This is a genomic window from Streptomyces sp. STR69, from assembly GCF_024519455.1.
GTDB lineage: Bacteria > Actinomycetota > Actinomycetes > Streptomycetales > Streptomycetaceae > Streptomyces.
Window position 1 is genome coordinate 1 of record NZ_JALJRY010000008.1, and the last position, 55,703, is coordinate 55,703.

General features: G+C 70.8%; 54 protein-coding genes, 1 pseudogene and 1 riboswitch (1 of these 56 running past the window's edge). Of the genes and pseudogenes, 29 read left to right on the plus strand and 26 right to left on the minus strand.

Features of this window, described 5'->3' with window-relative positions; all coding sequences use genetic code 11:
- Positions 1–193, minus strand: a pseudogene (locus OC490_RS16255) (cytochrome ubiquinol oxidase subunit I); the annotation flags it as partial.
- Between the two features lie 9 nt (positions 194–202).
- Here OC490_RS16255 and OC490_RS16260 point away from each other — a divergent pair.
- The gene (locus tag OC490_RS16260) at positions 203–724 is read left to right on the plus strand and encodes an RNA polymerase sigma factor (RefSeq protein ID WP_262058649.1); all 522 of its coding nucleotides are present in this window, start codon (positions 203–205) and stop codon (positions 722–724) included.
- 114 nt (positions 725–838) lie between these two features.
- On the plus strand, positions 839–1,738 hold the full coding sequence (locus tag OC490_RS16265; RefSeq protein WP_262058650.1) for a CU044_5270 family protein: 900 nt from the start codon (positions 839–841) through the stop codon (positions 1,736–1,738).
- Here the strand turns inward: OC490_RS16265 and OC490_RS16270 are convergent, their stop codons facing one another.
- Both OC490_RS16270 and OC490_RS16275 read right to left on the minus strand, forming a co-directional pair.
- Positions 1,739–2,587 (minus strand): bifunctional 5,10-methylenetetrahydrofolate dehydrogenase/5,10-methenyltetrahydrofolate cyclohydrolase, encoded by an 849-nt coding sequence (locus tag OC490_RS16270; protein ID WP_262058651.1) that lies wholly within the window; start codon positions 2,585–2,587, stop codon positions 1,739–1,741.
- A 21-nt stretch (positions 2,588–2,608) separates the two neighbouring features.
- A riboswitch (ZMP/ZTP riboswitch) is annotated at positions 2,609–2,693 on the minus strand.
- Between the two features lie 26 nt (positions 2,694–2,719).
- Complete coding sequence (locus tag OC490_RS16275; RefSeq protein WP_262058652.1) at positions 2,720–3,559, minus strand: hypothetical protein; 840 nt, start codon at positions 3,557–3,559, stop codon at positions 2,720–2,722.
- 59 nt (positions 3,560–3,618) lie between these two features.
- Between OC490_RS16275 and OC490_RS16280 the strand changes: the two genes are divergently transcribed.
- Positions 3,619–4,107 carry a MarR family winged helix-turn-helix transcriptional regulator gene (locus OC490_RS16280; protein ID WP_262058653.1) on the plus strand — a complete coding sequence of 163 codons (489 nt, stop codon included), beginning with the start codon at positions 3,619–3,621 and terminating at the stop codon, positions 4,105–4,107.
- A gap of 78 nt (positions 4,108–4,185) precedes the next feature.
- Here OC490_RS16280 and OC490_RS16285 read toward each other — a convergent pair whose 3' ends face one another.
- Positions 4,186–4,551, minus strand: a complete 366-nt coding sequence (locus OC490_RS16285; RefSeq protein ID WP_262058654.1) for a nuclear transport factor 2 family protein — start codon at positions 4,549–4,551, stop codon at positions 4,186–4,188.
- Between the two features lie 170 nt (positions 4,552–4,721).
- Here OC490_RS16285 and OC490_RS16290 point away from each other — a divergent pair, with 170 nt between their 5' ends.
- The gene (locus tag OC490_RS16290; protein ID WP_262058655.1) at positions 4,722–5,015 is read left to right on the plus strand and encodes a hypothetical protein; all 294 of its coding nucleotides are present in this window, start codon (positions 4,722–4,724) and stop codon (positions 5,013–5,015) included.
- Between the two features lie 67 nt (positions 5,016–5,082).
- Here OC490_RS16290 and OC490_RS16295 read toward each other — a convergent pair whose 3' ends face one another.
- Entirely contained in the window at positions 5,083–6,837 is a 1,755-nt protein-coding gene (locus OC490_RS16295; protein ID WP_262058656.1) for an ABC transporter ATP-binding protein, read from the minus strand.
- A gap of 139 nt (positions 6,838–6,976) precedes the next feature.
- Between OC490_RS16295 and OC490_RS16300 the strand changes: the two genes are divergently transcribed.
- The 3 genes from OC490_RS16300 to OC490_RS16310 all read left to right on the plus strand — a co-directional run bounded on the left by OC490_RS16300 (position 6,977) and on the right by OC490_RS16310 (position 9,696).
- A complete protein-coding gene (locus OC490_RS16300) occupies positions 6,977–8,065 on the plus strand; it encodes an S-(hydroxymethyl)mycothiol dehydrogenase (RefSeq protein WP_262058657.1) in 1,089 nt (362 codons plus the stop codon).
- Complete coding sequence (locus OC490_RS16305) at positions 8,065–8,694, plus strand: MBL fold metallo-hydrolase (RefSeq protein WP_262058658.1); 630 nt, start codon at positions 8,065–8,067, stop codon at positions 8,692–8,694. Before OC490_RS16300 ends, OC490_RS16305 begins: the two co-directional genes overlap by 1 nt.
- An 87-nt stretch (positions 8,695–8,781) precedes the next feature.
- Positions 8,782–9,696 carry an SDR family oxidoreductase gene (locus tag OC490_RS16310; RefSeq protein ID WP_262058659.1) on the plus strand — a complete coding sequence of 305 codons (915 nt, stop codon included), beginning with the start codon at positions 8,782–8,784 and terminating at the stop codon, positions 9,694–9,696.
- A 2-nt stretch (positions 9,697–9,698) separates the two neighbouring features.
- On the opposite strand, the gene OC490_RS16315 is transcribed toward OC490_RS16310, so the two are convergent.
- The gene (locus tag OC490_RS16315; protein WP_262058660.1) at positions 9,699–10,235 is read right to left on the minus strand and encodes a SurA N-terminal domain-containing protein; all 537 of its coding nucleotides are present in this window, start codon (positions 10,233–10,235) and stop codon (positions 9,699–9,701) included.
- Between the two features lie 50 nt (positions 10,236–10,285).
- Here OC490_RS16315 and OC490_RS16320 point away from each other — a divergent pair, with 50 nt between their 5' ends.
- Entirely contained in the window at positions 10,286–11,077 is a 792-nt protein-coding gene (locus OC490_RS16320) for an SDR family NAD(P)-dependent oxidoreductase (protein ID WP_262058661.1), read from the plus strand.
- On the opposite strand, the gene OC490_RS16325 is transcribed toward OC490_RS16320, so the two are convergent.
- Both OC490_RS16325 and OC490_RS16330 read right to left on the minus strand, forming a co-directional pair.
- Positions 11,063–12,451 carry a pyridoxal phosphate-dependent decarboxylase family protein gene (locus OC490_RS16325; RefSeq protein WP_262058662.1) on the minus strand — a complete coding sequence of 463 codons (1,389 nt, stop codon included), beginning with the start codon at positions 12,449–12,451 and terminating at the stop codon, positions 11,063–11,065. The genes OC490_RS16320 and OC490_RS16325 overlap by 15 nt on opposite strands.
- Before the next feature lie 72 nt (positions 12,452–12,523).
- Positions 12,524–13,456: a LysR family transcriptional regulator gene (locus tag OC490_RS16330; protein ID WP_262058663.1), complete on the minus strand. Its 933-nt coding sequence runs from the start codon at positions 13,454–13,456 to the stop codon at positions 12,524–12,526.
- 70 nt (positions 13,457–13,526) lie between these two features.
- Between OC490_RS16330 and OC490_RS16335 the strand changes: the two genes are divergently transcribed.
- Positions 13,527–14,159, plus strand: a complete 633-nt coding sequence (locus tag OC490_RS16335; RefSeq protein ID WP_262058664.1) for a maleylpyruvate isomerase family mycothiol-dependent enzyme — start codon at positions 13,527–13,529, stop codon at positions 14,157–14,159.
- A gap of 79 nt (positions 14,160–14,238) precedes the next feature.
- Positions 14,239–14,937 (plus strand): L,D-transpeptidase, encoded by a 699-nt coding sequence (locus OC490_RS16340; protein WP_262058665.1) that lies wholly within the window; start codon positions 14,239–14,241, stop codon positions 14,935–14,937.
- A 32-nt stretch (positions 14,938–14,969) separates the two neighbouring features.
- Here the strand turns inward: OC490_RS16340 and OC490_RS16345 are convergent, their stop codons facing one another.
- From OC490_RS16345 to OC490_RS16360, 4 genes are read right to left on the minus strand one after another with little or no spacing between them, the layout of a single operon-like run.
- Positions 14,970–16,169 carry a Gfo/Idh/MocA family protein gene (locus tag OC490_RS16345; protein ID WP_262058666.1) on the minus strand — a complete coding sequence of 400 codons (1,200 nt, stop codon included), beginning with the start codon at positions 16,167–16,169 and terminating at the stop codon, positions 14,970–14,972.
- A 58-nt stretch (positions 16,170–16,227) separates the two neighbouring features.
- Positions 16,228–17,571, minus strand: a complete 1,344-nt coding sequence (locus OC490_RS16350) for an ABC transporter substrate-binding protein (RefSeq protein WP_262058667.1) — start codon at positions 17,569–17,571, stop codon at positions 16,228–16,230.
- Between the two features lie 10 nt (positions 17,572–17,581).
- Entirely contained in the window at positions 17,582–18,538 is a 957-nt protein-coding gene (locus OC490_RS16355; RefSeq protein WP_262058668.1) for a carbohydrate ABC transporter permease, read from the minus strand.
- Between the two features lie 15 nt (positions 18,539–18,553).
- The gene (locus OC490_RS16360) at positions 18,554–19,471 is read right to left on the minus strand and encodes a carbohydrate ABC transporter permease (RefSeq protein ID WP_262058669.1); all 918 of its coding nucleotides are present in this window, start codon (positions 19,469–19,471) and stop codon (positions 18,554–18,556) included.
- Between the two features lie 170 nt (positions 19,472–19,641).
- On the opposite strand from OC490_RS16360, the gene OC490_RS16365 reads away from it, so the two are divergent.
- Positions 19,642–20,802 carry an ROK family transcriptional regulator gene (locus OC490_RS16365; protein WP_262058670.1) on the plus strand — a complete coding sequence of 387 codons (1,161 nt, stop codon included), beginning with the start codon at positions 19,642–19,644 and terminating at the stop codon, positions 20,800–20,802.
- A gap of 100 nt (positions 20,803–20,902) precedes the next feature.
- Positions 20,903–21,088: a hypothetical protein gene (locus OC490_RS16370; protein ID WP_019067850.1), complete on the plus strand. Its 186-nt coding sequence runs from the start codon at positions 20,903–20,905 to the stop codon at positions 21,086–21,088.
- A gap of 130 nt (positions 21,089–21,218) precedes the next feature.
- Here OC490_RS16370 and OC490_RS16375 read toward each other — a convergent pair whose 3' ends face one another.
- Positions 21,219–22,586 (minus strand): S1 family peptidase, encoded by a 1,368-nt coding sequence (locus tag OC490_RS16375; protein WP_262058671.1) that lies wholly within the window; start codon positions 22,584–22,586, stop codon positions 21,219–21,221.
- A 222-nt stretch (positions 22,587–22,808) separates the two neighbouring features.
- Here OC490_RS16375 and OC490_RS16380 point away from each other — a divergent pair, with 222 nt between their 5' ends.
- The 4 genes from OC490_RS16380 to OC490_RS16395 are packed head-to-tail and all read left to right on the plus strand — an operon-like array spanning position 22,809 to position 25,700.
- Positions 22,809–23,987: a MalY/PatB family protein gene (locus OC490_RS16380; RefSeq protein ID WP_262058672.1), complete on the plus strand. Its 1,179-nt coding sequence runs from the start codon at positions 22,809–22,811 to the stop codon at positions 23,985–23,987.
- A gap of 49 nt (positions 23,988–24,036) precedes the next feature.
- Entirely contained in the window at positions 24,037–24,795 is a 759-nt protein-coding gene (locus OC490_RS16385) for a type 1 glutamine amidotransferase domain-containing protein (protein ID WP_262058673.1), read from the plus strand.
- A 10-nt stretch (positions 24,796–24,805) separates the two neighbouring features.
- Positions 24,806–25,192, plus strand: coding sequence for a PPOX class F420-dependent oxidoreductase (locus tag OC490_RS16390; protein ID WP_262058674.1), 387 nt, complete (start codon positions 24,806–24,808; stop codon positions 25,190–25,192).
- Positions 25,193–25,229: 37 nt separating this feature from the next.
- On the plus strand, positions 25,230–25,700 hold the full coding sequence (locus OC490_RS16395; protein ID WP_262058675.1) for a DUF1003 domain-containing protein: 471 nt from the start codon (positions 25,230–25,232) through the stop codon (positions 25,698–25,700).
- 65 nt (positions 25,701–25,765) lie between these two features.
- Here OC490_RS16395 and OC490_RS16400 read toward each other — a convergent pair whose 3' ends face one another.
- From OC490_RS16400 to OC490_RS16410, 3 genes are all read right to left on the minus strand, one after another.
- Positions 25,766–28,552: a hypothetical protein gene (locus OC490_RS16400; protein ID WP_262058676.1), complete on the minus strand. Its 2,787-nt coding sequence runs from the start codon at positions 28,550–28,552 to the stop codon at positions 25,766–25,768.
- Positions 28,553–28,742: 190 nt separating this feature from the next.
- A complete protein-coding gene (locus tag OC490_RS16405; protein ID WP_262058677.1) occupies positions 28,743–29,156 on the minus strand; it encodes a Zn-ribbon domain-containing OB-fold protein in 414 nt (137 codons plus the stop codon).
- 150 nt (positions 29,157–29,306) lie between these two features.
- A complete protein-coding gene (locus tag OC490_RS16410) occupies positions 29,307–29,984 on the minus strand; it encodes a TetR/AcrR family transcriptional regulator (protein WP_262058982.1) in 678 nt (225 codons plus the stop codon).
- 207 nt (positions 29,985–30,191) lie between these two features.
- Here OC490_RS16410 and OC490_RS16415 point away from each other — a divergent pair, with 207 nt between their 5' ends.
- From OC490_RS16415 to OC490_RS16425, 3 genes are all read left to right on the plus strand, one after another.
- Entirely contained in the window at positions 30,192–31,283 is a 1,092-nt protein-coding gene (locus OC490_RS16415; RefSeq protein WP_262058678.1) for a substrate-binding domain-containing protein, read from the plus strand.
- A 76-nt stretch (positions 31,284–31,359) separates the two neighbouring features.
- Positions 31,360–32,187, plus strand: a complete 828-nt coding sequence (locus tag OC490_RS16420) for a hypothetical protein (RefSeq protein ID WP_262058983.1) — start codon at positions 31,360–31,362, stop codon at positions 32,185–32,187.
- Between the two features lie 81 nt (positions 32,188–32,268).
- On the plus strand, positions 32,269–32,919 hold the full coding sequence (locus OC490_RS16425; protein ID WP_262058679.1) for a peptidoglycan-binding protein: 651 nt from the start codon (positions 32,269–32,271) through the stop codon (positions 32,917–32,919).
- Positions 32,920–32,938: 19 nt separating this feature from the next.
- Here the strand turns inward: OC490_RS16425 and OC490_RS16430 are convergent, their stop codons facing one another.
- The 5 genes from OC490_RS16430 to OC490_RS16450 form a co-directional block, all read right to left on the minus strand.
- Entirely contained in the window at positions 32,939–33,313 is a 375-nt protein-coding gene (locus OC490_RS16430) for a hypothetical protein (RefSeq protein WP_093623389.1), read from the minus strand.
- 414 nt (positions 33,314–33,727) lie between these two features.
- Positions 33,728–34,651 (minus strand): MurR/RpiR family transcriptional regulator, encoded by a 924-nt coding sequence (locus OC490_RS16435; RefSeq protein WP_262058680.1) that lies wholly within the window; start codon positions 34,649–34,651, stop codon positions 33,728–33,730.
- A 67-nt stretch (positions 34,652–34,718) separates the two neighbouring features.
- Entirely contained in the window at positions 34,719–36,440 is a 1,722-nt protein-coding gene (locus tag OC490_RS16440; RefSeq protein ID WP_262058681.1) for a phospholipid carrier-dependent glycosyltransferase, read from the minus strand.
- A gap of 92 nt (positions 36,441–36,532) precedes the next feature.
- Complete coding sequence (locus OC490_RS16445; RefSeq protein WP_262058682.1) at positions 36,533–38,461, minus strand: phosphatase PAP2 family protein; 1,929 nt, start codon at positions 38,459–38,461, stop codon at positions 36,533–36,535.
- Between the two features lie 201 nt (positions 38,462–38,662).
- Entirely contained in the window at positions 38,663–39,562 is a 900-nt protein-coding gene (locus tag OC490_RS16450) for an N-acetylglucosamine kinase (RefSeq protein WP_262058683.1), read from the minus strand.
- A 295-nt stretch (positions 39,563–39,857) separates the two neighbouring features.
- Here OC490_RS16450 and OC490_RS16455 point away from each other — a divergent pair, with 295 nt between their 5' ends.
- The 6 genes from OC490_RS16455 (at position 39,858) to OC490_RS16480 (ending at position 48,144) form a co-directional block, all read left to right on the plus strand.
- Positions 39,858–40,991 (plus strand): ROK family protein, encoded by a 1,134-nt coding sequence (locus OC490_RS16455; RefSeq protein ID WP_262058684.1) that lies wholly within the window; start codon positions 39,858–39,860, stop codon positions 40,989–40,991.
- Positions 40,992–41,265: 274 nt separating this feature from the next.
- Entirely contained in the window at positions 41,266–42,588 is a 1,323-nt protein-coding gene (locus OC490_RS16460) for an ABC transporter substrate-binding protein (protein ID WP_262058685.1), read from the plus strand.
- Between the two features lie 123 nt (positions 42,589–42,711).
- Positions 42,712–43,626, plus strand: coding sequence for a carbohydrate ABC transporter permease (locus OC490_RS16465; protein ID WP_262058686.1), 915 nt, complete (start codon positions 42,712–42,714; stop codon positions 43,624–43,626).
- A complete protein-coding gene (locus OC490_RS16470; protein ID WP_262058687.1) occupies positions 43,623–44,525 on the plus strand; it encodes a carbohydrate ABC transporter permease in 903 nt (300 codons plus the stop codon). The genes OC490_RS16465 and OC490_RS16470 overlap by 4 nt, the downstream gene beginning before the upstream one ends.
- Before the next feature lie 2 nt (positions 44,526–44,527).
- Positions 44,528–46,258 carry a hypothetical protein gene (locus OC490_RS16475; RefSeq protein WP_262058688.1) on the plus strand — a complete coding sequence of 577 codons (1,731 nt, stop codon included), beginning with the start codon at positions 44,528–44,530 and terminating at the stop codon, positions 46,256–46,258.
- Positions 46,259–46,308: 50 nt separating this feature from the next.
- Positions 46,309–48,144 (plus strand): hypothetical protein, encoded by a 1,836-nt coding sequence (locus tag OC490_RS16480; RefSeq protein ID WP_262058689.1) that lies wholly within the window; start codon positions 46,309–46,311, stop codon positions 48,142–48,144.
- A 3-nt stretch (positions 48,145–48,147) separates the two neighbouring features.
- Here the strand turns inward: OC490_RS16480 and OC490_RS16485 are convergent, their stop codons facing one another.
- Positions 48,148–48,813, minus strand: a complete 666-nt coding sequence (locus OC490_RS16485; protein WP_262058690.1) for a nucleoside/nucleotide kinase family protein — start codon at positions 48,811–48,813, stop codon at positions 48,148–48,150.
- 113 nt (positions 48,814–48,926) lie between these two features.
- Here OC490_RS16485 and OC490_RS16490 point away from each other — a divergent pair, with 113 nt between their 5' ends.
- The gene (locus OC490_RS16490; RefSeq protein WP_262058691.1) at positions 48,927–49,322 is read left to right on the plus strand and encodes a YybH family protein; all 396 of its coding nucleotides are present in this window, start codon (positions 48,927–48,929) and stop codon (positions 49,320–49,322) included.
- A 59-nt stretch (positions 49,323–49,381) separates the two neighbouring features.
- Positions 49,382–50,473: a hypothetical protein gene (locus OC490_RS16495; protein ID WP_262058692.1), complete on the plus strand. Its 1,092-nt coding sequence runs from the start codon at positions 49,382–49,384 to the stop codon at positions 50,471–50,473.
- 110 nt (positions 50,474–50,583) lie between these two features.
- On the opposite strand, the gene OC490_RS16500 is transcribed toward OC490_RS16495, so the two are convergent.
- A complete protein-coding gene (locus OC490_RS16500; RefSeq protein ID WP_262058693.1) occupies positions 50,584–51,447 on the minus strand; it encodes an LLM class flavin-dependent oxidoreductase in 864 nt (287 codons plus the stop codon).
- Positions 51,448–51,644: 197 nt separating this feature from the next.
- Here OC490_RS16500 and OC490_RS16505 point away from each other — a divergent pair, with 197 nt between their 5' ends.
- A complete protein-coding gene (locus OC490_RS16505) occupies positions 51,645–52,235 on the plus strand; it encodes a TetR/AcrR family transcriptional regulator (protein WP_262058694.1) in 591 nt (196 codons plus the stop codon).
- A 51-nt stretch (positions 52,236–52,286) separates the two neighbouring features.
- Here the strand turns inward: OC490_RS16505 and OC490_RS16510 are convergent, their stop codons facing one another.
- On the minus strand, positions 52,287–53,909 hold the full coding sequence (locus OC490_RS16510; protein ID WP_262058695.1) for an alpha/beta fold hydrolase: 1,623 nt from the start codon (positions 53,907–53,909) through the stop codon (positions 52,287–52,289).
- A 133-nt stretch (positions 53,910–54,042) separates the two neighbouring features.
- Complete coding sequence (locus OC490_RS16515) at positions 54,043–54,426, minus strand: DUF5997 family protein (RefSeq protein ID WP_262058696.1); 384 nt, start codon at positions 54,424–54,426, stop codon at positions 54,043–54,045.
- Between the two features lie 58 nt (positions 54,427–54,484).
- On the opposite strand from OC490_RS16515, the gene OC490_RS16520 reads away from it, so the two are divergent.
- Positions 54,485–55,264 (plus strand): LysR family transcriptional regulator substrate-binding protein, encoded by a 780-nt coding sequence (locus OC490_RS16520; RefSeq protein ID WP_262058697.1) that lies wholly within the window; start codon positions 54,485–54,487, stop codon positions 55,262–55,264.
- Between the two features lie 45 nt (positions 55,265–55,309).
- Here OC490_RS16520 and OC490_RS16525 read toward each other — a convergent pair whose 3' ends face one another.
- Positions 55,310–55,703 carry the end of a M56 family metallopeptidase gene (locus tag OC490_RS16525; protein ID WP_262058698.1) on the minus strand. It continues 500 nt past the right edge of the window, so only the last 394 of its 894 coding nucleotides appear in the window; its start codon lies beyond the right edge, outside the window — the gene reads right to left on this strand; the stop codon is at positions 55,310–55,312.

Sequence of the window (55,703 nt, forward strand, 5' to 3'; positions counted from 1 at the left end):
CGATCAGGAAGAACGCGAACGACGTGACCAGATACAGCGTGCCGATCGTCTTGTGATCCGTGGTCGTCAGCCACTTGATGCTCTTGAGGTCTCTCACGCCCCGCCTGTGTCCGCGCCCCGCCCGCACGTCACACTCGACGGGCGCGACGAGAATCACGAAAACGGGTGTGACGATCGCCCGGGTGCCGGACACGATCGGAACATGAGCAACGACGAGATCTTCGCCGCTGCCTATCGCGAGCACTACTGGGCGGTCAGCCGCTACGTTGCCCGGCGACTGGACGGGCGGAGCGGTGAGGTGGAGGAAGTGGTGGCGGAGGTCTTCACCGTCGCCTGGCGCCGCCGTGCGGATCTGCCGCCGGTCCCGCTGCCCTGGCTGTACGGCGTTGCCCGCAACTGTCTGGCCAACGCGGTGCGCGGATATGGGCGCCGGCGCCGCCTTGTCGACCGGTTGGGCAATGACGAGAACGCGCACGGGCGGCAGGTCGCGGCGGGGCCCGGTGCCGAGGCGCCCGGTGGCTGGGTGCACGAGGCGCTCGCGCGGCTGTCCCCGGCCGATCAGGAGGTGCTGCGGCTGACGGCGTGGGAGGAGCTGGGTGTGGAGGAGGTCGCCGTTGTCCTTGGGTGCGGTGTGCGGGCTGCGGCCATGCGGTTGCATCGGGCGCGGCGTCGATTGAGAGCGGAGATCGATCGACTGAGTGCGGTGGCTGGAGGGATGCCGTGATGCGTTGCCGATTGGCTGCGGCGCCGTTGTGGCTGGTCGCGCAGTTCCCCGCGCCCCTTTGGGACGCTGCCGCTGAAGCGCTTTTCACGCACCGCCCCTCTAAGGACCGTCGCCATGGCTGATGAACTCGAACTCCTCGGCAGCGCCAACCCGTTCACGGCCGACGGGCCTGTGTACGGCGACGGACCGCTCGACCACCACGCCGAGCGTCGGCTCAACCAGCTGCTGCACGAACGGCGGACCGGGCGTCGCCGGCTGCTCTGGAGTCTCGTGGCCGGAGTCGCCGTAGTGGCGACCGTGTTCACGCTGCTGTTGAGTGGGCCGAGCAGTACTCCCGCCGTGGCGGCGCCCCGCCCCCTGGTCGTGCAGGCGCACTCCACGCCCGTGTCCCTGAAACAGCTCGCCGCCCTCGCCGCGGCGGTCGCGGTCGACGGAACTCCCGTTCTGCGCAAGGGGACTCACGTGCAGTCGTGGAGCCTCGGCATGTCCGACGACAAACCGCCGGTCACCATCCCCGAGGAACGCATCGTTCGATGGAACGCGGACGACAGTCACACGGAACGTGTCGTCGAGGACGGGCATGTCCTCAAGGAGACGACGTATCCGCCGAGTTGGAGCGATGTCCCGCCCGATGCCCGGCCCCCACACGATGTCGCGGGACTGCGGGCGTACCTCCAGGAGACGGCGTACAGCAAGACTCCGTTGACCACCCCCGAACTCCTTTCCGTCGTGGGGGAGTTGCTGGACCACTGGACGCTCGGGGCGCGGGAGTCGGCCGCGTTGGCGCGGTTGCTCGCGGGGGCGGACGGGCTGCGGCCGGTGGGGGAGGTGATCGATCGCCTCGGACGGCGCGGGGAGGCGTATGTGTATCGCCAGCCGGGCAGCCGTCTGATGCTGATCATGGATCCGGCCACCGGCGCCGTTCTCGGGATGGAGAGCACCTTCACGAAGGACCAGCCCGAGTACGGCGTCAAGGCCGGGGACGTCATGGACTACAGCGCGTGGACGCGCTGATCACGCCCCGAGCTGCCGGGCCGCGGCCGTCACGGTCTGTTCGAGGAGCGTGGCGATCGTCATCGGGCCGACGCCGCCCGGCACCGGTGTGATCAGCGAGGCGCGCTCGGCGGCGGAGTCGAAGTCGACGTCGCCGACGTTGCCCGCGTTGTAGCCGGCGTCGAGCACGACAGCGCCCGGCTTGATGTCCTCGCCGCGGATCAGCCGGGGGCGGCCCACCGCCGCGACCACGATGTCCGCCTCGCGGACCGCCGCCGACAGGTCGCGGGTGCGGGAGTGGCAGTAGGTGACCGTCGCGTCGCGGGCCAGGAGCAGCATGCCGGCCGGCTTGCCGAGGATCGCGCTGCGGCCCACGACGACGGCCCGCTTGCCGGACGGGTCGACGTCGTACTCGTCGAGCAGTCGCATGATGCCGCCGGGCGTGCAGGACACGAAGCCCGGCAGGCCGAAGCTCATCGCCGCGAAGGACGCGAAGGTGACGCCGTCGACGTCCTTCTCCGGCGCGATCGCCTCGAATGCGGCCCGCTCGTCGATGTGTTCGCCCATCGGGTGCTGGAGCAGGATGCCGTGCACGGTCGGGTCGGCGGAGAGCGCGGTGAGGGTGGCGACCAGTTCGGCGGTGGTCGTGGTGGCGGGGAGTTCGACGTGCCGGGACTCGATGCCGGCCTTGCGGCTGCGGTTCTGCTTCATCCGGACGTAGGTGACGGAGGCCGGGTCCGCGCCGACCAGGACCGTCGCCAGACAGGGCGCCGTACCGGTGCGTTCCGTGAGGTCGGCGGCCTGCTTCGCGGTGTCCTCGACGATGCGCCGGGCGAGCGCCGTACCGTCGATGAGCCGTGCCTGAGACATGATCCACTCCTGAGCTGGTTGACCAATCGCCCAGGCGCACGGCATCGACTCCGCGTGGGCCGCTCCACGGTGGTGCTCCACCTCAGCGCCAGTCACGACCCACGAACAGCCTAACCGAGAGGTCCACGGCCGTCAGGACCCGCTCTCTGCGGGCGGTGCCGTCGGGTCGACACCGGTCAGGAAGTTGCGGGCCTGTGCCGCCAGGCGTGGCGCCCCGATGGCCTGCGCCCAGCGGGCGATCTCCGTCGCGAGTGCCCTGGCCCCGGCCTCGTCGCCGGAGTCCCGGGCCAGCACGGCGAGCAGCAGCTGCTGGGAGAGCGTGCCGGGGACCGTGCCCGCGCCGGCGCCCAGCGTGGTCGCCCGGCGCCAGCGCTCCAGGGCCAGGCCGTGGTCACCGGCGTCGTGGTCGTGGTCGCCGAGGTGGCGCAGGGCCTCGCGGGCCAGCAACGGGTCGTCGCCCGACTCGGCGGCGCGCAGTGCGGACGCGTAGTGCGGGGGTGCTCCCGCCAGGTCGGCGAAGTGGTTGTCCGTGATCAGGCCGAGGTACATCTCCGCCCAGCCCCGGCGGCCCTCGTCCGGGGCGTCGTCCCGCAGCGCCTCCGCCTCGCGGAGCAGGGAGGCGAGGGCTTCCGGGTCCTTCCCGTCCGGTCCCAGCCGGAGTCGGCCGTCCACGACGAGCAGCCGTCGGTAGGTGTTCCGCAGCCGCGCGAAGTCCATGTCCCAGTCGCCGCCTGGGAACTCTTTCTCGGCCGCTTCGATACGTGCCGTCGCGGTGTCCGTACCCGCGAACCAGTCCTGTTCCAGGGCCACTTGGGCAGCGGCGCGGGCGATCCGCGCCCGCGCGTCCGGTTCGTCGGCGGCGCATGCGTCCAGCAGGCGCGAGGCGCGCTCCCATCGTCCCGTGACGCTCAACTCGTGGGCCGCTGCGATGAGTTCCTCGACGGGGATGACCGCGTTCGCTGTGGATGTCATGACGGGGAAGGTAGTTATGCGAAAAACTATCCACAAGAAAACCACTGCGGGAGGCAGACGTGGAGGACTCGGTCGACCGGCACGTGGCGCTCTGGGTGAAGGAACTCGCCTGGATGGACCCGGTGAAGGAGGAGATCTTCTTCCGGCTGGCGATCCTGGCCCGCCATGCCGGTCAGACGCGGCGGGAGGTGCTCGACGCCGACGGGCTCAAGCAGTGGCAGTTCAAGGTGCTGCTCATGCTGCGCAGGCTCGGGCCGCCGTACGAGACGAGCCCGTCACGGCTGGCGGAGCTGCTGGGGCTGACCCGTGGGGCGCTCTCCGCGAGGCTGGCGGCCGTCGAGGAGGCGGGGCTCATCGTTCGTACCCATGAGACGGGGGACCGGCGGCGGGTGCGGGTGCGGCTCACCGACGCCGGATACGCAGTCCTAGAGGAGCATGTGGCGGCGGAGGAAGCGGGCGAGCTCGCGCTGCTCGCAGCACTGAACCCAGCAGAGCGGCGGACGCTCGCAGACCTGCTGCGGAAACTGGTGCTCGCCGTCGAGTCCTAGCGGGTCCTGCGGGTACCGTCCTCGCCGAGAAGGTCCAGGTCAGCCGGGTGGTGACCCGGACCCTCGGCACCCATCCAGCTATCCGTCCCATGCCTGGATCATCGTCTGCCGGGTGATCTTGCCGCCGTCCAGTACGAGCATCGACTCGGCCAGGACCCGGGTCCCGTCGGCGTACTGACAGGACTCGCTGTAGGCGACTCGGTCTCCCTGTACGACGCACTCCTCCAGTTTGTGCGTCATGTCGCGGCTGTAGACGTCGGCGAGCATGGCGCCGATCTCGTCCCGGCCGTGCAGGACCTTGGGGTTGCTGGGCTGGGTCTGGTGGTCGACGACGTGGATCTCCGCGTCGTCGGCGTAGAGCGACAGAAGTGTCGCCGCTGTGTGATCTTCGATGCCCCGGCGCAGGGCTTCGGTGTCGAAGCCGGGGCGTGCCGCGGTGCCCATGGTGACCTCCTCGGAGGGCCGCGGCCCGAACAGGAGCGAGCCGCGCGGGCCTCTCCTACGAGACTCCTCCGTCGCGCCCGGGTCGGCAAACGCAGGGGCGCACTCCTCCTGACGGGTGAGCGGCGCCCGGCGCCCGTGACCGTGCGGCTGCCGTCCGCGTTGCTGGAAGCATGATCTCAACACGACGTATTGCCGCCGCCGTTGGTCTCGCCGTCGGGGTCACCGGCCTCGTCGCGCCGATGGCGAACGCCGCCGAAGCGCCCGCCTTCAAGGACGGCAAGGTCAGCCCGGTCGCCCTGCTGGACTCGCTCGCGGTGAGCGAGATCCCCGCCGAGCACCAGGCACAGATCCCGAAGGTCGCCGACCAGATGAAGGCGCTGAACCACCTCAACGACCTCCAGCAGCTGCACCAGGTCACCGACATGGCCGCGCCGGTCACGGGACTCCTCCCCGCCGTCGAGTAGCGGGACCGCGCAGCACACAGACCCTGAGGGCCGTCCGGACACGGGCGGCCCTCAGCCGTGCCACGGGTCAGCCCGTCGTGGCCAGGAACTGGGTCGCCGCCAGCTCCGCATACAGCGGGTCGGCGCTCACCAGTTCCCGGTGCGTACCCACCGCGCGGACCCGGCCCGCGTCCATGACGACGATCCGGTCCGCCATCGTCACCGTGGACAGCCGGTGCGCGACGACCAGGACCGTCGTCGTACGGGCCACATCGGCGACGGTGTCGCGCAGGGCCGCCTCGTTGACCGCGTCCAGCTGCGAGGTCGCCTCGTCCAGGAGCAGCAGGCGCGGGTGGCGCAGCAGGGCGCGGGCGATGGCGACGCGCTGGCGTTCGCCGCCCGAGAGGCGGGTGCCGCGGTGGCCGACCAGGGTGTCGAGGCCCTTCGGCAGCCGGGCGACCAGGCCGTCGAGGCGGGTCGTCTTCAGCACGCGGGTGACGTCGTCCGCGCTCGCGTCCGGGTTGCCGAGGAGGAGGTTGTCGCGCAGGGAGCCCGACAGGACCGGCGCGTCCTGCTCCACGTAGCCGATGGCGGACCGGAGTCCGGACAGCTCCCAGTCCGCGAGGTCCCGGCCGTCGAGGGTGATGGCGCCGGACTCGGGGTCGTAGAAGCGCTCGATGAGGGAGAACACGGTGGTCTTGCCCGCGCCGGACGGGCCGACGAACGCCGTCATGCCCTGGGCCGGCACCTCGAAGGTCACGCCGTGGTGGACGTAGGGCAGGTCGTCGGCGTAGCGGAAGCGGACGTCGTCGAAGGCGAGTGCCGCGGGTTCGGCGCCGGGTGAGGGCAACTGGGCGGGCAGGGACGGCGGTTCGGCCGGGAGCTGCAGTGCTTCCTGGATGCGGGAGAGGGCCGCGGCGCCCGTCTGGTACTGCGTGATCGCGCCGACGACCTGCTGGATGGGCATCATCAGGTAGAAGACGTAGAGGAGGAACGCGACCAGCGTGCCGACGTCGATCGCACCCGTCGCCACCCGTGCCCCGCCCACCGCGAGGACGGTGATGAACGCGATCTGCATCGACAGACCGGCCGTATTGCCCGCCGCCGCCGTCCACTTGGCGGCGCGGATGCTCTGCCGCCACGACTCCTCCGCCGCCGCGTGCAGGGTGCGTTCCTCGCGGTCCTCGGCGCCGGACGCCTTCACCGTGCGCAGCGCGCCGAGGATCCGCTCCAGCGAGGCGCCCATCACGCCGATCGCGTCCTGCGCCTGCCTGCTGGCCCGGTTGATGCGCGGCACGATCACGCTGAGCACGGTGCCCGCGCCCACGATCACGCCGAGGGTGACGGCCAGCAGCACGGGGTCGACCAGACCCATCATCACCACGGTCGCGACGAGGATGAGCCCTTCGGTGCCGAGGCCGACCAGCGAATCGGTGGTGACCTCGCGCAGCAGTGTGGTGTCGGAGGTGATGCGGGCCATCAGGTCGCCGGGCTCGCTGCGGTCCACCGCGCTGATCCGCAGCCGCAGCAGATACGACGACAGGGCGCGCCGCGCGCCGAGCACCACCGACTCGGCGGTGCGCCGCAGAACATACGAACCCAGCGCGCCCAGCGCCGCGTTGGCGACCACCAGCGCCGACATCGCGAGCAACGCCCCGGTGATCGTCCGGTCGTGCGACAGATCGCCGATGAGTCCCCGCGCCACGAGCGGCAGCAGCAGCCCCGTACCGCCGGTGACCAGCGAGAGCAGCGCGCCCGCCAACAGGGCCCAGCGGTGCGGCCGTACGTAGTCGAGGAGCAGCCGCCAGGCCGGCGGTCCGCTCCGAGTCCCTGCGATGGCCACGGCGCTCCTCGGGATGCGGTCGGAGCATTCAGGCTACGTCGGCCGCCGCCGACGGTGTCGAGCCGCCGTCGTGCCCTTACCGATCAGTCACGCGTAGGGTCTCAGGCAGGGACAACGATCGACGAAAGGGTTCAGGACCATGGCGCAGGAAGTGCGCGGCGTGATCGCGCCGGGAAAGAACGAACCGGTCCGGGTCGAGACGATCGTCGTACCCGACCCCGGCCCCGGTGAGGCCGTGGTGAAGGTACAGGCCTGCGGGGTCTGTCACACCGACCTGCACTACAAGCAGGGCGGCATCAGCGACGACTTCCCCTTCCTGCTCGGCCATGAGGCGGCGGGAATCGTGGAGTCGGTCGGCGAGGGTGTCACCGACGTCGCCCCGGGTGACTTCGTGATCCTCAACTGGCGAGCGGTGTGCGGCAATTGCCGGGCCTGTCTGCGCGGCCGGCCGCAGTACTGCTTCAACACCCACAACGCCGAGCAGAAGATGACCCTCGCCTCGACCGGCCAGGAGCTCTCCCCGGCCCTCGGCATCGGCGCCTTCGCCGACAAGACGCTGGTCGCGGCGGGCCAGTGCACCAAGGTCGACCCGACCGTCTCCCCGGCAGTCGCCGGGCTGCTCGGCTGCGGGGTGATGGCCGGTATCGGCGCGGCGATCAACACCGGGAACGTCGGGCGCGGTGACACCGTCGCCGTCATCGGCTGCGGCGGGGTCGGCGACGCGGCGATCGCCGGGGCCCGGCTCGCGGGCGCGGCACGGATCATCGCCGTCGACATCGACGACCGCAAGCTGGAGAAGGCCCGCTCGATGGGCGCCACGCACACCGTGAACTCCAAGACGTCCGACGCCGTCGAGGCGATCCGCGAACTGACCGGCGGCTTCGGCGCCGACGTCGTCATCGAGGCGGTCGGCCGCCCCGAGACGTACAAGCAGGCCTTCTACGGCCGTGATCTCGCCGGCACGGTCGTCCTCGTCGGCGTTCCGACGCCCGAGATGAAGCTCGAACTCCCGCTCCTGGACGTCTTCGGGCGCGGCGGTTCCCTCAAGTCGTCCTGGTACGGCGACTGTCTGCCCTCCCGCGACTTCCCGATGCTGATCGACCTGCACCAGCAAGGCCGCCTGGACCTGGGCGCGTTCGTCACCGAGACGGTCCAACTCGACGAGGTGGAGAAGGCGTTCGAGCGGATGCACGGCGGGGATGTGCTGCGTTCGGTGGTGGTGCTCTGATGGCCGCGCGCATCGAACACCTCGTCACCTCCGGGCAGTTCACGCTCGACGGCGGCACCTGGGACGTCGACAACAACGTGTGGATCGTCGGCGACGACCACGAGGTCGTCGTGATCGACGCCGCCCATGACGCCGACGCCATCCTCGCGGCGATCGGCGAGCGCAGACTGACCGCCATCATCTGCACCCACGCCCACAACGACCACATCGACGCCGCCCCCGCCCTCGCGGACCGCACCGGCGCCACGATCTGGCTGCACCCCGACGACCTGCCCCTCTGGAAGCAGACCCACCCCGACCGGGACCCCGACGCCCATCTCGCCGACGGCCAGGTGATCGAGGCCGCGGGCGCCGACCTGAAGGTCCTGCACACACCGGGGCATGCGCCCGGCGCCGTCTGCCTCTACGACCCCGGGCTCGGCACGGTCTTCACCGGCGACACCCTCTTCCACGGCGGCCCGGGCGCCACGGGACGGTCGTACTCCCACTTCCCGACCATCATCGACTCCATCCGCGACCGCCTCCTGACCCTCCCGCCGGAGACGAAGGTGCTCACGGGACACGGCGACTCGACGACGATCGGCGCGGAGTCCGCGCACCTGGAGGAGTGGATCGCGCGGGGGCACTGAGGTCCCGGACGCAATCCCGACAGAAGATGTCCGGCTTCGCGTGCACGATCGACATGACACACGTCGAACGAACACGGGAGGTCGGACATGCCGGGCCCACTGGAAGGCAAGGTCGCGCTGGTCGCCGGGGCGACGCGCGGAGCGGGACGCGGGATCGCCGTGGAGCTGGGCGCGGCCGGCGCCACCGTCTATGTGACCGGCCGTTCCACCCGCGCCCGGCGCTCCGAGTACGAACGGCCCGAGACGATCGAGGACACCGCCGACCTCGTCACCGCGGCCGGCGGCCGGGGCGTCGCCGTACCCACCGACCACCTGGACCCCTCGGCCGTACGGGCCCTCGTCGACCGCATCGACGACGAACAGGGCCGCCTCGACATCCTCGTCAACGACATCTGGGGCGGCGAGCACCTCTTCGCCTGGGACACCCCGGTCTGGGAACACGACCTCGACAAGGGGCTCCGCCTCCTCAGGCTCGCGGTCGAGACCCACGCGATCACCAGCCACCACGCCCTGCCTCTGCTGCTGCGCGGGCCCGGCGGCCTGGTCGTCGAGATGACCGACGGGACCGCCGAGTACAACCGCGACACCTACCGCGTCTCCTTCTTCTACGACCTCGCCAAGTCGTCCGTCCTGCGCATGGCCTTCGCCCTCGGCCACGAACTCGGCCCGCGCGGCGCCACCGCCGTGGCGCTCACCCCGGGCTGGCTGCGCTCGGAGATCATGCTCGACCAGTTCGGCGTACGCGAGGAGAACTGGCGCGACGCCCTCGACCGCGTCCCCCACTTCGCCATCTCGGAGACCCCGCGCTACGTGGGCCGCGCCGTCACCGCCCTCGCGACCGACCCCCAAGTGGCCCGCTGGAACGGGCAGTCGCTGTCCAGCGGCGGACTCGCCCCGGTCTACGGCTTCACGGATCTCGACGGGAGTCGGCCGGACGCGTGGCGGTATCTGGTGGAGGTGCAGGACGTGGGGAAACCGGCGGATGCGACCGGTTACCGGTGAGTTCAGACGGGGTGCACGGGTGGCAGCACCCACGCGGCCGAGTGACCTGGCGGCAGGGCCAGATCATCACGTACGGCCGCGTAGTAGCCCTGGCGCCCTTCCCGCTGCCGCTCCAGCAGATCCTGCCACGCCTCCGGATCGTGCGTGCCGTCGCGCAGGAACCGCTCCATCGCCAGCACCGAGGTGACCCAGACCCGGGCCTTCGCCACCACCTCCGGGCTGCCCAGCATGAGCAGTGTCTCTCCGGCCGGGTCGCGGGCCAGCGCGGCCTCGGCGATCAGCGGGGCCGCCTCGTCGGGCGACAGGGGATGTGGATGCGGGTCGTTGCGGAAGTGGGACGCCACTCGGTAGGTGAGGGTGACCGTCCTCTTCAGGACCCGTGCGTAATCGGTGTACACCGCGAGCCGCCGCTCCTCCCAACGGGCCTCCCGTTCGCGGTGGAACCTCACCCGCTCACCCCGCACGATCGCCACGTACGAACCGAGCGCACCGATCACCACACCGATCAGCGCGGGCAGTTGCTGTATGAACGCGTTCATGCCCGCACGGTATCTGCCGAGTTGATCGTTACGGCAGTACGTTCGGGACCATGACTGACTCAAGGCGCTTCGAGGGTTACGGAGTTCTCGTCACCGGTGCGGCCCGCGGCATCGGCGCGGCCGTCGCGCGGCGGCTCGCCGAGGAGGGCGCGCGGGTGCTGGTGACCGACGTCGATCCGGCCGAGGCGGAGAAGACGGCGGCGGCACTGCGTGAACTCGGGCTCGGGGCCGAGGCGTTCGGGTGCGACGTGGGGGACCGGGAGGCGGTGGAGCGGGCTGTCGCCCATGCCGTGGGGACGTTCGGGGCTCTCGACGTCATGGTCAACAGCGCGGCCCACTGCACCCCCGACCACCCGCTCTTCGAGGACGAGCCGGACGACGAGTGGGCCCGCGACATCGACATCACGCTCACCGGACCGTACCGCTGCTGCCGTGCGGCCCTGCCGCACCTGGCCGCCTCCGGACGCGGAGCCGTCGTCAACATCGGTTCCGTGAACGGGATTCAGGACTTCGGCAACCACGCCTACAGCGCCGCCAAGGCCGGACTCGCCTCCCTGACCCGCACCCTCGCCGGACACGCGGCCAAGCGGGGTGTGCGGGTCAACCTGGTGGTGCCGGGCACCGTCCGCACCTCCGCCTGGGAAGGGCGGGAGGACGACCTGGACGCCGTACGCGGGCTGTATCCGCTCGGCCGGGTCGGTGAGCCCGAGGACATCGCGGCGGCCGTCGCGTTCCTCGCCTCGCGCGACGCCTCCTGGATCACCGGCACGGCATTGAACGTCGACGGCGGCCTCACCGCGGTCAACACCGGCTTCCGGCGGGCCCTTTCAGAGGGGCAGTGAAGCCAGCATCGCCAGCACCCGGTCCGTATCGGCCCCGGACGTACGCCAGTTGCTGAACGCGGCGCGCAGCGCGGGCGTCCCGTCGTACACCGTCGGGGTCAGGAACGCCTCGCCGGAGGCGGCGACGGCCTCCGCCAGCGCGGCCACCCGTTCCTGCGTCGGGTTCTCGGAGAGGGTGAAGCAGACGACGTTCAGCCGGACCGGTGCCGACAGCCGCAGGGCCGGGAGCGCGGCGATGCCTTCGCCGAGGCGGTGGGCGAGGGCGACGTTGCGCTCGACGATCTCGCGGTGCCCGGCGCGGCCGTAGGCCAGGAGGGAGAACCAGGCCGGGAGGGCGCGCAGCCGACGGGAGTTCTCCGGGGTGAGATGGAGGAAGTCCGGGTCGCCGGTCGGCAGGCCGAGGTACGGCGAGGAGTTGTGGAACACGCGGGTCTGCAGGTCGCGGCGGCGGGTGAACTGGACGGCCGCGTCGTAGGGCACGTTGAGCCACTTGTGCAGGTCGACGCAGACGGAGTCCGCCGCGTCGAGTCCATCGACGAGGTGCGCGTAAGCGGGGGAGAGGGCGGCGAAACCGCCGAACGCGGCGTCCACGTGCAGCCAGAAGTCGTGCCGTTCCTTGAGGGCGGCGATGGCCCGCAGGTCGTCGAAGTCGACGGTGTTCACGGTGCCGGCGTTCGCCACGACGATCGCCGGACGGCCTCCCAACCCGGCCAGGGCGGCGTCGAGTCGGGCCACGTCGACGGCCTCGCGGTTGCCGGCGAGCACGGGCACCTGCCGCAGCCGGTCCCGGCCGATGCCCAGCACGGACAGCGCCTTGGTGATGCTGGAGTGCGGGCTCCCGGAGAGCACGTCCACCGGGCCGAGCGCGACGGCCCCGTCCCGGGACACGTCCACGCCCAGCCGCTCACCGAGCCACTCGCGGGCCACCGCGAGCCCCACCGTGTTGGACACGGTCGCACCGGTCACGAAGGCCCCGGAGTGCGCCTCGCCCAGTCCGAACAGCTCGCTCAGCCAGCCGACCGTCTCCCGCTCCAGGGCCGTCGCCCAGGAACCGGCCGCGCCGGACACGTTCTGGTCGTACGCACTGGTCAGCCAGTCCCCGGTGACCGACGCGGGCGTCGCACCGCCCGTCACGAACCCGAGGTAGCGCGGTCCCGCCGACCCCGAGAAACCGGGCGCCCAGCGCTCGGCGAACCGCGCGAGAGCACCCTCGGCACCGGTCCCGTCGGCAGGCAACGGGTCATGATCGGGTGCCTTCCCGGTGTGGACGACCGGCCGCTCGTCCACACCGGCCAGCTCACGGGCGGCGAAGTCACGGGCGGACTGGAGGAGTTCGGGGAGCCGGGCGAGATCGTCGGCGAGGGTGGGGTGCATGGGCGGCAGCGTAGGCGGAGGCGGCGGTCCGGGTATCGGTCCACTCCGAGGAAAGTGGACCGACAACCCGTACTACTCCCGTCCGGGCAACCTCTCCCGCAAGGCCTCCAGAAACGTCCGCGCCGCCGGTCCCGCAGGGCCGTCCGTGCGCCAGACCACCGCGACCCGCCCCCGCGCCCGGGCATCGTCGATACGGAGCATCCGCAGCGCCTGTGGCTCTGGCGGTGCCGTCGTGGTCTCGGAGGCGTCCTGCGGGCGTGGGACCACGGCCACCCCGAGCCCCCGTTCCGCGAGCCGCAGCAGCGCGTCCGGGGCCGCCGCCTCACAGGTGACGCTGGGCCGGAAGCCCGCCTCCGCGCACAACCGGTCCAGGACTCCGCGCACCCCCGTCCCCCTGGGCAGGCTGATCAACCGATGCCCGCGCAGCGCGGTCAGCGGGACGGACGTACGACCGCCGTGTTCGTCGAGCAGGGGATGGCCCGGCGCCACCGCAGCGACCAGGGGTTCGTCGATCACGATCCGGAGGGCGAGGCCGGGTGGCGGCTCGGGGTCCGGCAGGCCCGCCACGGCGATGTCGAGCTCCCCGTGGCGCAGCGCGGCGAGCATCCGGTCTGAGGTGTCCTCGGTGAGGGTGATCTCCACCTGCGGATGCGCGTCATGGAAGTCGGCGAGCAGCGCGGGCACGTCCATGTGATGGCCGAGGGCTCCGGGCACCAGGCCGATCGCCACCCGCCCGCGCAGCAGCCCGCCGAACTCCGCCGCCGTCTGCCGCACCCCCTCGACGGCCGCGAGAGCGGCACGCGCGTACGGGAGTACGGCCGCGCCGACCTCCGTCGGCCGAACCGTCCGCCCCGACCGGTCCAGCAGGGGTTGGCCCAACTCCCTTTCCAGCTGCCGGATCTGCGCGCTCACCCCGGGCTGCGCGAGATGCAACCGCTCGGCGGCCCGGGTGAAGCCGGCCTCCTCGACGACCGTCACGAAGTACCTCAGCTGCCTCAACTCCATAACCAGCAATGCTAGTTGTGAGACGGACTGACTCTTGGACTTATGGATCAGGCGCCGGGACCCTGGACACATGGGGACCACGACGAACGACATCACCACGGCCATCGCGGCCGAACGCCAGGAGCTGGCCGACCTGTTGGACACGTTGACGCCCGCGCAGTGGGAGGCGCCGAGTCTGTGCGCGGGGTGGCGGGTGCGTGAGGTCGTGGCACATCTGTCCATGGGTTTCCGGTACCCGACAGGCCGGGTGCTGTGGGAACTGGCAAAGTCGCGTGGCAGTCTGCACCGCACGACCGACCGGCTGGCCCGCCGGGACGCGGCCGATCACACCGACCGGGAACTGACCGGTTTCCTCCGCGAGCACGCCCACCACCCCTGGAAACCACCCGTCGGCGGCATCGCGGCGGCCCTCGGCCACGACGTCGTGCACGGCCTGGACAGCACGGTCGCGCTCGGCCTGGACCGCTGTGTTCCCGAGGACCGCCTGCGGATCGTCCTGAACGCCGTCGACCCCAGGGCGTTCCGCCTCTTCGGGACCGACCTCGACGGCGTACGGCTGTGCGCCGACGACCTCGACTGGTCCTTCGGCACCGGCACGCCCCTGCACGGCCGGGCCCAGGACCTGCTCCTGGTCGCGTACGGCCGGCGGCTGCCGGCGGGGCACCTGAGTGGCGAGGAATGTCACCGTTTCGTCGCAGCGTGACCCGCCCTACAACCCCTACCCTTGCGCACCTGTCTAGGTGGCAGAGATCGCAGTACCGGGGCAAGGGAAAGGGCAGGTCATGGGGGACATACGCAGACGGGGTGCCATAGCACTCGGTATCACCGGGCTGGTCGCACCGCTCACGCTCGCGCTGGGCAGCGTGCCGGCGCAGGCGGCGGCGAGTTGTACGACGCAGGCGGGGCCGTATCAGAAGCAGGTGGAGAAGTTCCTCGGCCGGCCCGTCGACGGCAAGCAGTCCGCCGCCGACTGCAAGGCCATCCGGGCCTTCCAGACCAAGCACGGCATCACGCCGAACATCGGCTACGCGGGCTCCGTCACCTGGGGTGTGATGGACCTGATGAACAAGCAGAAGGCCGTGGGCAACAAGCCCAACGCGGCCGGCAAGTGCCCGACCAACAAGGGCCGTATCGTCTGCGTCAACCTCACCCTTCAGATCAGCTGGATCCAGGACGGCAGCCGGCTCGTCTACGGCCCGGTCCCGGTGCGCACCGGCCGCAACGGCTACGAGACCCGCACCGGTCTGAAGAAGATCTACTGGCGGGACATCGACCACGTCTCGAACATCTACAACGTGCCCATGCCCTACAGCCAGTTCTTCGACGGCGGCCAGGCCTTCCACTCGGTCAACCTCAGCATGTGGAACCCGCCGGGCTCGCACGGCTGCGTCAACATGACCCCGACCACCGCGAAGAAGTACTGGTCGCTGCTGAAGAACGGCGACGACGTCTTCGTCTACGGCCGCAAGCCGGGCACCTGACAGTCAGTCACCCGGCCTGCGTACCAACGCCGTTACTCGGGCGCGTCCCCGAAGTCCGGGATCTCCAGCCTCGCCCCGCCCTGCCGTGCCGAGTCGTGCGCGACGATGCCCGGCAGGGTGTAGCGGGCCGCGACCCACGCGTTCACGGTAGGCAGGGTGCGGGAGTTGACCGCGGTCACGAAGTCGTCCGCCAGGAAGTGGTGGCTGCCCTCGTGGCCGTTGTGCAGGTTGTCGAACTCCCGCGGCAGCCGCGACCGGTCGTGCACGGGCGCCGATCCGGAGGTGAAGGCGGCCCGGAGGTCCGGCGCGATGTGCTGGAGTGACGGATCGTCAGGAGACATGGTGGGCTTGGGCTCCAGCAGCTCGCTGATGTCCTTCACCCCCTTCTTGTCCTGCCAGAAGGCCACCGTGGCGAGCTGCTCCATGCTCGCGTCCGTGCCGAAGAACCGGAAACGCGACTCCCGGATCTGCGAGGGATAGCCCACGCGCCGGAACTCGTTCGTACGGAACGAACCGCCGCCCGCCACCTCGAACAGCGCGGTCGCGTTGGAGAAGTCGTTGCCGAACTGGCTGACCTCGCGGTCGAAGACCCCGTCCCCGCGCTCGTCCACGACCCCGATCGCGGACACGCTCACGGCGTGTGTCTGCCAGGCGCCGAGCACCCCGCCCACCGAGTGCGTCGGGTACAGCAACGGCGGATAGCTGGCGGTGGCCTTCCAGCCCTCGCCGCCGCTGTACTGGTACGCTTCGTAGAACCCCAGATCCATGTCGTGGACGTAGTCGCCCTCGGCGTAGAAGATCCGCCCGAAGGCGCCCTCCGCGATCTGGTTGCGGGCGTGCACGGTCGCCGGGTTGTACTGGCTGGTCTCGCCCATCATGTACGTCAGTCCGGTCGCCTTGACCGCGTCGATGATCGCCGCGATCTCCTCGGTGCTGATCGCCATGGGGACCGCGGAGTACACGTGCTTGCCGGCGCCGAGCCCCTGGAGGACCAGGGGGCCGTGCGTCCAGCGCTGGGTGAAGATCGCGACGGCGTCGACGGCCTTCGAGTCCAGCATCGCTTCGTAGGAGGGGAAAGTGCCCGCCAGCCCTTGTTCGGCGGCCAGTTGCTCCGCCCGCTCCGGCAGGAGGTCGGTCACGTAGACCTCGCTCACGCCCGGGTGGGCCTGGAACAGTCTGGCGAACTGGCCCGAGAACTGGCCTGCTCCGACGATGCCGAGGGAGAACGTCATAGGTGCGTGTCCTTCTCTGACGAGGATTTCACTGACTCAAGAGTCGTCGACCGATGAGTCACTGACCGAGGATGAAGTTGATCTGCTTGTTGGTCTTGCCCAGGCCGCCGACCGGTGCGTCGTTGGCGTAGACGTCCTGCATGGCGGGGCGCATCAACGCGTACACGTCCGCCGAGTAGTTGGTGATCGGGAAGGAGAAGGTGGAGAAGTCCTTCTTGTCGGCGACCGGCCGGGTGAAGGCCGTGACGTCGATGCCCTTCTTCTTGTAGGCGGCGACGGCGGCCTTCGTGCCGTCCGGGGTCGCGGGGAAGACGATGCCGTAACTCCCCACCGTCTTCTGGCAGTTGTCCGATGACAGGTAGGTCACCCACTTTCGCGCGCCCGCCTTGTTGGGGGCGTTCTTGGTGATCGAGTCGGCCAGTCCGTTCATCATGGTCGCCCGTTTCCCGGTCGGACCGGTAGGGGTATATGCGGTGCCGATCTTGATGCCCTTGGCCGCGGCGTACGTGGAGATCATCCAGGCGCCGTCGAACGCGGTCGCCGCCTTTCCGGCCGCGATCTGCACGTTGGGCGGGTTGGCGCCGTCGCTGTAGTCCGTGAACGGCGCGAGGTAGCCCTTCTTCGCCAGGCCGAAGTACCACTTGACCGTCGACTGGAAGGTCTTGCTGTCGTACTGGTACTTCGTGCCCCAGCGGGTCTTGTCCGTGTAGTTCCAGCCGGCCGAGGCGGTGAAGGGACTCCACGTCGTCTGACCGTCGGAGTCACCGGCGCCCCCGGTGGCCATGCCGTACACCTTGACGTGGTGCTTGTCGAAGCCCGGTTCGTCGCCGCGCTTGCCGTTCTTGTCGATGGTGAGGTGGGCGATGGCCTTCTCGAAGGTGCCGCCGTCCGTCGGGTTCCAGGACAGGCTGCCCAGCTGATCGGCGCTCAGCCCCGCCGACCTGGCCATCTTCTGGTTGTAGAAGAGGGCGACCGTGTCCCAGTCCTTGGGCGTGCCGTACTGATGTCCGTCCTGGCCCTGCCAGTTGGCGGCGAGACCCGGCTGATAGGCGGACGCGTCGATGTCGAGGTCGTCCAGCGGCTGGAGCACCTTCAGGTCGGCGAACTGGCCGAACTTCTGGATGTGGTCGGTGAACACGTCCGGCTGGGTGCCCGCGATGAAGCTCGCGGTGAGCTTGGTCCAGTAGTCCGCCCAGCCCAACTGGGTGATTTTCACCTTGAGTCCGGGGTTCTGCTGCTCGAAGCCCTTCGCGCAGGCCTGGTAGGCGGGGAGTTGGTTGGAGTCCCACAGCCAGTACGTCACCGTGTTCGAGGCCGACCCCACGGAGTCGCCCTTCGCGCAGCCCGCCGTCAGGGACAGCGCGAGCGCCCCGGTCAATGCCATGACCGTACGAAATCGCATGCCCTGCCCCTTACTTGATTCCGGTGAAGCTGATGGAGCTGACGATGCGGCGCGCGAACACCCCGAAGAGGACGAGCATCGGGAGCGCGGCGATGAGGGTCGCCGCCATCAGGCCCGACCAGTCGTAGCCGGTCTGCGGGGTCTGTGAGCGGAAGATGGCCAGCGCCACCGACAGCACGCGGGAACTGTCGCTGTAGGACACCATCAGCGGCCAGAAGTAGTCGTTCCAGGACGTGATGTACGTCAGCACGCCCAGGGTGAGGACCGGTGTGGACGCCATCGGCAGCAGGACCCGGAAGAAGACGCGGACCTTGCCCGCACCGTCGAGCAGGGCGGCCTCCTCGACCTCGCGCGGGATGTTCATGAAGAACTGCCTGAGGAAGAACACCGCGAACGGCGTCATGAACATCGTCGGCAGCGCGATCCCCAACAGGGTGTCCACGAGCCCGAGTTGCTTGATGAGGACGAAGTTCGGCAGCAGGGTGAAGATCGCCGGCACCATCAGCCCGGCCAGGAACAGCCCGAACATCCGGTCCCGGCCGCGCCAGCGGAGCCGGGCGAAGGCATAGGCGGCCATCGCGGAGAAGAACACCTGGCAGACGGTGACCAGGGTCGAGACGACCACCGAATTGAGCAGATAGCGCCAGAACTTCAGCCCGCCGCCCGAACCGCCCTGCGCGATCGCCTCCTTGGTCGACTGGAGGCCGAGCGCCCGCTCGAAACCGCCGGTGGTGAAGTCGACCGGCAGCGGGTCCGAGGGGTGGGCGGCGAGCCCGGCGTTGGTGGAGAGCGCGGTGCGCAGGATCCAGTAGAAGGGCAGCAGGGTGATCAGCATGATCGCGGCCATCGCGACCCAGGCGGCGACCTTGCCGACGGAGGGCCGGGGCCGGGGCGGCCGTACGACCTCCTGCTTTGCCGTGGGCGTAGGGGCGTTGGGCACGTTGGGTGTGGTGGTCAGGGTGGCCATGTCGACTCCTTCCGGTCAGCCGAGGTCGGTCTGGCCGGCGCGGGTGAGCCGGTACTGGAGGAACGTGATGGCGCTCAGCACGATCAGCAGGGCCACGGACATCGCGGACGCGTAGCCGAACTGGAAGCGTCCGAAGGCGGAGCCGTAGATGTAGTACTGGAGCACGTTGGTCGCGTTCGCCGGGCCGCCCGCGGTGGTCACCGCGACCGTGTCGAACACCTGGAACGAACCGATCACCGTCATGATCAGCACGACCGCGAGGACCGGCCGCAGCAGCGGCATCGTGATCCGCCAGAACATGCGCCACTCGCTCGCGCCGTCCACCTTCGCCGCTTCGTACATGTCGCCCGGGATGGCCTGCAGCCCGGCGAACAGCAGCAGCGCGGTGTAGCCGACGTGCCGCCACACGTTGATCAGGGCGATCGTCGGGATCGCCCAGGTCTTGTCGGCGAGGAAGGGGATGTGGTCGAAGCCGAGCCCGCCGATGATCTCGTTGCCGATGCCGAGCTGGGTGTCGAGGATCCACAGCCAGACGATGCCGGCGACGACGTTCGACATCAGGTACGGCGTCAGCACGATCCCGCGCAACAGGGCGGACTGGGTGAGCCGTTGGAGCAGGACGGCGACGGCGAGGGCCGTGACCGTCTGGATGCCGATGTTGATGAGCACGTACTCGACGGTGACCTTCAACGAGGACCAGAAGATGGGGTCGTGGACCATTCGGTCGTAGTTGTCGAGGCCCACCCACTTCGCCGGCGTCAGCAGGTTGAAGCGGGTGAAGCTCAGGTAGATGCCCCGCAGGGTCGGCCAGAGCAGGAAGACCAGGAAGCCCAGCAGGGCCGGGGCGATGAAGACCGCCGCAAGCCGTCCGTCGCCCCCGCCTTCACGGGCCCGCGGTGGGCGCAATGGGGGGCTGTTTGAGGCGGTGGTCATCTGGAGACTCCTTCGTCTGCGACGGCTCGTCCTCGGGTGACTTACTTTCGACGCGAAAGAATCGTGGCGTCAAGAGTCCTGCATGCTTCTTTTCTGTGCGGGATTTCGGTCGTTGAGTGGGTAGATTATTTCTAGAGCAAAAATATCTTGCGTGTGGGAGTCTGACGCTCATGACCACACGTGCCGCCAGCTGGCAGCCGCTGAGCCCCGGTGAACGCTCCGTGGCGATCGAGGTGCTCGTCCACGGTCCGCTGTCGCGCACCGACATCGCCCGGCGGCTCGACCTCTCGGCGGGCAGCCTCACCCGGCTCACCAAGCCACTGATCGAATCCGGCCTGCTGGTCGAGGTCCCCGACGGCGGCACTCCGGCCGAAGTCCGCCAGGGCCGTCCCTCGCAACCCCTCGACGTGGTCGCCGAGTCCCGCACCTTCCTCGGGTTCAAGGTCACCGAGGACATGGTCTACGGCGTCGTCACCACCCTCAGGAGCGAGATCGTCGCCCGGCTCGACCGACCGCTCACCACCCACGACCCGGCCGAAGTCGCCGACCTGCTCGCCGAGATGACCGGTGAACTCACCGCCCGGTTCCCCACCCTCTCGGGCATCGGCGTCGGTGTCGGCGGTCTCGTCCAGGACCGTGCCGTGGTGGGGGAGTCGGCCTTCCTGCAGTGGAGCGACGTTCCGCTGGCCGAACTGGTCGAGGAGCGCACCGGGTTGCCGGTCGTCGTGGAGAACGACGTGGCCGCGTTCGTCGAGGCCGAGACCTGGTTCGGTGCCGGGCGCGGTCTCGACCGATTCGTCGTCCTCACCATCGGCGCGGGCGTCGGCTACGGCCTGGTCCTCGGCGGCAAGCGGGTGCCCTACGCCGAGGAGGACCACGGCTTCGGACGCCACTGGATCCTGAACCCCAACGGCCCGCTCACGCCGACCGGTGAACGCGGCAGTGCCGTCTCGCTGTTGACCATCCCCAGCATCCGCTACCAGGTCCGGGCCGGCACCGGGCGGGACCTCACGTACGAGGAGATCCTCGCCGGTGCCGCGGCCGGTGAGCCCATGTCCGCCCGGGTGATCGACGAAGCGGCCCGTGCGCTGGGTGTGTTGGTCGCCCAGATCGCCAACTTCGTGCTGCCGCAGAAGATCCTGCTCGCCGGCGAGGGTGTCGGTCTGATGGCCGTGGCCGGGCCGGTGGTGGAGGACACACTGCGCGCCCATCGGCACCCGCTGGCGGCCCCGCTCGACGTGGAGACCAAGGTCTCCGACTTCCACGACTGGGCGCGCGGAGCCGCGGTGTTGGCGATCCAGGTGCTGGTGCTGGGTGTGGCGGAGGTGTGAAATGCGTTACGGGGCTTGACAGATGGACGTGATCAGTAACACGGTCCGATATGTCCGGTTGGCTCGTGATTACTCACATCGCCTTCACCTACGGCGACGTATGCTTCACACCATGTCCACCCGTGTTGAATCAGCCACCGAGCGATCGGCAGCCGAGGTCAACGAGGAGATCAGAGCCCTGTGGCTCCGATCGGGCGGGACACTGAGCGTCGAACAGCGCGAGGAGTACCGGCGGCTGGTGATGGAGTGGGCCACCGCGGCTCCCCAGCCGGCCACGGCGGCCTGAGAGCGGCCGCCCGGCCGACGCGCAGCTGTCGTTCGGATCCCGTCGCCCGGCCTTCCTCGTGACCCTCGGTCCAGCCGGTCGAGCCCCCGTCGACCCGGCCCGATCCACCCGCGACCGACTCCCCGCGTGATCAGCCCCACATCGCCGAATAGTGCCGCTGGAAGGCCTTGCGGTCCTGCTCCGCGCGGATCCAGCGCGTCGCCACCAGCGCGATCAGACTTCCCGCGATCACCAGCAGACCCGGCCCCACGTTCTTGGGGTCGGTGAGCCGGGACGCCAGGGTCGTCGTGCCCGCCGTGGTGTTCGTCGCCGGTGCCGATGTTCCGGGCGTGATCGTACCGGCGGCTGCCCCGCTGCCGGCCGCCGAGGCGGACGGCGCGGGCGAGGCGGCCGTCTTCGGCGCCACCAGCAGCTTGACGTTGAGCGCGGCCAGTGCCTTGGTCAGCGGCTGGAAGAACGTCGTACCGCCCGCCTTGCAGTCGCCGCTGCCGCCCGAGGTCACCCCGAGCGCGATGCCGTTGGAGAACAACGGGCCGCCGCTGTCGCCCGGTTCGGCACACACCGTGGTCTGGATGAGGCCGGTCACCGTGCCCTCGGGATAGTTCACCGTCGCGTCGAGCGCGGTCACCTCACCGTCGTGCAGCCCGCTGGTGCTGCCGCTGCGGAACACCTTCTCGCCCACGGCCGCGTCGGCCAGGCCGGTGATCGTCACCCCGCTGCCGTTGCCGATCGCGACGACGTCCGCGCCCTCGCCAGCCGAACCGCTCGCGTACTGCACCAGTGAGAAGTCGCTGCCGGGGAAGTTGTCGGAGACCGTCTTGCCCAACTGCTGGTCGCCCTGGTTGTCCGCGAACCAGATGGAGCCGACCGGGCCGCAGTGCCCGGCCGTGAGGATGAAGTCGGTCTGCCCGTTGGTCACGTTGTAGCCCGCCGAGCAACGTCCGCCGGTCGACAGGATGGGCTGCGCCCCGTTGATCCGGGTGGTGAACTTGCCCTGCGTGCGCTGCATCTCCACCGAGGCGCCGATGCTCTTGGCGACCTTCGTCATCGCGGCCCAACTGGTGGCGGAGACACTGCTGTCGGCCTCCACGAGCACCTTGTTGTTCCGGTAGTCCATCGCCCACGCGGTGCCCGCGATCTTGGGCGCCGAACCAAGCGTGGTCGCGGCCGACTTCAGCTGGTTCATGCTGTACGGCACGACCTTCGCCTCGGCGCCCGCCTTCGTCACCTCGGCCGCCGTCGCCTTGTCGGTCACCGCGACGACCGTACGGCCGCCGGAGTCGACCCAACTGCCCGCGGTACGGGCCGAACCGAGCTTCGCCACCAGGGCGGAACCCTTGTCCGCGGGCGTCTGCGGCGCGCTGAGCGTGGCGGCGTCCCTGGCCGGGGTGTCACTCGCCATGGCCGCCTGGGTGACCATGGCACCTCCCAGCAGGAGTCCGCCGACGGCCGTCAACCGTGTCACTCGCCGGACGACCCGTCGTCGTGCGTGCCTCATGCCTGGCTCCCGAACCCCGAATGTGCGGTGCCGAACACCGCGAGGCCCTCTGGTCGTTGAGGTGCCCTTCCTCCATACGTGGCCCGGCAGCCTCCCGTTCACCGTCTGGAAGATCGGCTTCGGCCGCCGACGGCAACACGCTCTCCGGACACCCGAGTTGACCTCGGCGGTGCTCGGCGCGGCCCGTCGCCCACGAGCCGTGGTCCCCCTATCTTGAGCCCCATGACCAGCAACCCGCAGGCCGCGTCCGGTGAGCCGAATCCCCTGCGCGCGCTCACCCTCGACCGCCTTCGACGTCGTACCAGCATGAAATGGCGCACCTACCCCGAGGACGTGCTGCCGGTCTGGGTGGCCGAGATGGACGTGCCGCTCGCCGACGCGGTGGTTCGCGCGGTCACGGACGCGCTCGCCCTCGGAGACACCGGCTATCCCGCCGGAACGGCCTACGCGGAGGCGCTCGCCGCGTTCGCCGAGAAGCGCTGGGGCTGGGACGGGCTCGCCGTGGGACGCACCCGGATCGTGCCGGACGTCATGCTGGGCGTCGTCGAGATGCTCCGGCTGGTCACCGGGCCGGGCGAAACGGTGGTGCTGAACCCGCCCGTGTACCCGCCGTTCTTCCAGTTCGTGACCCATATGGACCGGCAGGTGGTGGAGGCGCCGCTCGGTGCGGACCTGCGCATCGACCTCGGCGCCCTGGAGGACGCGTTCCGGCGCGCGGCCGAGGGCGGGCGGCGGGCCGCGTATCTGCTGTGCAGCCCGCACAACCCGACCGGCACCGTGCACACCGCCGCCGAACTGGCCGCCGTCGCCGCCCTCGCCGAGCGGTACGGCGTGCGGGTCGTGGCCGACGAGATCCACGCACCGGTCGTCGCCGCGGGCGCCGCCTTCGTGCCCTACCTGAGCGTGCCGGGCGCGGAGCGCGGGCTGTCGCTCATGTCGGCGTCGAAAGCCTGGAACCTCGCCGGACTCAAGGCCGCCCTGGCCGTTGCGGGACCCGCGTCCGCCGCCGACCTGGCCCGGCTGCCCGAGGAGGTCGGCCACGGCCCGAGTCACGTCGGCGTCATCGCCCACACCGCCGCCCTGCGCGACGGCACCGCCTGGCTGGACGTCCTGCTGACCGGCCTCGACGACAACCGCCGGCTGCTGACCGATCTGCTCGCCGAGCACCTGCCCGCGATCACGTACCGACCGGCCGAGGCCACCTACCTCGCCTGGCTGGACTGCCGTGCGCTCGGCCTCGGCGACGATCCGGCGAGACTCTTCCTCGACCGGGGCAGGGTCGCGCTGAGCCCCGGCATCGACTTCGGGACCGGTGGTCCCGGGCACGTACGGCTCAATCTCGCCACGTCTCCGGAGGTGATCACGGAAGCCGTACGGCGCATGGTGGCGGCACTCGGTTGACGCCCGCCATGCTGTCATGAACACCTGACCCGGCTGCCATGATGAGCCCATGCGTGTGCTGATGCCGGTCCCCGACCGCGACTTCGACGTCACCGAGGTCGCCGTGCCCTGGCGAGTGCTCACCGACGCCGGGCACGAGGTCGTCCTCGCCACCGAGCGGGCCGGGACCCGGCCCGCCGCGGACCCCCGGCTGCTGACCGGCGTGCTCTTCGGACAGCTCGGCGCCGAGGACGAACCCAAACGGTTCTACCAACAGCTCACCGAGGCACCGGAGTTCGGCGCCACGGTCGCCTGGACGGACCTGGACGTGACCGGCTTCGACGGACTGCTGCTGCCGGGCGGCCACGCGCCCGGCATGCGCCAGTACCTCGGCTCCGCCCAACTGCGGGCGAAAGTGGGGGAGTTCTGGGCCCTCGGCCGCCCGGTCGGCGCGATCTGCCACGGCGTCCTCGTCCTGGCCCGCACCCAGGACCCGGCCACCGGCCGCAGCGTCCTCGCCGGACGCCGTACGACCTGCCTGCCCAAGTACATGGAACGCACCGCCTACTTGACCACCGCCTGGCGCCTCGGCCGCTACTACCGCACCTACCCGGCCTATGTGGAGGACGAGGTGCGCGCCGCCCTCGACGACCCGGGCACCCAGTTCGAACGCGGCCCCAGGGAACTCACCCGGCGCGGCACCGCGAGCGACGACACCCACGCGTTCGTCGTAGAGGACGGCGGCTACTTGTCGGCGCGCTGGCCCGGGGACGCATACTTTTTCGCCCGCCGGTATCTCGATCTCCTGCGGGCACACTCGGGTGCTTAGACTGCCGACCATGGACGAGACCCCGCTGGACCGGCTCGGCGCAGGCCAGTACCTGCTGATCACCAGCTACCGCAAGAACGGCTCCCCGGTCCCCACCCCGGTGTGGGTGGTGCGCGACGGCGACACCCTCGGGGTGTGGACGGTCGCCGACTCCTGGAAGGTGAAGCGCATCCGGGCCCGCGCCGATGTCCTCGTGGGCCCCTGCGACCTGCGCGGCAACCCGACCGGCGACCAGGTCCCCGGCACCGCCGAGCTCACCGACGCCGAGACCGCCGCCCGCTACCGCGCCCTCATCAAGCGCAAGTACGGCCTCACCGGCCGTCTCACGCTGCTCGGCAGCCGGCTGCGCCGCGGGCTCGACGGCACCGTCGGCATCCGCGTCACCCTCAAGCCCTGAGGGCGGACCCCGTGCACACCGAACCCAGGGAGCGCCCGTGGACCCCGCGCTGAACCCGGCCGACCTGCGGCTGCGGCAGGAGCGGATCGTCTTCGCCCGGATGCGCAGCACCCAGGACCGGGTCGCCGACGCCATCACCGCCTTCGCCGGCACCATGCTCTTCGTCTATCTGCACGCCCTGTGGTTCGCCGTCTGGATCGCCCTCAACGAAGGGCTCCTCGGGCGGGCCGGGATCTTCGACCCGTACCCGTACGGACTGCTCACGATGATCGTCAGCCTGGAGGCCATCTTCCTGTCGACCTTCGTCATGGTGAGCCAGAACCGGCAGGCGGCCCGTGAGAACGTCCGCGCCGACCTCGACTTCGAGACCAACCTCCGCTCCGAGGTGTGGTCGGCCCACATCGGAGCCGCCCTGGGCCTGGACGCCCACGAGATCGAACAACGCGTGCAGGAACTCCTCACCGAGAACCGCGCCAAGATGAACGGCGGCACGAAACAGCCGAGTTGACCCACCGCACGGAGAAGGGGCCGCAGCCTTCGGGCTGCGGCCCCTTCACTTCGCAGGGCGGTCGGCTACGACGGGTCGAGCACCGTGCCGGTCAGCACGGGTCCGTCGGCGCGCGGCTCGCCGTTCTCGTCCATGGCCCGGAAGAGCACGGACTCGGGCTGCTCGGTCACCTGGTCGGTGATGGTGGGCAGGCTGATCTCCGCACTGGACTGCCCCGCCGGGACGGTCGTCCAGAGGGCCAGGTTCGCCACCTGGGACAGGGGCCGCTCCGGGGCGGGCTCCTCTCCGGAGTTCTCGCGGAGCCACTGTGCGTCCACATCGAGGGTGGACAACTCCGGCCCCGTGGTGACCGGCTGGACGACGAACGCGGGGTTGATGTCCACGTCGGCGGGCGTCGACAGCGTCACCTTCCACTTGAGAGGCTGTCCCTCGGTGACCCGGTCCGCGATCGGGGTGACGGTGTACGTGGGCATCGGGTCGTCGTTCTCGGTGGTCACGCCACCGTGATGCGCGCCGACCACCGCGCCGTGCACCGCCTTCACGATCAGGTCGTGCTGGGCGCCGTAGTCGAAGCGGGTGTTGCCCTTCACCTCGACGGATACGTCGAGGTCGTGGCCGCCGGGCCGGACCGTCACCAGACGTGAGGTGTCCCGGCCCGTGGCCGGGTCGCTGAGGTAGATCCGGACCTGGCCGCTGCCCCGGCCGGAGACCTGGACGGGCACGCGGTACGTCTTGACGCCCGAGTCCCCTTCCTTGACGGTGAGCCGGCCGATGTCGACGCGCGGGAGCGGGGCCGCGACGGCCGCCAAAGTGCCCGGACGCCAGCCCCAGGCGTCCATCAGCCACGCCTGGCCGGAGCGCGAACGCGGGGTCAGCGCAAGGGACTTGACGTGGCGCAGATCGAGTCCGGCGCGCGTGGCCGCGGTCAGCGGCACCCGGACCTCGCGTGCCCAGTAGGAGGCGGTGCGCCCGGTGCCGGGCAGGCCGTCGACGCGGACCCGGCCGAGGGTGGCGCGGTGGCCGGAGGCGTCGGTGAGGGACACGTCGAGCTGGGTGCCGGTGGTGTTGGGCGGCACGATCACCCGCAGGGCGAGGGACTTGGCGCCGCTGAGGGAGACCGGCTTGTCCGGACGCACCGTCGTCGGCGAACCGGCCGCGGACCAGCGCAGCGCGACGGCACGGCGGCCGAACTCCTTGGTGGTGTCCCACTGCGCGAAGTGCGGCGAGATACCCGTGTTGTTGTCGTTCAGGCACGCGGCGGCCGGGTCGGGATCCACCGCGGAGCACAACCTGCCGCCGGACACGGTGACTTGACCGTCGGGCAGGAAGCCGGCGCCGCGGTTCGCGCCCACCCCGTGGGTGAGGACCCGCGCGGGGTCCGCCGAGGGCGCCCGGCGGCCCGAGCCGTCGAGCAGCTCGCGCGCCCGGTCGTCACCGGCGACGAACAGCCGGGCCGCGGTGGCGATGTAGGTGGAGCCGGCCCGGTGCTGCTGGTCGGCGGTCAGCCGGGTCGCGGTGCCCGGCGAGCACACCGCGTCCCGCTGGTCGGGGTCGTTGTAGAAGTCGTCCTCGGCGGGCGCCTGCGCCTGGCCCGGCGTCCACTCGGTGTTGAAGAAGTTGTGGTCGGCGCCCTCGACGTAGACCGCGCTGTGCAGTGCGGCACCCCTGCTGACTCCGCGTGTCCCGTCGACGTACACCTCGCCCTGGAGGTCGGAGACGTCACCGTCGCAGCCGGGCAGGAGGGTCACCGACGGCACGTCGGCCACCGGGTTCTGGCCGAAGATCGTCGGGCCGATGAGGACGGTGCCGCGGATCTTCCAGCGCACCGGGCCGTGATAGCCGTCCTGCGCGGCCGGCGGCGGGTAGAGGCTGTCCATCGCCGCCCGGTTGACGCCCTCGCCGCCGCGCGAGTGGCCGATCAGCAGGACGCGGGAGAGGTCGGCCGGCGGCGCGTTGCGGACGACCGCCGGAGCGGTCCGCGGGTGGGCGGACCAGTCGGCCCAGTGGGCCAGGTGGAGCCGGACCAGCGACGAACGGGCCTGGGCGCCGGCGTCCTCGGCCTCGGCGTCCTGGGCGTTGATGCCGTTCGCGGAGATCGAGACGGTCACATAGCCCTGGGAGGCCAGAAGTTGTTGGTCGCGCAGATAACCCCGGTAGCTCGGGACGGACTTGGTGCCGGTCGGGCAGGGCCAGTCGCCGGTGATGTCCTCGGTGCCCGGCTTGTAGCAGGTGTAGTGGCGGCCGTGCAGGAACAGCGCGAGCGGCCGCTTGCCGGTGGCACCCTTCGGTGCGACCACGACGGCCTTCATCTCGATCGGCGTGGAATACCCGGGCAGACGGACCGAGTTGAGGGCGTACTCACCGGTCGTCGTACGGTACGCACCCGGCTTGCCGGGATCGATCGCGCCGGGCGGGAGCAGGGCCGGGCGTTGCGCGGCGGTCTCCGAACGTCCGCCGCCGGAGCCGGAGGTGTCACCGGCGGCGTCCAACCGCCGTCCGCCGGCCAGGACTTGAAGGTCCGTCAGTTTCCCGGGTGAGGCGGCACCGAGGCCGAGCCGGAACGTCCGGCCGTCCTTCGCCGGTCTCGGTACGCCGAGGAGCCGGCCACCGGCATGGAACTCGACCCGGGCGTCCCCCATGGGCACCTGCCGGCCCGAGCGCCACACCAACTGCTGCGCCGACCCCTTCCCGGTGATCCGCCAACCCGGTGGCAGAGTGCCGTCGTCGGCCGTTGCCGTGGCCGTGAACGGTCCGGTCTCCGCCGGTGGTACCGCCTGCGCGGACCCGGACACCCCACCCGCCACCGCGAGCACCGCCGCGGCCGTGACCCATATTCGCCGGGCACGGAACAATGTGTTCTCCTCCTCGAACCCCAGACGCGGGCGCCCCGTCGGTCCCGGGAGCCCCTCGCGCCCCGGAGGACGGGAAGCGGAGCCTGTGGGTTGCCTGTGGAGGAGGATTCGGCCGATCTTCGGCGCGCACATGCCCGAACTCGGCCGTGCGGCACGGCCGTTCAGGAGCCGTCTGCCGGCCGGTAGACGGTCAGTGCCAGGCGCGGTACGGCTCGTCGAGGAGCTGGAAGACGGGCTCGCCCCGCACCGGGTCCTTGGCCGTGGACAGCCGGACGCGGTCGCCGCTGTGGATGCCGAGGGGATGGCCGATGACCCGGCCGCGCACCACGAAGCCCTCGGCCATCTCTATCAGCGACACATTGCGGGCGGCGGGGGTGTTGCGGTGCACGACCGTCGAGTGGCGCACCGTGCCGGTGCCCTCGCTGCGCTCGGTGCGCAGGTCGCCGCCCTGGCAGACCGGGCACAGGAGCCGGTGGTACATCGCGGTGCCGCACCAGGTGCAGCGCTGGAAGAGGATGGTGTCCCCGTCCGGGGTGCGCGGTTCGAGTACGCCCGCCGGGGAGCCGACTGCCGGACGGGTCGCGAATCCTGAGTGCTGGTACACGCTGTCAACTCCCTGCGCTCGGCCGGAATCCCGCGTGCGCGGCCGAGCCGGGCACGCGGGTGCGCGGTTCGCCGTGCCACCGTGCACGACCACAGCGTATGGCACTCAGTGCCAAGCGTAAAGATACTGCGTACCCTCGTATTTCCCGGGTCAGTCGCGGCCGAGCGCGGACTCTATCTCCTGGACGACGCGCCACAGCGGCGCGTCACGCCGGGAGACGACCACCACGACGTCCTCGGGCTGTTGGCGCACCTGCACTGCGGCGGACACCGGCGGATGCCCGAAGGCGGACTGCACGTACCCCAGCGCGTGGTCCACCTCGGTGGCCGCGTCGCGCTGCCCGTCCGAACGCAGCCAGGAACGCAGCGCGTTGTTGTGCGCCGCCACCACGGCGGCGGCGATCACATCGGCCTGCAGGGTGCCGTCGGGGCGCCCGGCGAAACGCCCGCGCAGATAGTCGGCGAGGGCCCGCTCGTAGCGCCACACCACCGACAGCTCGTACGCGCGCAGTCCCGGCACCTTCTTGGTGAGGCGGTAGCGCTGGACCGAGAACGTCGGGTTCTCGTTGTACATCCGCAGCACGAGCCGGGCCGCGTCGCAGACCCGCTGCACGGGTTCGTGCTCGTCGCCGCCGGACGCGAGGAACGCCGTCATGTCGGCGAGGCAGCGCTCGTGGTCGGGGAAGACCACGTCCTCCTTCGACGGGAAGTAGCGGAAGAACGAACGCCGTCCGACCCCGGCCAGTGCCACGATGTCGTCGATGGTGGTCTGTTCGTAGCCCCGCTCCAGGAACAACTGGAAGGCGGCCGCGACCAGGGCGTCCCGCATGGGCGGCTTGGAGCTCATGGACGGGAACGTAGCACCAGGCCGACACGGATGGCACTCAGTGCGCTGCCAAAAGGGAACTGAGTCCCCTGAGGCACGTCCTGAGGCCCACGGCGGAGCGCGGCAGCCGATGCGGTCGAGACGATCGAGACGGTCGATACGGTCCGAGGCATAGAGTGACGGCGACCAGCAGTGCCTTCAGGGGGACCCATGCGACTTCACGTCGACCAGCGCCATGAGCGGGTGCTCGAACTCGTCAAGGAGCGCGGCAGCCTGCGGGTCGCCGAACTCGCCGCGGAACTGGGCGTCTCCGCCGTCACCCTGCGGCGCGACGTGGAGACGCTGGCCACGCAGGGCCGGGTGCGGCGACTGCACGGCGCGGTGGTGTGGCCGGGCGGGGCCGTCGTGGAGCCGACGGTGCGGCGGGACCCCGACGAGGGCCCGGTGATCGGAATGATCGTGCCGACCACCGCCTCGATCTTCGCCGACATCGTGCGCGGCGCCCGCGAGGCCGTACGGGCCCAGGGCGGCCGGCTGGTCCTCGGGGTGTCCGGATACGTCGACACGGAGGACGCCGTGCAGGCCGGGCATCTGCTCGCGGGCGGCGCGCAGGGACTGCTCGTCGCGCCCAGCTGGTCCGGCGGAGTGCCCGTCGACGGGCAGGAGCGGTGGCTCGTGGACCGGAGCGTGCCCACCGTCCTGGTCGAACGCGCCGCCCCGCCCGGCAGCCCGGCCGCCGCCCTCGACCGGGTGCGCACCGACCGGGCCCACGGAGCCGCGGTCGCCGTCGGCCACTTCGCCGCCCTGGGCCACCGCAGGATCACCGCGGTACTCCAGGAAGGCCCGCACGCCGCGCAGATCACCGCGGGCTACGAGTCGGCCGTACGCTCCCTCGGTCTCGAAGCCGCCCCTGGCGCCCCCTCGGTCCGCGAACACGGCGACTACGAGGCGAGCGTGGACTTCCTGGCCGACGCGGTGCGCGGACGCGGGGTCACCGCGGCCCTCGTGCACAGCGACGAGGACGCGATCGTGCTCGTGCCCCGGCTCCAGTCCCGCGGCATCCGCGTCCCCGACGACCTGGCGCTCATCGCCTACGACGACGAGGTCGCCCCGCTCGCCGACGTCCCGCTCACCGCCGTCGCCCCGCCGAAACGGTCGGTGGGGGAGCTGGCCGCGAAGCTGCTGCTGGGACGGCTCGCCGAGCGCGGCACCGGAGCGCGGCCGGTCCCTCGTCAACACGTGGAACTCCTCCCCGAGTTGAGGATCCGCGCTTCCTGCGGAGACGGCCCGCCCACCTGGTGAACACGGTCCGACCGTTTTGATCATTACGCGCGAACGCTCTCCGCGCCCTCAGCCAAGGAGAACCGGCATGCCCTCCCTGCCTCCGGCCCGCCCCCGCATCCTGTACGTCACCGACCTGGCCTACCAGGCACGCGGGCGCCGCTACTGCGACGAGGACATCGAGCTGACCTCCCGGCTGCGCGAGGACTTCGACCTGGCGCTGTGTCATCCGCTGGACGCGGCAGGGCTGATGGACGGATTCGACGCGGTCGTGGTCCGCAACAGCGGTCCCGTCCTCGCCTACCGGACGGAGTACGACGCGTTCCGCGAGCGCGCGACCGACGCCGGGACCCGCGTCTACAACCAACTCTCGGGCCGGGCGGACATGGCGGGGAAGCAGTACCTCCTGGACCTCGACGCCGCCGGATTCCCGGTCATCCCGACCGTCGACCGGATCGAGGACCTGGACCGGCTGCCGCGCACCGACCGGTACGTGGTCAAGCCCAAGCTCGGCGCCGACTCGATCGGGCTTCGGATCGTCCCGGCCGACCGGCTGGCGGCCCTCGCCGACGGGAGCGTCCTGGTCCAGCCGTGCGTCGACTTCTCGTACGAGGTCTCCTTCTACTTCATCGACCACGACTTCCAGTACGCCCTCCACGCCCCGGACACCGGCCAGCGCTGGCGGCTCGAAACCTATCAACCCACCGCCGCCGACCTGGAGTTCGCGCAGCGGTTCGTCGACTGGAACACCATCGACCACGGCATCCAGCGCGTCGACGCCTGCCGCGCCCCGGACGGCGGACTGCTGCTGGTCGAACTGGAGGACCTGAACCCCTACTTGTCACTGGAGGCACTCGACGACACGCGCCGGGACGCGTTCGTCGCCGCGCTGAAGGCATCCCTGCACCGGTTCGTCGGAGCCTGACCTGAACTCCTGAGGCCCTGCGCGCGTATCTCTCCAGGAGGATGGCGGAGATCCGTGCGCGCGGAACGGAAGGAGAGCAGTGTGTCTACACCGCCCGAATCGGGAGCCCCGTCCGGCGGCCCGGTCCTGGAACCCGCCCGTGTACTGCGCCGCCGCCGCTCCGACAATCTCGCGGAGCTGATGCGGGAGCCCCGCCGGGACTCCTCCGTCTTCGAGTCGGTCCCGGTGCCCCGGCCGTTCTTCGGCTCCGACGACGAGACGCAGGAACTGCCGCCCGTACGCGGTGACTTGCGCCCGCTGCCGAGCGACAGCCCCTTCGGCCCCGGACTCCGCCGGGCCGCCATCACCATCGGGGTCAGCGCCGCCGCCCTGGTCGGCTTCGCCTGTGCCCTCCTGCTGCCCGGCAGAGGCGAGGCCAGCACCGCACAACCGGTCACCACACCCACCCCGGTGACCTCCGCCACCGCCACGAGCGCCGCCGACCCCGACGGCGCCGGCACCCTCCGCGAGGGAGACAGCGGAGCCCAGGTGACGGAGCTCGAACAACGCCTGCTGCGCATCCCCAACGTCTACGAGAACGGCTCCACCAGCGGTCGGTACGACGCGACCCTCAAGGAGGCGGTCGCCCGCTTCCAGCTCTGGTACGGCATCCGCGGCGACGAGAACGGCGTCTACGGCGACGACACCCGCAAGGACCTGGAGTCGCGCACCACACTCGACGCCGGCCAGTAGAGCTCGCGCCCGACGCCGGTCAGCGTCCCGTGCTGTGACCGACCAGTGCCTCGGTCACCGCGCGGACGCTGCGCGCGATGTGCTGCAGCTGGAGGAGCTCGGCGGCGTACAGCTTGATGGTGTGCTCGATGACCGACTCCGGCAGACCGATGCCGGGCAGGTCGGCGCGGGCGGTCTGCAGGGCGGTGCGGGCCACGCGGATCTCGTGCTGGACCTGGATCTGCGCATGACGGGCGAGCAGCACGGGGTGGCGGATGAACGCGGGGTAGCTGGCGTAGCGGGCCGGCACCAGCTCGCGCAGCCACTTGGCGGCCGAGCGCTCCCAGTCGTAACTGCCGGGCGTCTTGACCTGGCAGGGCCAGTCCTGGCTGATGCGGGTGGTGGTGAGTTGCATGTCATCGCTTCCCGGTGTGCGGCGTCGCGGGGGGTGATCCGACGGTGTGTGGCGGCCCCGGTCTAGGGGATGACCGGGGCCGCCCTGGGCGCTCGCGCAGGCGATGCCCGACCGAACACCCCTGGCGCCGACGCGGGTAGGAGACGGCGGCTGAGGGTGTCCGTGCAGGAGCCCCGAGGGACGGGTGTCGCCGGCGCGGCAGGTGGAGCGGCGTGCGCATGGGCGGACCGGTGCTTTCTCGGGGCGGGTGCGAGCGCTGGGCTCACGGGTGCGGAACGGGTCCGGAGTGGGCCGGACGCGATCCGTGAGCAGTATTTATATATGCCGTCCGCTTTGCAAGGCGTATGAAAACATTCATGCGTGAAATGGGCGGAATGATCCCGGTTTGAAGTGATTGGAGGGGGGAGTTGCGGGTCAGTCCCGCATGAAGAACTGGTGCTGCTCGGCGATCTGCTCGTAGTCCTCCAGGCGGGCCTGGGTGCGCTCCGGATCGGCGTCCGTCATGGCCTGGAGCAGCGCGGCGGCCATCACGCCCGGCGCCGCGTAGGAGTCGAAGACCAGGCGGGAGCCGGTGCCGATGGCGAAGGTGATGTCGGCCTCGTCGGCCAGCGCGCCGAGCGCGAGATCGGTCACCAGGGCCACCTTGAGCCCGGCGCTGCGGGCCACCCGGAGCGTGGTCAGCGTCTCGTGCGCGTGCCGCGGCATGTCGAAGGCCAGCAGCCAGGTGCCGCCCGCCTCGCGGGACTGCAGGATCGCGTCGTAGGCGACGCTGCCGCCCCTGGTCACCAGCCGTACGTCGGGGTGGATACGGCGTGCGGCGTACGCGAAGTACTCGGCCAGCGAGACGGAGATGCGCAGGCCGAGCACGGTCAGCGGGGTGGACGCCGACAGTTCGCGGCCGACCTCGATCAGCCGGTCGGGGTCGGCGAAGTCCCGGCGCAGGTTCTCCAGGTTCTCGATCTCGGCGTCGACCGCGGCCTGCAGCTCGTTGCTGCGGTTCACCTCGGCCGCCGCGGGGCCGCCCGCGAGGGTGCGCAGGGCGATCGCCTGCAGCCGCTCCCGTAGCGCCGGGTAACCGCTGAAGCCGACCGCCGCGGCGAACCGGGTCACCGAGGGCTGGCTCACGCCGACGCGTTCCGCGAGATCGGTGATGGAGAGGAACGCGGCCTCGGTGATGTGCTCGATCAGGTACTGGGCGATGCGCCGCTGGCCCGGCGACAGCCGTGGCCCGTCGAAGAGTTCGCGGAGCTGGGAAGTCGGCGCCGCCCCGACTTCCGGGTCGGTCTTTCCCGAGGTGATCGCGGATGCCTGGGCACGTGCCTGCTGCGGCGATGGCACGGATCCGCCTCCTTTGTCTCCCACGGTCACTCAAGATAGCTCACAGAGCGTTGTGACCAGTGGGCGATCAGCGCCGGTAAATGGTGATCGAATGACCGACTTGATCGATCGAACGACTGCTGTCGATCAACTCGGCCAGGTTCCCCCGTGCTTTGTCGATCGCGGTGTCCGACACGACCAGCAGACCGTGCACCTCGCCCACCCCCGCCTTGCGCGGATCGGACGACTCGATGCCGTAGTACGACGGCACACCGCTGCCCTTGTAGACCAGCCAGATCCGCTCGCCCGCGTACCGCTCACGGAGCCGGTCGGCGAGCCGGCCGAGGTCCTGGCCCCAGTCCACGTTGGAGTCGTGCAGTCGCAGATAGGTCTTCGCCGGACCGCCGAACGCCTCGTTGGAGTACGGCAGATAGTAGGGGAACGTCCGCAGCGAACTGACCGCGACGAACGCCACCAGCAGCCCCGTGGACAGCGGAGCCCACCGCCATCGCAGCACCGGCACACAGGCCGCCGCGACCGCCAGGAACATCGGCACGAAGATCGCGTACCGCGTACCGAAGTCCCGCGAGCCGTCCATCGCCGCGGCCAGCAGCACCGCGGTGGGCCCGAGCAGATAGGGCGCCGCCGGCCGCAGCCGCCGTACCGCCACGACCGTGACGGCTCCCGCCGCCCACAGGGCGAGCATGCCGAGCGGGGTCTTCACCAGGAGCGCCGCGGGCAGGTAGTACCAGTGGGACCCGGTGTAGAGGTGCCCGAACAGGAAGCCCTGCCACGGGTAGTCCTCAAGACCGAACTGGATGCGCATCCCGTCGAGGAACGCCCGCGGGAACGGCAGCAGTTCGACCACCCGCCCGCGCAACCCGTGGATGGCGGGCACCGGTTCCGTGGACGTGAACCGCAACCGCGGATCGACCGCGAGATACGACGCCCAGACGACGGCGACCGCCACCAGCGCGACGACCACCGCGCTCGCGGCGCCGAGGAGCAGCGCCCGCCGCCGGGCCGCCCGGTCGGCCGGGCGGCGGGCGGACCACACCGACACCACGGCCAGGAGCATCAGCACGGGTAGGGCGGGCAGGGCGCTCATCTTCGTCGCCACGGCCGCACCGAGCGCGGCGCCCGCGAGCGGGACGTACAGCCGGGGCCGCCGCCGGGCCCGCCACAGCAGCCACACCGACGTCAGCAGGAAGCCCGCCTGCGGTACGTCCAGGGTGGCCAGCGAGCCGTGTGCGATCACGTCGGGGGAGAACGCGTAGAGGGCGAGTGCCGCCAACCCCCTTGCCGCGCCCACGAGTTCACGGGCGAAGGCGAAGACGACCAGCCCGAACAGCAGCGTCAGCACGATCACCGGAAGCCGGGCCCAGAACATCAGCCGCCAGGGGTCGTTGCCCGACTCGTACAGCAGATGGCGGCCCAACTCGCCCTGGTCGCCCTTGTAGGAGGCGTCGAAGTGCGGGTCGGCGAGGGCGATTCCGGCGGCGATCACCAGCTTCCCGAGGGGCGGGTGCTCGGGGTTGTAGTCGAGGCTGTGCTCGCGCAGATAGACGGTGGCGGTGGCCACGTACACCGGCTCGTCGATGGTCGGGGTCTGCTGTACGGCGGTCGTGACCATCACGGCGGCCATCTGCGCGAGGAGCAGTGCCACGAGGAGCGGCAGCAGCCACCGCCGGTGGCGCCGCAGCCCGGCGCGGAGGCGGACCGGCCGGCTCTCGGTCGCGCGCGGCGGAGGCCCGCCGCCGTCGTCGAGCGTGCCGGGGTCGAGGACCGAGTGCTGTTCGCGCGCCATCATCCGCCCTGCGGTGAGGCCGGCCGCTCGGTGGCGGGAGCGATCCGGAGCCGGGTCATGGCCCTACTGTCGCATCGCTCCCGCCACCAGGGGCGTCACCGCTTCAGGAGTCGTACCGACAGACCTTCCGCCGTATACACGGGTACGGCCCGCAGCTTGTCCGAGTTCAGCGTGATGCTGTCGAACTGGCCGCGCAGCGCCGAGGCGCCCAGGACGCGCACCGTGGAGCCAGCGGCCGGCGGGTGCTCGGCGTCGAGCCGCAGGGACAGCGTGCTGCCCTTGCCGAGCGTCGCACGCCGGGTGACCTCGACGGCGGGCTGGTGGCCCGAGCGCAGCGTGACCTCCAGGCCGGCGGACTGCTGGGTGTAGGTGCCGTGGATCTGCACGGACTCGGAGACCCGCAGCGAGCCGCCGAGCACACTCACGTCACCGTGGCCGAGCGCGTGCGCCGAACCGGCCACCAGCGCACCGGACGTGAGAACGGTCCCGCCGGTGTACGCGTTGTGCCCGGTCAGGGTGAGCGTCCCGGTGCCCTGCTTGGTCAGGCCACCGCAGCCGTCGATGTCGTTGCGCCAGGCGTCGGCCGCGCCGAAGCCCCCGGCAGCCGCGTCGAGGGTGACGACCACATCGGAGTCGAAGGAGCCGTAACCGTCCGCCGCCGCGAAGAGGTTGAGGCGCCCCCACTGCTCGAAGCCGTCGAGCAGGACGTAGCCGGAGGGGAGCGCGGTGGTGCGCAGCACCTCGCGCCGCTGGGCCGCGGAGAGGTACGGCTGCCGGGTCTCCAGCAGCACCTCCGCGCCCTTGGGCACGGTCAGCGCCGTGTCCCGGCCGCTGCGGGTCAGGACGTAGGTGAACTTGGGCTGCACGACACGGGAGTTGGCGGTCCGGTCCGCGTACGGGTCGGTCGCGGTGGTCGCCGAGTGCGCGTAGGTGTACAGGGTGTCCGCCGTCGTGCCGGTCTGCGCCTCGAAGTAGGCGAGGGCCTGGGCGCGGGCGGCGGCCTTGAGTTCGGCGTTGGCCGGGTCGGCGAGGGTGGCGGCGGCCAGCGCGGTGGCCATGATGCGACCGCCCATGACGTCGACCGTGGAGTGCATGCCGGCCATGATCCGGGTGTGGCTCAACTCCAGGGTGCGGGTGACCAGTTCCTGGAAACGCTCCGGTACGGCGTAGGCGTAGGCGAGGCCCGCCAGGTGGAAGGCGTTGGTGTGGCCGCTGGGGAAGCCGCCGTCGTCGACCGGAGACGTGCTGCGCTGGCGCAGGAGTTGGGGCGCGACGATCACCTTGGAGTCGTACACCGGGTAGCCGAGCGCGTCGACCGTGCCGGTGTCGACGACCTCGCTCTTCTCGTTCATGCGCCACGGGCGCGGGTACTGGTAGGCGTACTTGCCCGGGTTGCCCGACGCGTAGTTGCCGCGCAGGGTGTCGACCAGTTCGGCCACCTTGCCGAGCGCGGAGTCGTGCGAGCCGGCGCCGAGCGCGGAACCGGCGGGCGCGCCGGCCGGGACGGCGTCACTGATCGTGGTGGCGGGCGTACCGTCCGGGGCGCCGGTGATCGAAGTGACCGCCAGGGCACCCGACTTGTACAGGTCGGCCAGCGGACCCAGGCCGGCGATCATCGCGTAGCTCTGGTGCTGCCGGTCGTAGAGGAAGGCCTCCTTGGCCTGTGCCTCGGTGCGGTGGGTGGTGAGGTCGATGCAGTACCGCATGTTGGCGCGCAGGATCTCGGGGCGCAGCGGGGTGCCGGTGTTCCAGGTGGCGCCCGTCTTCCATATCCGGGCCATACCGCCGAGGACCCGGACCACGGCGTTGGTCTCGGGCGTGAGGTTCGTGATGACGTTCGTCTTGTAGTCGTCGACGAACGCGAGCGGAGCCGTGGTGGCCTTGGCGTCCGCGGCGGCCAGCCAGCTGACCAGCGTGGGCGCTGCGACCACACCGGCCGAGGCGCCGAGCGAGGTCTTGAGGAAACCACGTCTGTTCACTGCGAGTCGACCGGCGTCAGTGCGGTGCCCGGCGGGTGACGGCATGGGTGTGTGCCTCTCTTGAGTTCTACGGCCCAGGGGGCCGGTGGGGTCGTGCGATCTGCTGTGGTTCGTGGTGCGCGTGTGACGTATGAAAGCGCATACGTCTACTGACGCGTACGTGCGAAGGTTTACGGCGGGCCGTGTCCCTGCGGAGGGGGTTCGGCGTCCGTCACATGACCCCCGGGTGAACGGGAGTTGTGCGGTTCACAGGATCGATCGGGCCAGTGCCACCGCGCCCTCGACGGGCGGTACCCGGATGGGCTGCGGCCGTGCCCCCGGTACCCGCTCGGCGAGCGCGGTGGTGAAGGCTTCGTACAGGCGGGGCTGGGCGAGGACGGTGCCGCCCGCGACCACCACGTCGTCGACGGGGACGCCGCGTTCGGCGAGCCGTACGACGAGCGCGGCAAGGGAGCGGCCGGCCTCCGCTATCACCCCGCGTGCCAGGAGCGAGCCGGCGTCGGCCGCGGTGAAGACGGCGCGGGCGTGGCGGCCCCATTCGGCGGAGACGTCGGAAGCGCTTTCCAACGCGGCGCCGAGCGCGGGCACTTCGGCCACGGCGAACGCCTCGACGAGTCCCAGGGCGAGCGGGTCCGGAGCCTCGCCGCGGTCGTGCGCGGCCCAGGCGGCGCGGGCCGCCTCGCGGACGAGTCCGGCGGCGCCGCCCTCGTCGCCCAGTACGGCACCCCAGCCGCCCACTTGGAGCCGGCTGCCGTCGGCGAGCAGGCCCACCGCGACGGAACCGGTGCCGGCCACCAGGCCGACCCCCTTGTCCAACCCGGCCGCGGGGACGAGCAGTTCGGCGTCCCCCACGACGAGCGCGGGAATCCCGAGACGCCTTTCCAGCGCGGCCCGGATCTCGGCGCACTGGCGGGGCGTCTCACAGGCGTGCCCGCCCACGGCGACCGCGGACGGGCGCGCGTGTGCGGGCAGGGAGTCATGGACCAGTGCGGTCAGCCAGTCGGCGGCGGTCGCGATGTCGTGCGGCCGCCAGCCGCTGCTGGCACGGACGTGGTCGGCGACGACATCCGAGCCCGCGCAGGCGCGCAGATGTGTCTTGGTGCCACCCACGTCGATGCCGACCACGAGGGGCGTGGAGTCCTGCACGGAACCTCTTTCGTCGTTGCGCTGTGCTGCGACGGTGGGCGAACCGTGTCCGGGGGGACGGAAGTTGAAGCGCTAGGGAAGCCCCGGGACGGGCTTCTGTCGGACCACGGCAGGCGAGTACCGTGACGTTCGTTAGGAAGTTAACTAACGAAGTACAGTGCGTCAAGAGGCATCGCGTATCAGGCAACGGGGACCACTGTCCGGGGCCGCGTGACGCCAGGACATCCCATCGCCGCGCCCCATGGACACCCTCCGGGCGCGCGGCCTGTGAACTGGGGGAAGTGTGGAACACGTCGTGGCGCGGGTGTCTCGGCTGACCGAGAGCGCGAGCGCGGTGTTCGAGGTGCTGGCCAGAGCCGGCAGCGCGACCCGCCCGCAGCTCGCGAGCCTGGCCGGCCTCTCCAAACCGACGGTGTCCTCCGCCGTCGTGGAACTGGAGAACGTCCAGCTCGCCGCCCATTCGGGCACCGCCTCGGGCGGCACGGGCCGCAACGCCGCCGTCTACCGCCTGGGCCCGGCCGCCGGTGCCGTACTCGCCGTCGACCTCGGCCCCGCCCTCACCCGGGTGCGCGGCTGTGCCCTCGACGGCACCCTGCTGGCCGAGGCCACCGAGTCCCGCGAGGACGCGGCCGACGCCGTGCGCGAGGCCCTCGACGCGCTGCCCGCCGGCATCCCGCTGCGCACGGTCGTCGTCGCCGTCGGTGACGTCGCCGCGCGGAACCGGGTCGGCGCCGGGATGCGCCCCGCGACCGCCAAGGCGGGCCCGGTGTTCGACGCCATGGCGGTGGCCCTGCCGCCCGGTGTACCGGTCCACCTGGAGAACAACGTCAACTGCGCCGCGCTCGCCGAACTGCACGAGGGCGCAGCGCGGGGCCGCGACACCTTCGGCTATCTGCGGATCGGCGTCGGTATCGGTCTCGGCATCGTCGTCGGCGGCCGGGTGCTGCGCGGCGCGAACGGCGCGGCCGGTGAGCTGGCCCGGCTGCCCTACCCCTGGGACGACGCCGTGGAGCCCCGCAGAGAGGCCCTGGAGGAGTACGTCGGCGCCCGCTCGCTGCTGCGCCGGGCCGCCGCTGCTTGGCAGGAGACCGACGGGCCCTGCCCCGGCACCGCCGACCAGCTGTTCGCGCTGGCCGCGCAGGGGCAGCGCACGGCGTCCGCGCTGGTCGGCCGACACGCCGCCGACGTGGGCAGACTCGCGGCGGCCGTGGCCGCCGTACTGGACCCGGGACTGATCGTCCTGGGCGGCAGCACGGGCACGGACCCGCAGCTGCTGCCCGGGGTGCGCACCGAGCTGGGGCGACTGAGCTGGCCCACCGAGGTGGTGAGCAGCACGGTCGGCGATCTCGGCACCGTGGTGGGCGCCGCGCGGCTCGCGGTCGCCAGAGGAGTCCAAACCGTGACCGATGCCGCGGGGGTGAAGGATTGACGGCCTCGGACTCGGTCTGCCAATGTCCGGACAAGCGCTTTCTAAGTCGGCCGGGACGTCGACTCGGAGTGAGCCTCCCGCCCGTACGAGAAGTACGGCAACCGCACCAGGGTGTGCTTGTGCGGCAGCGGCCGAGCGGGCCGGGGATGCCACCCATCAGAACGGCGAGGCCGGGCGAGGCCACGCCCCCGGAAAGCGAACCTTTCTGCAGAATGCACCTGTGCCGCCTCGGATGGCGCCGTGCTTCCTCCGCTACGAAGAAAAGGGATCGAAGATGACCAGAGTGAGTGTGCGGAGCTCCCGCCGACTCGTCCGCGGCGGCATGCGCCGGATGGTTCCTCTCGCTGCTGTGGCCACGGCAGGGGCCCTGCTCCTCTCCGCCTGCGGGTCGGGCTCCGGCTCCGGCGGCACCTCCAAGTCGCTGACCTTCTGGATCTCCACGGTCCCGGGGCAGGACGCGGGCTGGAAGAAGCTGGTGGCGCAGTACAAGAAGGAAGAGGGCGTCAGCGTCAAGCTCGTCAACATCCCCTACGACGGGTACCCGACGAAGCTGCACAACGCCGCACAGGCCAACTCCCTGCCGGATGTTGCCGACGTGCCCGCCCTCGACCCGATCTGGTCGAGCAAGCTGATCGACCTCAGCTCCATCAGCGGCAACAAGGCCAACAACATCAACGCCAACTTCCTCGCCAAGGACTCGTCCGGCAAGGTGCTGGCCATCCCCTCGGACGTCACCGCGTCCGGCCTGTTCATCAACAAGTCGCTGTTCGAGAAGGCCGGCGTCGCCGTCCCGAGCTCGCCGTCGAACACCTGGACCTGGACCGAGTTCATCGCGGCGGCCAACAAGGTCCGCGAGAAGACCGGCGCCAAGTACTCCCTCACCTTCGACCAGTCGCCGTCCCGGCTCCGCGCCATGGTGTACGAGATGGGCGGCAAGTACGTCCACGCGGACTCCTCCGGCAAGTTCTCGGTGGACGACGCGACCAAGAAGGCCGTGAAGTACTTCGTCGGACTCAACGACGACAAGACCATGCCGAAGTCGGTGTGGACGAGCGGCGCCGACCCGTCGGCCATGTTCCAGAGCGGTGACGTCGTCGCCTACTGGTCCGGTGTCTGGCAGGTCGCCTCCTTCGCGGACAGCATCAAGAAGTTCGACTGGGCCAGCGTCCCGACCCCGGCCCAGCCGGTGCAGGCCAGTGACGTCAACAGCGGCGGCATGATGGTGGGCTTCAACAACAACAGCGCGGCGTCCGCCGCCGCGAAGAAGTTCCTGTCCTGGGTGTACGAGCCCAAGCAGTACACCGAGCTGGTCGAGACCTCCGGGTTCCTCCCGGTCGAGAGCGGTCTGAGCCCGAAGTACCCCTTCAAGTCGGCGGCGGCGCAGGCGGCGTTCAAGCTGTACAACGAGGAGATCCCGCTGTACGCCCCGATCTCGGGCTACTTCAACGGCGCGCAGACGGCCTGGGTGCTGAAGGGCAAGAGCCTCGCCACCGACCCGACCAAGACGGAGCTCGGCAAGGCGATCAACGGCCAGCAGTCGGTCGACAAGGCCCTGCAGAACATCGTGGACGGCTACAACACGGCGGTCGGCGGCTGATCGTAGGTCCAAGGGCCCGGGCGGCGGGATCGAACACCGCCGCCCGGCCCTGGCCGCCCACGTTATGCCGGGCTCACGGTGTGAGCCCACAGCAATCCATCCACCAGCACGGAAGTCAGGAAGATGACAAAAAGCGCCGCGGACGTGTCCGTGAGGCCGCCCAGGAAACGACGCAGCACCTACACCCTCGCGCCGCTCGTCCTCATCGCGGCCAACGTCGTGCTCTTCGCGCTGTTCTTCGTGTGGCCGGCGGTGATCGGGCTCGTCTACTCCTTCACGAACTACACCGGTGTGGGGGCGTTCCAGTTCATCGGGCTGGACAACTACCACAACCTGTTCGGGGACTCGACCTTCTACGACGCGCTGACCCGGACGCTGCTGTACGCCGTCCTGTTCGTCCCGCTGAACTTCGCGCTCTCGCTGCTCGCCGCCAATCTGGTGGTGAGCAAGAACGCCAAGGGCGCGTCCGTCGCCCGCGTCATCTTCTTCATCCCGTGGCTGCTGTCGCCCATCGTCGTGGGTGTCCTGTGGCGATGGCTGTTCGGCGAGAACTTCGGACTGGTCAACTACGTCATCGAGAAGTTCGGCGGGTCGGCCGTTCCGTGGCAGTCCAACGCGGACCTGTCGTTGCTGGTGGTGGTGTTCGCGGCGTCCTGGGCCTGGACGGGCTTCTCGATGCTGCTGTTCATCGCGGCGATCAAGAACGTACCGGTGTCGTACTACGAGGCGGCCTCGCTCGACGGCGCCGGCCCCTGGCGGCAGTTCATCAGCATCACGCTGCCTAGCATCGCGCCCACCTCGTTCATCGTGATCCTGCTCAACACGATCAACGCGATGAAGGAATACCCGGTGTTCGTCTCCCTCAACAACGGCGGACCCGGAACGTCGAACAACCTGCTGGTCCAGTACATCTATCAGACCGGCTTCCAACGGGGCCAGATCGGCTACGCGAGCGCCGCGTCGTTCGTGCTCATGCTCATCCTGATGGCCGTCGCGATCATCCAGCTGATCGTCAACCGACGGGTGGAGAACCGATGACAACCACAGACATGCCGCGCAAGGTCGACGCCGGTTCCGGACGGGCCGTTTCCAAGAAGCGGCCCCGCGGTGCGAGCAGTGGTGGGCTCCGCCGGGCCGTACCCGCGACGACACTGCTGTGGATCCTGGCGTGCCTCTACGGGCTGCCGGTGCTGTGGTTCATCCTCAGCTCCCTCAAGCCGGCCAGTGACCTGTTCTCGTATCCGCTGACCTTCATTCCGCACAACCCCACCTTCTCGGGTTACTCCGCGGCGTGGCGCAGCGCCAACTTCTCCCAGTACTTCATCAACACGGCCATCGTGTGCGTGATCACGACGATCCTCACGGTGGGCGTCAGCTGCTGCACCGGGTACGCGCTGGCCAAGTACGACAACAAATGGCTCAAGGCGTTCTTCATCTGCATCCTGGCCACCACGATGCTGCCGGGCGAGGTCATGCTCGCCCCCGAGTTCCTGGTGGTCCGCAACCTCGGCCTCTACAACTCGTTCGCCGGCATCATCCTCCCGGCCGTGCTCACCGCGACCGGCTGCTTCATGTTCCGCCAGTTCTTCATCACGGTCCCCGACGAACTCGTGGAAGCCGCACGCATCGACGGCGCCCGCGAACTGTCGATCTTCCTGCGGATCATGGTGCCGATCTCCCGGCCGATCATGCTGACCCTCGCGATCCTGTCCTTCCAGTGGCGGTGGAACGACTACATCTGGCCGCTGCTGATGCTGAACGACCCGAACAAGTTCACCGTGCAGATCGGCATCCAGAGCATCGTCGGCGCGCAGAACATCAACTGGTCGGTCCTGCTGGGCGCTTCGGTCATCTCGATGATCCCGCTGATCGTTATCTTCCTGGTCTTCCAGCGCTACGTCATGGGCGCCGACATCAACGCCGGCCTGAAGGACTGACCTTGTCCACCCCGATCGACCACGAGTTCGTCCGCGCGGTGGCCGGCGCGGCCGACCGGTCGGCCGCCCCGCTGGCGGCCGACCCCGACGGGCAACTCGCCGGTGTGACCCACCGCGTGCTGGCTCGCCGGGTGAAAACTCTGGTCGCGGCATACCGCTCCCCGGACTCGGCGCTGTACGACAGCCGTCTGGCCGTCGCCGCCGCGCTGGCCCACCTCGGCGCCCTCCGGGTCGCGCAGACCGGCACCGGCCTCTTCGCCGGCGGCGACAACGTGCAGTCACCGCCGGACTCCGCGTTCACCGTCAACGACGTGTGCGACGCGCACGTCCTCGCCGCCGACGCGGGTCCGGAACTGCGCGATGTCACGGCCGCGCTCGCCGAGATCGCCGGCGCCGCCTCCGCCGGCCTTCTGACCGGCGGGGTGCACACCCCGAACCACCGCTGGGAGCTGAGCGCGGCGCTCGCCCGTCTGCACCGGTCGTTCCCGGACGACCGGCTCCTGGACCGCGTCGGGCAGTGGCTCGCCGAGGGCGTCGACATCGACGCGGAGGGCCTGTACTCCGAGCGCAGCGCCGTCTACGCCTCCCACGTCTCCAACCCGTCGCTGCTGCTGCTGGCCGACGTCCTCGACCGCCCCGACCTGCGGGACGCCGTCGAGCGCAACCTCACCGCGACCCTGGACCTCATCAGACCGGACGGCACGGTGGAGACCGTCCACTCGCGACGGCAGGACCAGAAGGGGCGGTTCCCGCTGGCGCCCTACCTCGCGCACTTCCGGCTGCTCGCGATCCGTACCGGCCGGGGCGACCTCAGCCGAGCGGCGCGCTGGGCGGCGGCCGGCGGCATCGACGACCCCGACCTGCTCGCCGCGACCCTCCTCACCCCCGACCTGTGCCGCGAACTGCCGGCACCGGAGCCGGAACCCCTGCCCCGCCACCGGTACTTGACCACGGCACGCCTCGCCTCACGTACCTCCGCCACCGCGCACAGCGTCCTGTACGGCGGCTCGGACGTGCCCGAGCACCGGCGCATCCGCTCGGGCCTCGCCTGCAACCCCACCTTCCTGCGCCTGTTCGCCGGTGACGCCGTCCTCGACGCGGTCCGCCTCTCCCGGGGCTTCTTCGACCTCGGCCCGTTCCGAGCCGCCGACATGCAGCAGCTCGCCGACAACGAGTACCGGCTCACCGAAACCCTCACGGCCGCCTACTACCAGCCGCTCACGCCGGACCGACGACGGGACGACGGCGCCTACCGCATGGCGGACGAGGGGCGCTTCTCCGCCGCGCTGTCCTTCCCGGACCGCGCCCGCGACGAGGTCTCCCACACGACCCGCGTCGAAGCGGACCTGCGGGAGGACGGTGTCGACCTGCGCATCGACATCAGCGGACCACGAGTGCCCTGGTCCCTCGAACTGACCTTCCGCGTGGAGGGAGTTGCCGAGGGAGTCGTGGAGGGCGCCGCACCGATCGGCGACGGACGCTGGTGCCTGACGACCGGGCCGATGACCTACCGGGTCGGCGACGACGAGATCCGTGTCGAGGTCGACGTCGAGGCGGGCGAACCCCTCGCCGGTCCGGACCGCAACGACGTACTACGGTACGACCCGGGGCAGGACTACACCGTGGTGGGCGGCACCGACGCGACGACCGGGAACCGCGTCTACCTCGGCGGAAACGGCCCTCAGACACTGAGCGTCGCACTGCGCACCAGCCGCCACGCACCCGCCATCTGACCCCGACAACCACGCCACGGCCACCTCCGGTACGAAGGGCTGATCCACCCGTGCACCTCCTCCACCAGCGCGGCCCGCTGCACAACCTCCCCGACACCCCGGAGGCCTACGACGCGGTCCTCGCCGACGTCGTCGAGCAGGCCCTGCGGCGCATCACACCGGAGGGCAACCTCGAACACCCCGACTGCTACGACGACATCGGGGACACGTCGCTCGGCATCACGTCACTGCTGGCCCTGGCCAACCAGCGCCTCGACGACCCGCGTCTCCCGGAAGCAGCCCTGCGCAGCCTGTACTTCCACCTCCGTGAGCGGGTGTTCACGGAGGACAACCCCGGCTACCCGAACCTGAAGGTGCGCAACTCCGGTCTCCCGTACGCCCGTTACGTGCTGGAGCCGGGAGCGCACCCGATCGGCGACTGGCCGAGCACGGTGTGGGCGCTGCTCCAGGTGGTCAATGTCGTCGCGGTGGGCGACAGCATCATCCACGACGAACTCCGCTATGAACTGGGCCAGTTGGCGCTCGGTTACTGGCGTTGGCTGACCGAGGCCACCTTCTTCAATCCACAGGAGGCCGGCAACCAGGCGATCGGCTGCGTGGTCGGCGGTCTGATGCTGGCCCGCCAACTGCCCGGCGACGAGGGGAAGGCGGTCCACGAGCGCGCGCTGGGCCTCTATCGCGACGAGATCCGCGCCCACCGCGTGAGCGACCGCGGCGCCCTGCTCCCGCCAGAGCACGGTGGCGCGTACGACAACAACTACGGCCCGATCTCACTCTCCTTCCTCGCGCAGGCGCACATCGTCAGCGGCGAGGACGTCTTCGCCGAGGACGGGGAGGCGCTGGCCCGCTACATCGACGCCCGCCTCACCAACGGCGGCTTCGACAACGGCGGTCCGCGCTACAGCGAGCAGCACTCCGCCTTCGAGTCGGTCCTCGGTCTGCGCTACTTCGGCAGCCGTATCGGCGCGGACATCGGCCGCTACCGGGGCGACAGCCGCTGGGCCCGGCACGCGGTCAAGCCGGACGGGGGAGTGGACGGCCACTTCGCGTGGATGCTGGTCTGGCAGATCCAGGACAGCACGCCCTGGCACCGCACCCCGTCGACGGAGGCGGTCCGTCATCAACTCCGCGCCGGAACCGTGTCGGTGGCCTTCGACAAGAAGATGACCCCGGCGGTGGTCGAGGCCGACGGCACGTACTACCTGCCCGCGGCCGTGAACCGGCAGCACGGATTCGGCCCGGTGCTCGACGGCTTCCTGCTGTGCCGCCCGATGGGCGAGGTACGGGTCCGTGACGTCCGCGCCGACGGCCTCACCGCCAAGCTGGTCACCAAGCCGGTCGTCGGCCGCGACCACGTCCTGCGGCACATCCGGTCCTTGTACGTCACCGACGGCACGCGACTGTGGACGACGGTCGCCGTCGAACGGCTCGACGGCGCACCGTACTTGCTCGCCGGGCTGCCCTACGCGGCGGACGACGGCGACCGGGTGCGCCGGACGGCCGAGGGCGACGTCACCGCCGCGGGCGCCCTGCGCCTCACCCATCCGACCGGCGAGGGCCCGGACCACTTCGACGCCCGCTCCGAACTCTCCCAGCAGGAGGCGGCGTTCGCCCTCGCGGCCGACCCGCGCGGCTACGGCAACCCCGACGAGGGCTGGAGCCACCTGGTCACCTCCACGGCTCTGGAAGCCGATCCGGCACCGGGCGCCCCGGAGGACCTGAACGTGTTCGTCGTCCGCTACGGCCCCGGAACCGAACCGCTCACAGCCGAGTTCACGAGCGGCGAGAACGGTGAACTGACCGTCCGCACCGAGGCGTTCACCGCGGTGATCGGCGACGCGGCGGGCGACGCCCACGGGGAGCCGGAGCTGACGCTCCACGCGTGAGCCTCAGATACGGGGCACGCCGTACGGCGAGGGCAGCGCGGCCGGGGGGATCACCAGATCCGCCCGGCCGCGCGTCGCAGCGACAAGGTCGGCGTTGTGCTGGTCGGTGCCCAACACCCAGGCCACGGCGGTCTCGTGGTCCTTGCCGAACTCCTCGTGCCGGGCGACGAGTCGGCTGACGCGTTCGCCTTCGTCGGCCTCGCAGAACCACACCTCGTCCAGACACGGCCGTACCCGCGCCCATGAACCCGCCTCCAGCAGCAGGTAGTTGCCCTCCGTCACCACCAGCCGGGCCGAGGGCAGCACGGGGATCGCGCCGGCGATCGGCTGCTCCAGAACCCGCTCGAAGCCCGGCGCGTACACGGTCTCGTCGGTCTCCTCGCGCAGCCTCCGCAGCAGTGCCGCGTACCCGGCCGCGTCGAAGGTGTCGGGCGCGCCCTTGCGCTCGCGGCGGCCGAGCCGGTCCAGTTCGACGTCGGCGAGATGGAAGCCGTCCATGGGGACATGCGCGACCCATGGCTCCCCGGTGCCGTTGAGCTCCCGCACCAGGTGTTCGGCCAGGGTCGTCTTGCCCGCGCCGGGGCTGCCCGAGATGCCGAGGACGGCACGCCGGCCGGGGCGGGCGAGAGCGGTGGCACGGGTGAGGAGGTCGTCGAAGGTCAGCGGCACAGGGAGAGTGTGCCATCCGTCTCGGTCGCCCGGCCGGGGCGATGATGTGCCGAAGATCGGGGAGTCGGGTCAGCGAGAGACCATGGAGTGGGGGACAGGAACAGGAGCCGTCCATGCCCGACGACGCGACACAGATCCGCGCCCTGATCACCGACTGGGCCGAGGCCGTCCACCGCGGCGACCTCGACGGCGTACTGGCGGACCACACGGACGACCTCGTCATGTACGACGTCCCGCCACCCCACGCCGGCATCCACGGTCTCGCCGCCTACAGCGCCAGCTGGCCGCCGTTCTTCGAATGGCAGGCACAGGGTGCCCGCTTCGACATCGACACCCTCGACATCACGGCCGGTACGGACGTGGCATACGCCCATGCCCTGCTCCGGTGCGGCACCCCGGAGGAGCTCGCCGAAGACCCCACCCTGCGCCTGCGGCTCACCTTCGGGCTGCGCAAGGAGCACGGCCGTTGGCGGGTCGCACACGAACACCACTCGTTCCCGCACGACTGACCTGCGCAGGACGCCTGGTGATCTACCGGCCGTCACCCGGGACCGACACAATCGCCCGCATGACGATCACCACGGGTCCGCCGCCCACGGTCAACACCCCCGTCGCCGTCGCGCGCGGGTTTCTGACAGGGGTTGTGATCGGGGCGTCACTGACCGCCTTCGTCGCCGGCTGCGTCGTCGAGAGTGTGCCGCTGTGTGTCACGGGTGTGGGCCTGCCCGCGGCCTACGGTCTGCTGTTGCTCCTCGCCGGATCGCCGAGGCGGGCCCGGGAGGCCGCTGTCCCACCGTGCACGGCTCTCGCGATGATCGAGAGTCTGCGGGCCATCGGGGGTGAGTCGAGCGATGTACCGGTGCGGTTCGATCTCACGGTCGCACCGGACGACGCGCCGGCGTTCCGCGTCGGACTCACACAGGACATCAACCTCGTCGACCTGCCCGAGTACCGGCCGCGCGGCATCGTGGTGGTCCAGTACCCGCCGGACCGGCCGTGGCGGGCGAAGATCGTGCACCGGCCGACGACGGACTGGAAGGACCGGGCCGCCAAGGCCGGCCTCGACTCGGCGCCCGCGTCGGCCATGGTGAGCAAGCCGTCAGGGGGCTGTGCCGTCGGCTTCGCCGGTCTCCTCGGTCTGCTGCTCGGCGCGGCCGGTGTGCTCCTGTTGTTCCGCGCCGACCTGTTCGACCGGGACACGGCAGCGCGGTCGTCCTCCTCCGCCGGGCCCTCCGTCTCCTCCACGTCGTCGACCACGGCCGTGTCGTCGGCGTCCGGCACGGTCGCCCTCGGCCCCGGCCAGTCGTTTCTCGACAAGGGCGAACTGCGCCGCGCCGTCGACTCACTCACCAAGGGCAAGGCCACGGGCCAGGCGCTCACCGTCGTCGTACAGGAACGCCTGCTGTCGGTGGTGTTCGCCCCCACCGGGACGGAGGCGTTGGGGTTCGACCCGGGCTCCCTGCCCTACGAACGCTTCCCCGCCCTGGTCGAGGAGGCCAGGACCTCCCTCGGCGTCCGCTCCCCGCGGAGCTGGCAGCTCACGGCCGACCGCCTCACCGGCTCCGTCACCATCCGGGTCGGCGTGACCGGCACCGAAGGCGCCGCCTCGCTGGAGGCGAACGGTGACGGCGAGGTGGTGCGGCGCACCCCGGCACACTGACCGGAGAAGCTCGACAGGCCCGGTGAGCCGATCTTCGGAGTCGTCCGCGGTCCGGAGGCCGCGCTCGCCGACCGGCGAGTGGTCTGACCTCGGCCCCGCCGCACAGGGACCTACGTCAACTCGTCGGCGACCCAGCGTGCGACACCGGCGGGGTAGGGCGCCGACAGTCCGAGCACGATGTGGTGGAAGCCCGCGTCGACGGCCTCGCGGATCGCGTCCCGGGTGACTTCGGGTTTGTCGTAGGACACGGACAGGTGGATCGAGCGCGTGACGGAGGCGGGATCGCGGCCGATGTCGGCGCAGTAGCGGTCGAGGAGCGCGCTGCGGCTGACGGCGTCCTCGATGTCGCCGCCGGGGATGTTCCAGAGGTCGGCGTGCTCGGCGACCACGCGGAGTGTCGCGGCCGAGCGTCCGCCGATGAGGATGGGCGGGTGGGGCCGCTGGACGGGTTTGGGGTTGCCGAACGCTCCGGTGAGGTGGTGGTGGGTGCCGTGGAAGTCGAAGGGCTGCTCCTCGGTCCACAGCCGCCGGATCACCGTGCAGGCCTCGGCGAGGCTCGCCACCGCGGGCGCGGAGCCGTGGAAGGGGAGACCGTGGGCCTCGTACTCGCGCCGGGCCAGGGGATGGTCCGGGCGTGAGCCGACACCGATGCCGAAGTCGAGCCGACCGCCGGAGACGATGTCGACGGTCGTGGCGATCTTGGCCAGCAGCGCGGGCGGCCGGAAACGGTTGCTGGTCACCATCACACCGAGCCGCAGCCGGCGGGTCTGCGCGGCGAGCGCCGAGAGGAGGGTCCAGCCTTCGTAGGCCGGTCCGTCAGGGTCGCCGCCGATCGGCATGAGGTGGTCGAACAGCCAGGCGTGCTCGATCTCCGGGACGGTGTCCGCCTCGCGCCAGACACGCAGGAGGTCGTGGTAGTCGACCTGCATGGGGGCGGTCATGATGCCGAAGCTGGGTCGCGGGGTGTGGGGCATGATGCCGTCCGTCCTTCGACAACGCGCGGTGGTGGGATGGGAGGCGCGGTTTGGTCGCCCGGTCAGGCTCCGACATGACATCATGGCCAAACGGAACCCCGTTCCGGAACGATACGGAACAGCGTTCCGTTTAGCAAGCCCTGCTTGGCTCTGTTCGGCCCTGCTCGGTGAGTCATGAGGTGTGGAGGAAGTGCGCGGTGAGTGAGAACGGCGCGGATGCCGGGAGTGCGGGCCAGTCCAAGCGGGCGGACGCCCGGCGCAACAAGGAGACTCTGCTCGACGCCGCCGCCAAGGTCTTCGTCGCGTCGGGTGTGGACGCTCCGGTGCGCGACATCGCGCGCGAGGCCGGCGTCGGACTCGGCACGATCTACCGCCACTTCCCGACGCGGGCGGATCTCGTCATCGCCGTCTACCGGCACCAGGTCGAGGCCTGCGCCGAGGCGGGTCCCACGCTGCTGGCGAGCAGCGCCACCCCGTACGCCGCGCTACGGGAGTGGATCGACCTCTTCGTCGACTTCCTGGTCACCAAGCACGGACTCGCCGCGGTGCTGAGGTCCGACAGCGCCGGTTTCGAGTCGCTGCACTCCTACTTCCTCGACCGCCTCCTGCCCGTGTGTGCCGAACTGTTCGACGCGGCAGCCGCGGCCGGCGAGGTCCGGTCCGACCTCACCGCCTACGAACTCATGCGCGGCGTCGGCAACTTGTGCGTCGGCGCGGAGGGCGACGACCGCTACGACGCACTCCGGCTGGTCGACGTCCTCGTCACGGGCCTGCGTCTGCCGCGCTGACGTCGGTCCGGTTCCCGCGCGGGTGGCTGCGGGGCCACGTTCCGCCGCCGGTCAGCCGTATCGCTGCAGCAGGCCGTCCACGTAGGCCTCCAGCCGGGCCCCGAGCACCCCGGACGTCAGATCGTCCCGCCCCAGGTCACGCCACGGGCCGGCCAGCTTCGCCCCGTCGGGGCAGTAGTGCAGGGCGTCCAGCAGCCGCCAGTACAAGTGGTCGGAGTCGTCGGCGAGGGCACGACCGCCGTGTGCCTCGTACCGCTCACGGAAGTCCAGCCCGTACGCAGGCCCGTGCAACAGCGCGAGCGCGGTCGAGCAGTGCGCCACGTCCAGGTCGGCAGGTCCCCACGAGGTCTCGACCCAGTCGACGACGCCGGTGATCCGCAGCCCCGGCCCGGCTCCGGTGAAGAGCACGTTCCCGGGGTGGAAGTCGCGGTGCAGGAAGCAGCCTTCGTACGACGGCGGATCGCGGCGGATCACGTCCACCGCGCGCTCCCACAGCGGGCCGTCCGGGGTGCGCACACGCTCCGGGGACGTCCACGCCTGGTACGTGCGTGGCCTTTCGGCCGGTACGACGTCGTGGACGCGGACGAGCTGGGCCGCGAGCAGATCCAGGCGCCGGTCGAGGTCCACCCCGTCCACGCGGACGCGGCCGGGCAGCGCGGACATCAACAGGGTCGGATGGTCGCAGTGTTCGGCCGTGGCGTCCACAGCGACGAACCCGGGAGCCGGGATGTCCTCCTGCCCGGCGAGCAGCGTCAGGACGGACGCCTCGCGGGCCAGCAGCCCGGGCCCGTGGTGGCGGAAGAACGGCTTCACGAAGGTTCGTTGCACCAGGGCCGTGCCGTCGTCGAGCGTGAGCCGACGCATCTGGGAGCTCCAACCACCGGCCAGCAGGCGCGCATCGGTGACCGCGCGGCCGTCGCCGAGTTGCTTGGCCACCCACGCACGCGTGGCCGTCCAGCCACGGCCGTCGACGCCGGTCAGCACCGCCTCCACGAACTCCCGCCGGTCCTCGCCGTGATCGCGGAACCACATTCCCAACCGGTGCTGCGCGTCCGGAAGTTCGAACCGCGTGTACTGGGCGCGTGCGGCCAGCGCATCCTGCACGGCCTCGGTCACCGCCGACGGGATCACCACGTCCGTGCCCGGCACGGCGAGCACCGCCCGGCCCTCGTAGGCCCGCAGTACCTCAAGCGCGGGCGCCTGCCGCCAGCTGTCCGGTTGCCGGATGATCTCGCTGAACCGGCCGTTCCCGTCCCCGAAGGGCACGTCCCACGCCTCGGCCGTGTACACCGCGGGCGCGCACAGCCCCAGCGCGGCCACCCGGTCCCCGTAGTGCCGGACGAGATCCGCCACCGTCTGCCCGCTCATGCTGAAGCCCACCAGGACCAGCGGCCCGTCCGCCCCCGCGTACGCGTCGATCACCGCGACGGCCTGCTCGAACCGTCGCCGCAGGCTCAACTCGCCCAGTTCGCCGGTGCTTTGGCCGTGCCCGGAGAAGTCCAGGGCGACCCCTCGGCAACCGTGGGCCACGAACTCCCGTACCAGTGCAAGCAATCGCTCCGTGCTGCTGGTTCCCGCGCCGTGCAGCACCACGGCGGTGACCCCGGACGGACCACCGCCGTACACACCGCTGAGCCGTTCACCGTCGTGGTCGTGCGTGAAGTCGAGGAGCATGCCCTCCATTCACTCACGCCGTGGCCTTCGCCCTTCGAGCGGCGGCTGAGTTCGGCGGCGCACTGCGCGCGCGGAGGGGCGGCCGTAGGATGCGCGGGGCTTCCCCGTCCCGAGCGCCTTCGTGCCGCGGCCGTCAGTCGTTGTCGGCGTTCTTCTTGTTCTTGATCCGCTCGGCTTCCTTGCGGACCTCGGCCTGGGTGGCGCGCTCCTTCTCCAGCCACTCGGGGCCGTCCTTCTTCAGCGCCTCGATCTGCTCGGTGGTGAGGGGCTCGGTGACCCCGCCGCGGGCGAGACCGGCGATGGAGACCCCGAGCTTGGCCGCGACGACCGGACGCGGGTGCGGGCCGTTGGCGCGCAGCTCGCGCAGCCACTCGGGCGGATTGGCCTGCAACTCGTTCAGCTCGGTGCGGGAGACGTCACCCTCCTGGAACTCGGCGGGCGTGGCCTCTAGGTACACACCCAGCTTCTTCGCCGCCGTGGCGGGCTTCATCGTCTGGGTGGTCTGGTGCGAACTCATACCGTCAAGAGTATCGACCGTGTAAGAGGCCTCCGACCACGGCGGGTAACCTTGCGGGGTGACAGGCTCGGAAGCATCCCCCACGTTCCGGCTCGCGTACGTCCCCGGGGTGACGCCCGCCAAGTGGGTGCGGATCTGGAACGAGCGCCGGCCCGACGTCCCCCTGACCCTCGTACCGGTCCCGGCCACCGAGGCATCCGATGTGCTGCGGCGCGGCGAGGCCGACGCAGGTCTGGTACGGCTGCCGGTCGACCGTACGGTCCTCAGCGCGATCCCCCTCTACACCGAGGCGACCGTGGTCGTGGCCCCCAAGGACCACGTCGTGACGGCGGCCGAAGAGGTGTCCCTAGACGAGCTCGCCGACGAGGTGGTCCTCCACCCCCTCGACGACGTCCTCGGCTGGGAACAGCCGCCCGGGGAGCCCGCGTTCGAGCGTCCCGCGACCACCGAGGACGCGATCGAGCACGTGGCGTCGGGCATCGGCATCCTCTACGTCCCCCAGTCCCTGGCCCGGCTGCACCACCGCAAGGACCTCACATACCGGACGGTCGTGGACGCCCCCCAGTCGGACGTCGCCCTCTCCTGGCCCGAGGAAGCGACCACCGAGCTCGTCGAGGACTTCATCGGCATCGTCCGGGGCCGCACGGTCAACAGCACCCGGGGTCGTACGCCGCCACCGGCCCAGCCGAAGACAAAGGGGAAGCGCACCGAAGCCCCGGCACGCCGCAAGCCCGCCGCCGGAAAGGGGACAGGCAGGACCGGCACGACGGGCAAGAACCCCCGCGGCTCCTCCGGCGGCGCCAAGGGAACCAAGCGCGGCAAGCCCCGCGGTCGCTGACGCCGGCGGTCGGCAGTTCAGACCGGGGCACCTGGTGGCCTCCGCCTAGACGAGGACTCCGGCCAGCATCCGGAACAGATCGTCCGTCGCGTCGGCCGCGCCGAGCGCGGGCAGCGCGCCCAGCGTGAGGACGGCCGCCGCCAGGGGCCACAGGCGTGGGGGCGGGCTCGTCTGCAGCGCCGCGATCCGCCGGGTGACCGCACGGTCGGTGAAGCCCAGCGCGCAGGCGGGGCGCGGGTGTCCGGCGCTCAGGGCGGCGCGGGCCAGGGCGCGGGCGGTGGTGGCACGGTCGCCGACCGCGTCCGCCGCCCGCTCGTCCGCCCACCGTTCCACCAGGAACGCGACCGTGCCCCGCACGGGCCGCAGCAGCGGGTTGGCCGCGGCGGCGAGCGTCGTCGCGGTCACCAACAGGGCGTGCCGGTGGGCGAGATGAGCGCGT

Coding starts and splice junctions, on each gene's coding strand:
- OC490_RS16260 (WP_262058649.1), top strand. CDS start 203: ATGAGCAACGACGAGATCTTCGCCGCTGCCTATCGCGAGCACTACTGG.
- OC490_RS16265 (WP_262058650.1), top strand. CDS start 839: ATGGCTGATGAACTCGAACTCCTCGGCAGCGCCAACCCGTTCACGGCC.
- OC490_RS16270 (WP_262058651.1), bottom strand. CDS start 2,587: ATGTCTCAGGCACGGCTCATCGACGGTACGGCGCTCGCCCGGCGCATC.
- OC490_RS16275 (WP_262058652.1), bottom strand. CDS start 3,559: ATGACATCCACAGCGAACGCGGTCATCCCCGTCGAGGAACTCATCGCA.
- OC490_RS16285 (WP_262058654.1), bottom strand. CDS start 4,551: ATGGGCACCGCGGCACGCCCCGGCTTCGACACCGAAGCCCTGCGCCGG.
- OC490_RS16290 (WP_262058655.1), top strand. CDS start 4,722: ATGATCTCAACACGACGTATTGCCGCCGCCGTTGGTCTCGCCGTCGGG.
- OC490_RS16300 (WP_262058657.1), top strand. CDS start 6,977: ATGGCGCAGGAAGTGCGCGGCGTGATCGCGCCGGGAAAGAACGAACCG.
- OC490_RS16305 (WP_262058658.1), top strand. CDS start 8,065: ATGGCCGCGCGCATCGAACACCTCGTCACCTCCGGGCAGTTCACGCTC.
- OC490_RS16310 (WP_262058659.1), top strand. CDS start 8,782: ATGCCGGGCCCACTGGAAGGCAAGGTCGCGCTGGTCGCCGGGGCGACG.
- OC490_RS16315 (WP_262058660.1), bottom strand. CDS start 10,235: ATGAACGCGTTCATACAGCAACTGCCCGCGCTGATCGGTGTGGTGATC.
- OC490_RS16320 (WP_262058661.1), top strand. CDS start 10,286: ATGACTGACTCAAGGCGCTTCGAGGGTTACGGAGTTCTCGTCACCGGT.
- OC490_RS16325 (WP_262058662.1), bottom strand. CDS start 12,451: ATGCACCCCACCCTCGCCGACGATCTCGCCCGGCTCCCCGAACTCCTC.
- OC490_RS16330 (WP_262058663.1), bottom strand. CDS start 13,456: ATGGAGTTGAGGCAGCTGAGGTACTTCGTGACGGTCGTCGAGGAGGCC.
- OC490_RS16335 (WP_262058664.1), top strand. CDS start 13,527: ATGGGGACCACGACGAACGACATCACCACGGCCATCGCGGCCGAACGC.
- OC490_RS16340 (WP_262058665.1), top strand. CDS start 14,239: ATGGGGGACATACGCAGACGGGGTGCCATAGCACTCGGTATCACCGGG.
- OC490_RS16345 (WP_262058666.1), bottom strand. CDS start 16,169: ATGACGTTCTCCCTCGGCATCGTCGGAGCAGGCCAGTTCTCGGGCCAG.
- OC490_RS16350 (WP_262058667.1), bottom strand. CDS start 17,571: ATGCGATTTCGTACGGTCATGGCATTGACCGGGGCGCTCGCGCTGTCC.
- OC490_RS16355 (WP_262058668.1), bottom strand. CDS start 18,538: ATGGCCACCCTGACCACCACACCCAACGTGCCCAACGCCCCTACGCCC.
- OC490_RS16360 (WP_262058669.1), bottom strand. CDS start 19,471: ATGACCACCGCCTCAAACAGCCCCCCATTGCGCCCACCGCGGGCCCGT.
- OC490_RS16365 (WP_262058670.1), top strand. CDS start 19,642: ATGACCACACGTGCCGCCAGCTGGCAGCCGCTGAGCCCCGGTGAACGC.
- OC490_RS16370 (WP_019067850.1), top strand. CDS start 20,903: ATGCTTCACACCATGTCCACCCGTGTTGAATCAGCCACCGAGCGATCG.
- OC490_RS16375 (WP_262058671.1), bottom strand. CDS start 22,586: ATGAGGCACGCACGACGACGGGTCGTCCGGCGAGTGACACGGTTGACG.
- OC490_RS16380 (WP_262058672.1), top strand. CDS start 22,809: ATGACCAGCAACCCGCAGGCCGCGTCCGGTGAGCCGAATCCCCTGCGC.
- OC490_RS16385 (WP_262058673.1), top strand. CDS start 24,037: ATGCGTGTGCTGATGCCGGTCCCCGACCGCGACTTCGACGTCACCGAG.
- OC490_RS16390 (WP_262058674.1), top strand. CDS start 24,806: ATGGACGAGACCCCGCTGGACCGGCTCGGCGCAGGCCAGTACCTGCTG.
- OC490_RS16410 (WP_262058982.1), bottom strand. CDS start 29,984: ATGCGGGACGCCCTGGTCGCGGCCGCCTTCCAGTTGTTCCTGGAGCGG.
- OC490_RS16415 (WP_262058678.1), top strand. CDS start 30,192: ATGCGACTTCACGTCGACCAGCGCCATGAGCGGGTGCTCGAACTCGTC.
- OC490_RS16430 (WP_093623389.1), bottom strand. CDS start 33,313: ATGCAACTCACCACCACCCGCATCAGCCAGGACTGGCCCTGCCAGGTC.
- OC490_RS16440 (WP_262058681.1), bottom strand. CDS start 36,440: ATGATGGCGCGCGAACAGCACTCGGTCCTCGACCCCGGCACGCTCGAC.
- OC490_RS16445 (WP_262058682.1), bottom strand. CDS start 38,461: ATGCCGTCACCCGCCGGGCACCGCACTGACGCCGGTCGACTCGCAGTG.
- OC490_RS16460 (WP_262058685.1), top strand. CDS start 41,266: ATGACCAGAGTGAGTGTGCGGAGCTCCCGCCGACTCGTCCGCGGCGGC.
- OC490_RS16465 (WP_262058686.1), top strand. CDS start 42,712: ATGACAAAAAGCGCCGCGGACGTGTCCGTGAGGCCGCCCAGGAAACGA.
- OC490_RS16470 (WP_262058687.1), top strand. CDS start 43,623: ATGACAACCACAGACATGCCGCGCAAGGTCGACGCCGGTTCCGGACGG.
- OC490_RS16490 (WP_262058691.1), top strand. CDS start 48,927: ATGCCCGACGACGCGACACAGATCCGCGCCCTGATCACCGACTGGGCC.
- OC490_RS16495 (WP_262058692.1), top strand. CDS start 49,382: ATGACGATCACCACGGGTCCGCCGCCCACGGTCAACACCCCCGTCGCC.
- OC490_RS16500 (WP_262058693.1), bottom strand. CDS start 51,447: ATGCCCCACACCCCGCGACCCAGCTTCGGCATCATGACCGCCCCCATG.
- OC490_RS16510 (WP_262058695.1), bottom strand. CDS start 53,909: ATGCTCCTCGACTTCACGCACGACCACGACGGTGAACGGCTCAGCGGT.
- OC490_RS16515 (WP_262058696.1), bottom strand. CDS start 54,426: ATGAGTTCGCACCAGACCACCCAGACGATGAAGCCCGCCACGGCGGCG.